Annotated in this window: 51 protein-coding genes and 4 pseudogenes (1 of these 55 only partly in view); 25 read left to right on the top strand and 30 right to left on the bottom strand. The window is 55.9% G+C overall.

What is annotated here, in order from left to right; all coding sequences use genetic code 11:
- The first annotated feature begins 149 nt into the window (after positions 1 to 149).
- From ACB035_RS04620 to ACB035_RS04585, 8 genes and pseudogenes are all read left to right on the top strand, one after another.
- Complete coding sequence (locus ACB035_RS04620; protein WP_371166786.1) at positions 150 to 1,082, top strand: ZIP family metal transporter; 933 nt, start codon at positions 150 to 152, stop codon at positions 1,080 to 1,082.
- 168 nt (positions 1,083 to 1,250) lie between these two features.
- Positions 1,251 to 1,943: a 5'-methylthioadenosine/S-adenosylhomocysteine nucleosidase gene (mtnN, locus tag ACB035_RS04615; RefSeq protein ID WP_019446014.1), complete on the top strand. Its 693-nt coding sequence runs from the start codon at positions 1,251 to 1,253 to the stop codon at positions 1,941 to 1,943.
- Positions 1,940 to 2,902, top strand: a complete 963-nt coding sequence (locus tag ACB035_RS04610) for a cobalamin biosynthesis protein (protein WP_371166785.1) — start codon at positions 1,940 to 1,942, stop codon at positions 2,900 to 2,902. Before mtnN ends, ACB035_RS04610 begins: the two co-directional genes overlap by 4 nt.
- Positions 2,895 to 3,716: a cobalamin-binding protein gene (locus tag ACB035_RS04605; protein ID WP_371166784.1), complete on the top strand. Its 822-nt coding sequence runs from the start codon at positions 2,895 to 2,897 to the stop codon at positions 3,714 to 3,716. The genes ACB035_RS04610 and ACB035_RS04605 overlap by 8 nt, the downstream gene beginning before the upstream one ends.
- Before the next feature lie 144 nt (positions 3,717 to 3,860).
- The gene (gene pseB / locus ACB035_RS04600) at positions 3,861 to 4,865 is read left to right on the top strand and encodes a UDP-N-acetylglucosamine 4,6-dehydratase (inverting) (RefSeq protein ID WP_371166783.1); all 1,005 of its coding nucleotides are present in this window, start codon (positions 3,861 to 3,863) and stop codon (positions 4,863 to 4,865) included.
- On the top strand, positions 4,862 to 5,995 hold the full coding sequence (gene pseC, locus ACB035_RS04595) for a UDP-4-amino-4,6-dideoxy-N-acetyl-beta-L-altrosamine transaminase (protein WP_371166782.1): 1,134 nt from the start codon (positions 4,862 to 4,864) through the stop codon (positions 5,993 to 5,995). Before pseB ends, pseC begins: the two co-directional genes overlap by 4 nt.
- A 21-nt stretch (positions 5,996 to 6,016) precedes the next feature.
- Positions 6,017 to 6,946, top strand: coding sequence for a class I SAM-dependent methyltransferase (locus tag ACB035_RS04590; RefSeq protein WP_371166781.1), 930 nt, complete (start codon positions 6,017 to 6,019; stop codon positions 6,944 to 6,946).
- Positions 6,947 to 7,200: 254 nt separating this feature from the next.
- Positions 7,201 to 7,567: pseudogene (locus ACB035_RS04585) on the top strand (IS481 family transposase); the annotation flags it as partial.
- A 69-nt stretch (positions 7,568 to 7,636) separates the two neighbouring features.
- Here ACB035_RS04585 and ACB035_RS04580 read toward each other — a convergent pair.
- Positions 7,637 to 7,925: pseudogene (locus tag ACB035_RS04580) on the bottom strand (ATP-binding protein); the annotation flags it as partial.
- On the opposite strand from ACB035_RS04580, the pseudogene ACB035_RS04575 reads away from it, so the two are divergent.
- Positions 7,853 to 8,344, top strand: a pseudogene (locus ACB035_RS04575) (integrase core domain-containing protein); the annotation flags it as partial. The pseudogenes ACB035_RS04580 and ACB035_RS04575 overlap by 73 nt on opposite strands.
- A gap of 195 nt (positions 8,345 to 8,539) precedes the next feature.
- On the opposite strand, the gene ACB035_RS04570 reads toward ACB035_RS04575, so the two are convergent.
- The 14 genes and pseudogenes from ACB035_RS04570 to ACB035_RS04505 all read right to left on the bottom strand — a co-directional run bounded on the left by ACB035_RS04570 (position 8,540) and on the right by ACB035_RS04505 (position 23,393).
- Entirely contained in the window at positions 8,540 to 9,523 is a 984-nt protein-coding gene (locus ACB035_RS04570; RefSeq protein WP_371166780.1) for a TDP-N-acetylfucosamine:lipid II N-acetylfucosaminyltransferase, read from the bottom strand.
- Positions 9,524 to 10,589: 1,066 nt separating this feature from the next.
- Positions 10,590 to 11,276 carry a class I SAM-dependent methyltransferase gene (locus tag ACB035_RS04565; RefSeq protein ID WP_371166779.1) on the bottom strand — a complete coding sequence of 229 codons (687 nt, stop codon included), beginning with the start codon at positions 11,274 to 11,276 and terminating at the stop codon, positions 10,590 to 10,592.
- Positions 11,277 to 11,383: 107 nt separating this feature from the next.
- Positions 11,384 to 12,571 carry a glycosyltransferase family 2 protein gene (locus ACB035_RS04560; RefSeq protein WP_371166778.1) on the bottom strand — a complete coding sequence of 396 codons (1,188 nt, stop codon included), beginning with the start codon at positions 12,569 to 12,571 and terminating at the stop codon, positions 11,384 to 11,386.
- Between the two features lie 7 nt (positions 12,572 to 12,578).
- Positions 12,579 to 13,694, bottom strand: a complete 1,116-nt coding sequence (locus ACB035_RS04555) for a class I SAM-dependent methyltransferase (protein WP_371166777.1) — start codon at positions 13,692 to 13,694, stop codon at positions 12,579 to 12,581.
- Between the two features lie 40 nt (positions 13,695 to 13,734).
- Complete coding sequence (locus ACB035_RS04550; protein ID WP_371166776.1) at positions 13,735 to 14,958, bottom strand: hypothetical protein; 1,224 nt, start codon at positions 14,956 to 14,958, stop codon at positions 13,735 to 13,737.
- Positions 14,959 to 15,029: 71 nt separating this feature from the next.
- Positions 15,030 to 15,965: a glycosyltransferase family 2 protein gene (locus tag ACB035_RS04545; RefSeq protein WP_371166824.1), complete on the bottom strand. Its 936-nt coding sequence runs from the start codon at positions 15,963 to 15,965 to the stop codon at positions 15,030 to 15,032.
- A 48-nt stretch (positions 15,966 to 16,013) separates the two neighbouring features.
- Positions 16,014 to 17,150, bottom strand: a pseudogene (gene glf, locus ACB035_RS04540) (UDP-galactopyranose mutase); the annotation flags it as partial.
- Positions 17,147 to 18,118: a glycosyltransferase family 2 protein gene (locus ACB035_RS04535; RefSeq protein ID WP_371166775.1), complete on the bottom strand. Its 972-nt coding sequence runs from the start codon at positions 18,116 to 18,118 to the stop codon at positions 17,147 to 17,149. The gene ACB035_RS04535 and the pseudogene glf, both read right to left, overlap by 4 nt.
- A gap of 168 nt (positions 18,119 to 18,286) precedes the next feature.
- A complete protein-coding gene (locus ACB035_RS04530; protein WP_371166774.1) occupies positions 18,287 to 19,492 on the bottom strand; it encodes an acyl-CoA reductase in 1,206 nt (401 codons plus the stop codon).
- Entirely contained in the window at positions 19,471 to 20,526 is a 1,056-nt protein-coding gene (locus ACB035_RS04525) for an acyl-protein synthetase (RefSeq protein WP_236382303.1), read from the bottom strand. Before ACB035_RS04525 ends, ACB035_RS04530 begins: the two co-directional genes overlap by 22 nt.
- Positions 20,523 to 21,881 (bottom strand): AMP-binding protein, encoded by a 1,359-nt coding sequence (locus tag ACB035_RS04520; protein WP_371166773.1) that lies wholly within the window; start codon positions 21,879 to 21,881, stop codon positions 20,523 to 20,525. The genes ACB035_RS04525 and ACB035_RS04520 overlap by 4 nt, the downstream gene beginning before the upstream one ends.
- Positions 21,878 to 22,627 (bottom strand): SDR family NAD(P)-dependent oxidoreductase, encoded by a 750-nt coding sequence (locus ACB035_RS04515; RefSeq protein ID WP_371166772.1) that lies wholly within the window; start codon positions 22,625 to 22,627, stop codon positions 21,878 to 21,880. The genes ACB035_RS04520 and ACB035_RS04515 overlap by 4 nt, the downstream gene beginning before the upstream one ends.
- Positions 22,627 to 22,860, bottom strand: coding sequence for an acyl carrier protein (locus tag ACB035_RS04510; RefSeq protein ID WP_144715547.1), 234 nt, complete (start codon positions 22,858 to 22,860; stop codon positions 22,627 to 22,629). The genes ACB035_RS04515 and ACB035_RS04510 overlap by 1 nt, the downstream gene beginning before the upstream one ends.
- Complete coding sequence (locus ACB035_RS04505; protein WP_144715545.1) at positions 22,857 to 23,393, bottom strand: GNAT family N-acetyltransferase; 537 nt, start codon at positions 23,391 to 23,393, stop codon at positions 22,857 to 22,859. The genes ACB035_RS04510 and ACB035_RS04505 overlap by 4 nt, the downstream gene beginning before the upstream one ends.
- A 173-nt stretch (positions 23,394 to 23,566) precedes the next feature.
- Here ACB035_RS04505 and pseF point away from each other — a divergent pair, with 173 nt between their 5' ends.
- From pseF to serA, 9 genes are all read left to right on the top strand, one after another.
- Complete coding sequence (gene pseF / locus ACB035_RS04500) at positions 23,567 to 24,262, top strand: pseudaminic acid cytidylyltransferase (protein WP_371166771.1); 696 nt, start codon at positions 23,567 to 23,569, stop codon at positions 24,260 to 24,262.
- The gene (pseG, locus tag ACB035_RS04495; RefSeq protein ID WP_371166770.1) at positions 24,252 to 25,508 is read left to right on the top strand and encodes a UDP-2,4-diacetamido-2,4,6-trideoxy-beta-L-altropyranose hydrolase; all 1,257 of its coding nucleotides are present in this window, start codon (positions 24,252 to 24,254) and stop codon (positions 25,506 to 25,508) included. The genes pseF and pseG overlap by 11 nt, the downstream gene beginning before the upstream one ends.
- A gap of 6 nt (positions 25,509 to 25,514) precedes the next feature.
- Complete coding sequence (gene pseI / locus ACB035_RS04490) at positions 25,515 to 26,561, top strand: pseudaminic acid synthase (RefSeq protein ID WP_371166769.1); 1,047 nt, start codon at positions 25,515 to 25,517, stop codon at positions 26,559 to 26,561.
- Positions 26,554 to 27,846, top strand: coding sequence for a motility associated factor glycosyltransferase family protein (locus ACB035_RS04485; RefSeq protein ID WP_371166768.1), 1,293 nt, complete (start codon positions 26,554 to 26,556; stop codon positions 27,844 to 27,846). Before pseI ends, ACB035_RS04485 begins: the two co-directional genes overlap by 8 nt.
- The gene (locus ACB035_RS04480) at positions 27,843 to 28,100 is read left to right on the top strand and encodes a hypothetical protein (RefSeq protein ID WP_371166767.1); all 258 of its coding nucleotides are present in this window, start codon (positions 27,843 to 27,845) and stop codon (positions 28,098 to 28,100) included. The genes ACB035_RS04485 and ACB035_RS04480 overlap by 4 nt, the downstream gene beginning before the upstream one ends.
- A gap of 314 nt (positions 28,101 to 28,414) precedes the next feature.
- Entirely contained in the window at positions 28,415 to 29,749 is a 1,335-nt protein-coding gene (locus ACB035_RS04475; RefSeq protein ID WP_267517541.1) for a Na+/H+ antiporter NhaC family protein, read from the top strand.
- A gap of 210 nt (positions 29,750 to 29,959) precedes the next feature.
- Positions 29,960 to 30,556: a 5-formyltetrahydrofolate cyclo-ligase gene (locus ACB035_RS04470; protein ID WP_371166766.1), complete on the top strand. Its 597-nt coding sequence runs from the start codon at positions 29,960 to 29,962 to the stop codon at positions 30,554 to 30,556.
- A 161-nt stretch (positions 30,557 to 30,717) separates the two neighbouring features.
- A complete protein-coding gene (rpiA, locus tag ACB035_RS04465; RefSeq protein WP_005353106.1) occupies positions 30,718 to 31,371 on the top strand; it encodes a ribose-5-phosphate isomerase RpiA in 654 nt (217 codons plus the stop codon).
- Positions 31,372 to 31,695: 324 nt separating this feature from the next.
- A complete protein-coding gene (gene serA / locus ACB035_RS04460) occupies positions 31,696 to 32,928 on the top strand; it encodes a phosphoglycerate dehydrogenase (RefSeq protein ID WP_005337639.1) in 1,233 nt (410 codons plus the stop codon).
- 81 nt (positions 32,929 to 33,009) lie between these two features.
- On the opposite strand, the gene ACB035_RS04455 is transcribed toward serA, so the two are convergent.
- Positions 33,010 to 33,390, bottom strand: coding sequence for a diacylglycerol kinase (locus ACB035_RS04455; protein ID WP_005337641.1), 381 nt, complete (start codon positions 33,388 to 33,390; stop codon positions 33,010 to 33,012).
- A 144-nt stretch (positions 33,391 to 33,534) separates the two neighbouring features.
- Here ACB035_RS04455 and ACB035_RS04450 point away from each other — a divergent pair, with 144 nt between their 5' ends.
- Positions 33,535 to 34,596 (top strand): 3-deoxy-7-phosphoheptulonate synthase, encoded by a 1,062-nt coding sequence (locus tag ACB035_RS04450; RefSeq protein WP_323917391.1) that lies wholly within the window; start codon positions 33,535 to 33,537, stop codon positions 34,594 to 34,596.
- 116 nt (positions 34,597 to 34,712) lie between these two features.
- Here ACB035_RS04450 and ACB035_RS04445 read toward each other — a convergent pair whose 3' ends face one another.
- The 3 genes from ACB035_RS04445 to ACB035_RS04435 all read right to left on the bottom strand — a co-directional run bounded on the left by ACB035_RS04445 (position 34,713) and on the right by ACB035_RS04435 (position 37,414).
- Positions 34,713 to 35,510, bottom strand: a complete 798-nt coding sequence (locus ACB035_RS04445) for an ATP-binding cassette domain-containing protein (RefSeq protein WP_371166823.1) — start codon at positions 35,508 to 35,510, stop codon at positions 34,713 to 34,715.
- Between the two features lie 65 nt (positions 35,511 to 35,575).
- On the bottom strand, positions 35,576 to 36,583 hold the full coding sequence (gene btuC / locus ACB035_RS04440) for a vitamin B12 ABC transporter permease BtuC (protein WP_043825636.1): 1,008 nt from the start codon (positions 36,581 to 36,583) through the stop codon (positions 35,576 to 35,578).
- 99 nt (positions 36,584 to 36,682) lie between these two features.
- Positions 36,683 to 37,414 (bottom strand): ABC transporter substrate-binding protein, encoded by a 732-nt coding sequence (locus ACB035_RS04435; RefSeq protein ID WP_043825634.1) that lies wholly within the window; start codon positions 37,412 to 37,414, stop codon positions 36,683 to 36,685.
- Positions 37,415 to 37,526: 112 nt separating this feature from the next.
- Here ACB035_RS04435 and ACB035_RS04430 point away from each other — a divergent pair, with 112 nt between their 5' ends.
- Both ACB035_RS04430 and tapW read left to right on the top strand, forming a co-directional pair.
- Positions 37,527 to 37,883: a DMT family protein gene (locus tag ACB035_RS04430; protein WP_005337656.1), complete on the top strand. Its 357-nt coding sequence runs from the start codon at positions 37,527 to 37,529 to the stop codon at positions 37,881 to 37,883.
- Between the two features lie 58 nt (positions 37,884 to 37,941).
- Positions 37,942 to 39,081: a type IVa pilus ATPase TapW gene (tapW, locus tag ACB035_RS04425; RefSeq protein WP_005361600.1), complete on the top strand. Its 1,140-nt coding sequence runs from the start codon at positions 37,942 to 37,944 to the stop codon at positions 39,079 to 39,081.
- A gap of 94 nt (positions 39,082 to 39,175) precedes the next feature.
- Here tapW and ACB035_RS04420 read toward each other — a convergent pair whose 3' ends face one another.
- A complete protein-coding gene (locus ACB035_RS04420; RefSeq protein ID WP_019446653.1) occupies positions 39,176 to 39,625 on the bottom strand; it encodes an isoprenylcysteine carboxylmethyltransferase family protein in 450 nt (149 codons plus the stop codon).
- A gap of 173 nt (positions 39,626 to 39,798) precedes the next feature.
- On the opposite strand from ACB035_RS04420, the gene alr reads away from it, so the two are divergent.
- Positions 39,799 to 41,025: an alanine racemase gene (alr, locus tag ACB035_RS04415; protein WP_139460685.1), complete on the top strand. Its 1,227-nt coding sequence runs from the start codon at positions 39,799 to 39,801 to the stop codon at positions 41,023 to 41,025.
- 65 nt (positions 41,026 to 41,090) lie between these two features.
- Here the strand turns inward: alr and ACB035_RS04410 are convergent, their stop codons facing one another.
- The 7 genes from ACB035_RS04410 to ACB035_RS04380 all read right to left on the bottom strand — a co-directional run bounded on the left by ACB035_RS04410 (position 41,091) and on the right by ACB035_RS04380 (position 48,848).
- Positions 41,091 to 42,035, bottom strand: coding sequence for a TerC family protein (locus tag ACB035_RS04410; protein WP_005337664.1), 945 nt, complete (start codon positions 42,033 to 42,035; stop codon positions 41,091 to 41,093).
- Positions 42,036 to 42,337: 302 nt separating this feature from the next.
- The gene (gene oppF / locus ACB035_RS04405; RefSeq protein WP_005337666.1) at positions 42,338 to 43,333 is read right to left on the bottom strand and encodes a murein tripeptide/oligopeptide ABC transporter ATP binding protein OppF; all 996 of its coding nucleotides are present in this window, start codon (positions 43,331 to 43,333) and stop codon (positions 42,338 to 42,340) included.
- Positions 43,334 to 44,314, bottom strand: a complete 981-nt coding sequence (locus ACB035_RS04400) for an ABC transporter ATP-binding protein (protein ID WP_040067863.1) — start codon at positions 44,312 to 44,314, stop codon at positions 43,334 to 43,336. It lies immediately after the preceding gene.
- Positions 44,315 to 44,368: 54 nt separating this feature from the next.
- The gene (gene oppC, locus ACB035_RS04395) at positions 44,369 to 45,280 is read right to left on the bottom strand and encodes an oligopeptide ABC transporter permease OppC (protein ID WP_005337670.1); all 912 of its coding nucleotides are present in this window, start codon (positions 45,278 to 45,280) and stop codon (positions 44,369 to 44,371) included.
- Positions 45,281 to 45,294: 14 nt separating this feature from the next.
- Positions 45,295 to 46,215: an oligopeptide ABC transporter permease OppB gene (gene oppB, locus ACB035_RS04390; RefSeq protein WP_005337672.1), complete on the bottom strand. Its 921-nt coding sequence runs from the start codon at positions 46,213 to 46,215 to the stop codon at positions 45,295 to 45,297.
- 98 nt (positions 46,216 to 46,313) lie between these two features.
- Complete coding sequence (locus tag ACB035_RS04385; protein ID WP_005337675.1) at positions 46,314 to 47,933, bottom strand: ABC transporter substrate-binding protein; 1,620 nt, start codon at positions 47,931 to 47,933, stop codon at positions 46,314 to 46,316.
- A gap of 279 nt (positions 47,934 to 48,212) precedes the next feature.
- Positions 48,213 to 48,848, bottom strand: a complete 636-nt coding sequence (locus tag ACB035_RS04380) for a YchE family NAAT transporter (RefSeq protein ID WP_005337678.1) — start codon at positions 48,846 to 48,848, stop codon at positions 48,213 to 48,215.
- 840 nt (positions 48,849 to 49,688) lie between these two features.
- Here ACB035_RS04380 and adhE point away from each other — a divergent pair.
- Complete coding sequence (adhE, locus tag ACB035_RS04375; protein ID WP_139731881.1) at positions 49,689 to 52,355, top strand: bifunctional acetaldehyde-CoA/alcohol dehydrogenase; 2,667 nt, start codon at positions 49,689 to 49,691, stop codon at positions 52,353 to 52,355.
- Positions 52,356 to 52,880: 525 nt separating this feature from the next.
- Here adhE and ACB035_RS04370 read toward each other — a convergent pair.
- The 3 genes from ACB035_RS04370 to ACB035_RS04360 form a co-directional block, all read right to left on the bottom strand.
- Complete coding sequence (locus ACB035_RS04370; RefSeq protein WP_203117674.1) at positions 52,881 to 53,621, bottom strand: YebC/PmpR family DNA-binding transcriptional regulator; 741 nt, start codon at positions 53,619 to 53,621, stop codon at positions 52,881 to 52,883.
- A 102-nt stretch (positions 53,622 to 53,723) separates the two neighbouring features.
- Complete coding sequence (aspS, locus tag ACB035_RS04365) at positions 53,724 to 55,490, bottom strand: aspartate--tRNA ligase (protein WP_043821337.1); 1,767 nt, start codon at positions 55,488 to 55,490, stop codon at positions 53,724 to 53,726.
- Positions 55,491 to 55,522: 32 nt separating this feature from the next.
- Positions 55,523 to 55,774 carry an FmdB family zinc ribbon protein gene (locus ACB035_RS04360; protein ID WP_005337686.1) on the bottom strand — a complete coding sequence of 84 codons (252 nt, stop codon included), beginning with the start codon at positions 55,772 to 55,774 and terminating at the stop codon, positions 55,523 to 55,525.
- A 162-nt stretch (positions 55,775 to 55,936) separates the two neighbouring features.
- Here ACB035_RS04360 and ACB035_RS04355 point away from each other — a divergent pair, with 162 nt between their 5' ends.
- Together ACB035_RS04355 and cmoA are read left to right on the top strand one after the other, a co-directional pair.
- Positions 55,937 to 56,785 (top strand): DUF72 domain-containing protein, encoded by an 849-nt coding sequence (locus tag ACB035_RS04355; RefSeq protein ID WP_371166765.1) that lies wholly within the window; start codon positions 55,937 to 55,939, stop codon positions 56,783 to 56,785.
- Positions 56,786 to 57,060: 275 nt separating this feature from the next.
- On the top strand, positions 57,061 to 57,487 hold the 5' portion of the coding sequence (gene cmoA, locus ACB035_RS04350; protein ID WP_005353159.1) for a carboxy-S-adenosyl-L-methionine synthase CmoA. It continues 320 nt past the right edge of the window; only the first 427 of its 747 coding nucleotides appear in the window; it begins with the start codon at positions 57,061 to 57,063; its stop codon lies off the right edge, out of view.

The raw sequence follows: 57,487 nt of genomic DNA, 5'->3' as shown, positions 1-57,487 counted from the left end.
CTTTGGCTACCGATAAGAGTTCCCATGTGTTTGCTTGGATAAACTCTTTCCAGATTTTCAGATAGCGGCAATCGCCTTGCAGGCATGGACAAGGGGCGGCCAAGTGGATGTAATGCCACCATCCACTTTGCACACCTTGAGGTCATGCCATGGACCATCTCTCAGCTCTTCCTCCGTTATCCTGGTCACAGCAACTGCGCAGCCAGATGCAAAGCCGCCCGCTCACTGCTCTCGGCCTCTTTATCGCGCTGGCTGCCGTCTTGTTGCTGCTGTTGCAGAGTCTCATCATGCTCGCTACCGGCGAGGTGACCAGCGGCGTGCGCTATGGCCTTGTCGGTGGTGCCGCCGGGTTTGCCGCCACCGCCATCGGCGCCCTGCCCGCCCTGTTTCTGCGCTCGGTGCCGCAAAAGGTAGAGGACACCATGCTGGGCTTTGCCGCCGGCATGATGCTGGCGGCCAGTGCCTTCTCCCTGCTGCTGCCGGGGCTGGAGGCCGCCGAGGGGATCACTGGCAACGGCTTCAGTGCCGCCGCCGTGGTGGTGGTCGGCATGACCCTCGGGGTGCTGTTGATGCTGGGACTGGATCAGTTCACCCCCCACGAGCATGACAAGACCGGCCCCTGCGGCCCCGGCCATGAGAGCTGCTCCCGGGTCTGGCTGTTCGTCTTTGCCATCGCCCTGCACAACCTGCCGGAGGGGATGGCCATCGGGGTCAGCTTCTCGCAGGGGGATATGTCGGTGGGGCTGCCGCTTACCACTGCCATCGCACTGCAGGATATTCCGGAAGGATTGGCGGTGGCGCTGGCCATGTGCGCCGCCGGTTTTCGCCCCTCGGTGGCGGTGCTGGTCGCCATCGCCAGCGGCCTGCTCGAACCGATTGGCGCCCTGCTCGGGGTGGGGCTCTCCAGCGGCCTTACCATCGCCTACCCCATAGGACTTGGGCTCGCCGCCGGCGCCATGCTGTTTGTGGTCTCGCACGAGGTAATTCCGGAGACTCACCGCAACGGTCACCAGACCTATGCCACCCTCGGCCTGATGGCAGGCTTTGCCCTGATGATGACCCTCGATACCGCGCTCGGCTAAAGGCCCTCGCCGCGCCTCATCAATGCTTTTTGTCACCCGCGGCGCTCCCATATGGAGCGCCGCGTTTCATCTCTCCTTTCGCTTGCGCCTCTCGGCGCCGACGCCATCTTTTGTTATGATCTACAGCAACTTAAATTCAGCCACACGGCTATCAAGACGAGGTCAGCAATGAAAGTAGGTATTATCGGCGCCATGGAGCAAGAAGTAGCCCTGCTGCGCAGCCAGATGAGTAACCCCACCACCCTGCAACTGGGCGGCTGCGAGTTTTATCAAGGGATGCTGGCAGGCAAAGAGGTGATCCTGACCCGCTCCGGTATCGGTAAGGTCGCCGCCAGCGTGGCCACCAGCTTGCTGCTGGAAAAGTTTTCCCCCGACTGCGTCATCAATACCGGCTCTGCGGGCGGCTTTGCCCAGGACCTGCATATCGGTGATGTGGTGATCGCCAGCGAGATGCGTTTCCACGATGTCGACGTGACCGCTTTTGGTTACGAGATGGGCCAGATGGCGCAGCAACCTGCCGCCTTCCCCTGCGACGAGAAGCTCATCGCGGTCGCCCAGGATTGCATCGCCGAGCAGGGTAAGCACCAGACCAAGGTCGGCCTTATCTGCACCGGCGATCAGTTCATGTGCAAACCGGACGCCATCGCCAAGGCTCGCGCCGACTTCCCGCAGATGCTGGCGGTCGAGATGGAAGGTGCCGCGATCGGTCAGGTGTGCCACATGTTCAAGGTGCCCTATCTGGTGGTACGCGCCATGTCCGATATCGCTGGCAAGGAACAGGTTGAATCCTTCGATGCCTTTATCGAAGTGGCCGGCAAGCACTCCGCCGAAGTGATCATCAAGATGCTCGGCAAGCTGTGATCGAGACCGGCTCGCTTGATTTGATGGCCGACGCCCTCCTTTCGACGACGGCGGCCATTCTGGTAGGTGCTGCTCTGCTGGAGGCGGTGATCCCGTGGCCATCCCATCTGCGTCTTTCGGCCGTCACGCCGCTGCTGACCCGGTTGGGGCACAAGGTACACAGACCCGATGGTTCACCCGGCCAGCAAATGCAGGCGGGACTGCTGGCAATGCTGGTAGTCTGGCTCCCCTGCGCCGCTGGACTCTGGTCGCTGCGCAATCTGGCCCTGAGCGAGCCGATCTTCGACCTGCTGTTCCTGCTGCTGATGATCGAATCCCGCTCACTACGCGAACTCGCCCATGCCACCCGCTCGCTCGCCACGCAGGAGACCCTGCCGCTGGCGAGATTGCAGGCGACACCCTGGCTCAAGCGGGAGACCGGTAAACTCTCGACCATGGGGCTCGCCAAAGCAGTGACGGAGAGCTGTGCCCTGCGCCTGATCGGCCAATGGGCTGGCCCTTTGATGGGGTACGCTCTCGCGGGGGTACAAGGAGCACTGCTCTGGCGGCTGACTCAGCTGATGAGCCAAGGCTGGAGTATGAAGGATCCCGCGTTTGGCTATTTTGGCCGAGCCACCAGCGCCCTCTATCAGGGGCTCAATGCTCCCACCATCCTGCTGTTGGGGCTGCCGCTCCTGCTCCCGCGGCTCAAGCAGGCCACTCAACTGCTGCGAAGTGGTGCGATCTGGCCCTATCCCACCATCGGGATGCTGTTGACGCTACTTGCTGACAAGTGCCGGATCCGCCTTGGCGGCCCCCGCTACTATCAGGGAACCTTGCAACGCTGGCCGATACTTGGCAGCGGTGATGACCCCGACGGTGAGTCACCGCGCAAGGTGCTCAATATTCTGCAAGGAATTGGCTGGGGCTGGTTGATGCTGGCGCTGCTTGTCACTGTGGCGGGGTTATTTCATGGTTAGATGGTTGCGATTGCCGACTTGGCTGCCCTGCGCGCTACTGGCCTGGTTGCCCGGTGTTCTGTTTGCCGCAACTCCGAGCCGGGTGGTGAGCGTGGTCCCCCATCTTACCGAACTGCTTTACGACATCGGTGCCGGTGACAAACTGGTGGCCGTTGATGATGCCTCAGACTATCCCGCCGAGGTGAAAACCAAGCCCAAGGTGGCCAATTATCGCAGCATCAATGTCGAGGCCCTGCTGGCGCAAAAACCGGACCTGATCCTGGGCTGGCGCTCGGCCCAGTCTCGCATGCTGGCCCCGCTGGAGCAGCTGGGTATCTCGGTGTTCTACTCTGAACCCACCGATTTTGCCTCGCTGGCGACCGAGATGCGGGCGCTGGGCAAATTGCTTGGAGTGGAGAAGAGTGCCAACGAAGCCGCCGATCGCTATCTGGCGCGCCTGCATGACCTGCAACAGCGTTATAGCCAGCCAACCGGCGTAAAAGTGTTCTACCAACTCTGGTACCCGCCACTCACCAGCGTCAGTGGCAATGCCTGGCCGGCTCAGGCCATCGAACTTTGCGGCGGGATCAACGTCATGGCGAATGCCAAGACCCCTTACCCTCAAGTGGACATGGAACAGGTGATCAGAGCCAACCCATCGCTGATCCTTGCAGGGAGTCAAGATCCTGACGCTCTGCGTCACTGGCTGAAGTGGCCTAATCTCGACGCGGTGCAGCATCAGCGACTCGATTTGATCAACTCAGATGAGCTGCACCGCTTCACCCCGAGAGCCCTCAATGCGGTGGAGGATATATGCAGGGCAATCAGAAAGTAACACAAGCCAAAGAGATCAAGACCTGAGTGATGCCCTTGGCTTTAAAACCGTTTTTATGAATTGATCACACTCTATTACAGAAAAAGCTGGTACTTTATTTGCTAGCATATGATTCATCTACTGTTTTGAGACGAGATGCCCACAATGTTCAACGATAAAACGCTACTGATCACAGGTGGCACTGGCTCGTTTGGCCAACGATTGGTCAAAACAGTACTGGAACGTTATAAACCGAAACGCCTTATCATCTATTCTCGCGACGAGCTGAAGCAGTTCGAGATGCAGCAGGAGTTTAACGACCCCTGCATGCGTTATTTCATTGGGGATGTCAGAGACGCCAACCGCCTTACCATGGCAATGCGTGGAGTGGATTACGTGGTTCATGCAGCCGCACTCAAGCAAGTGCCCGCCGCTGAATACAACCCCATGGAATGCATTAAAACCAATATCCATGGTGCAGAGAACGTCATCCAGGCCGCTTTGCTCAATCAAGTCAAAAAAGTTATTGCCCTCTCCACTGACAAAGCCGCCAATCCAATCAATCTCTACGGTGCTACCAAACTGGCATCAGACAAGCTCTTTGTGGCAGCAAACAACATCGCGGGGCAGGACCCCACCCGTTTTGCGGTAGTCCGATACGGCAACGTGGTCGGTTCTCGCGGCTCTGTCGTTCCCTTCTTCCAAAAGCTGATTGACCAGAATGCGGATGCGTTGCCCATCACCCATGAGGAGATGACGCGTTTCTGGATCACTTTGCAGCAAGGGGTGGATTTCGTGCTGGACAATTTTGGGAGGATGAAGGGAGGGGAAATATTCGTTCCCAAATTGCCATCTGTTCGCATCACAGATTTGGCCAGTGCCATGGCACCAAACCTGCCACACAAGATCATCGGCATTCGCCCTGGAGAAAAGCTTCACGAAGTGATGTGTCCTGCCGATGACTCTTACCACACCTTCGAGTTCGATAACTTTTTTGTAATTGGGCCAACTATTAACTTCAATAATCGCAACAACGATTTCTCCAAAACTGCGGCTGGCGAGATGGGAAAGATGGTCGAGCAGGGATTTGAATACAACTCTCGCAGCAACCCTGACTTTTTCTCCATTGAACAGCTACAGAAGATGAACCAGAGCAAGGTAGCAGAATGATCCCCTACGGCCGTCAATCAATCAGCCAGGCAGATATCGATGCTGTCGTGGAAGTTCTCAAGTCCGACTTCCTGACCCAAGGGCCAGTCGTTCCCCGCTTCGAGCAAGCGGTTGCCGACTACTGTGGAGCGAAATTCGGGGTGGCAGTCAATTCAGGTACGGCGGCATTGCATATTGCCTGTCTGGCGCTGGGCGTCGGCCACGGGGATTGGGTCTGGACATCGCCAATCAGCTTCGTTGCATCCGCCAACTGTGCTCTCTATTGCGGTGCACAAGTCGATTTTGTCGATATTGAGCCCGATACAGGGAATATGTGCGCAGTAGAGCTGGAGAGGAAACTGATTGCCGCCAAAGCAGAAGGGAAACTACCCAAGGTAGTAATACCGGTGCACTTTGCCGGCCTCCCCTGCGATATGCAGGAGATCCACCGCCTAGGGCAAGAGTATGGCTTTCGGATCATCGAGGATGCCTGTCACGCCCTAGGGGCTCGCTATCACGATGAACCCACCGGCAATGGCCGCTACAGCGATATCACCGTCTTCAGCTTTCATCCGGTGAAGATCATCACCACCGGCGAAGGGGGGATGGCCATGACCAACGACCCTGTGCTTGCCAAGACGATGCGCATGCTCCGCAGCCACGGCATCACCCGTGAACTGGAAGACTTTATTAATGAGCCGGACGGCCCTTGGTACTATGAGCAGCAGATGCTCGGCTTCAACTACCGGATGACCGATATCCAGGCGGCACTAGGGTTGAGCCAGATGGCTAATCTGGAAACCTGGATCCTTAAACGCGGAGAACTGGCCCGATTCTACTTTCAAGAGCTGGCACCAGAGCTGCTCCCTCGCTACTTTAGCTCAGAGCGTCGTAGCGCCTTTCACCTGTATGTACACCATGTAGCCCCAGAGCAACGCAAGGCCCAATTCCAGCAACTTCGTGAAAAAGGTATAGGTGCCAACGTGCACTATATACCGATCTACAAGCAGCCTTGGTATCAACGCAAGCAGCAAACATCTCAGCCTCAGGCCGAACAGTTTTACTCCGGAGCGCTTACCTTACCACTGTTTCCAAGCTTGAGCTCTGCCCAGCAAAAACTCATTCACGCCAATTTGTTGTCAACTATCTGATATCGAGCCGCGGAGCGCCTTATGCACATTCTGATCTACGGAACCTCGACCCAAGCGCTGCATTTCTTACCGGCCTTGACATTGAACTATACGCTGCTTGGCTTTGTAGACAGTGACCCAGCCAAACAGGGCTCGCGCTGGATGAACAAGCCGGTTTATCACCCCAGTCAGCTCGCGGGACTCCAATTCGACAAAATCCTGATCGCCAGCTGTTTTGTCAGCGACATCAACCTGACGCTGGCTAGTTATGGAATCGAGCCGGGTATTCCGGTCACAGATCTGACGGAAGTCCTGCAAACTAGCAGCGAATATGACCAAGCCATGCGAGCCGTACGCTCTAAAGCCGAGGAACGCCTGCCCAAGATCCCGCTGCAACAGCAGCATATCGAAGGCACAATCCTGTTAACAAATCGCTCGGCCTTGCTTCGGCTGCTACCCAAACAGGGCATAGTTGCCGAGCTAGGCGTGGCAGCAGGGGATTTTAGTCGCCAGATATTTGATGTTTGCCAACCCGCAGAACTTCACCTGATTGATGTCTGGGGCTCGGAGCGTTACGGCGAAACACTGTACTCAAAAGTCAAAACTCAGTTTTCCACCAATCAAAGCCCAGCACGACCAGTCGTTTCAATTCATCGCCAGACTTCACTCGATGCACTGCAACAGTTTCCAGATGATTACTTTGATTGGATCTATATCGACACCACCCATAGCTATGAACTGACACGAGATGAATTACGTGGGTATGCCAATAAGATTAAACCCAATGGCATCATTGTCGGTCATGACTATATGCAGGGGAATTGGAGTTCTCAATTACGCTATGGTGTTATTGAAGCGGTACATGAGTTCTGTGTAGAGTACAACTATCGATTTCGTTACCTGACGATGGATATTTCTGAGAACTTAAGCTTTGCCATAGAAAAAATTCCTGAACCAGTCAATTCATACTAAAACTGTATTTAATAATATCTCCCACTGGCTGTTATTGTTAATGCTTGATATGATTTTTTCCACTAAGCATGTGGAAGCAGTTTAATTATACTGGTCCCTACCGATATGAACTCACTTGCTCACACAAAAATTAACCTAATTATTCATGTATGGAGATGGTATTCACCTGATAGTTGCCCACAAATGGGAGTGGTCATACGGCTTCAAACCGGATAAAAAAACGGTACCCCTACCGTGTTATCTGGTGTCACCGTGTGACCACCAACGAGAAAGTAGCACGTCGCAAACTCATCGGCTACAGACGTCAGCAGTTCTACGAAATTCGCCGTAATTATCAGACCTATGGCCTCAAGGGCTTGCTCGACAAATTGCCCAGCTGTAAAGGGGCTCATCCCAATCGGGTTGCTCCCGAGATTGAACAGGCCATCCTCAATTACTCCCTCACCAGACCAACCCATTGCCCACCGCGGGTCGCGCAAGAACTGGCTCTGCAAGTCATCAACGTCAGTGCTGGTGGGGGGCGTGGTGTGTGGAAACGGCACGACTTACTCTCCAAGCACGACCGCGTGTTGCACCTCGAGAAAACCCACCGGGAGCAGACCATTGAGCTCAATGATGTCAACGCCGACCGATAACTGATCAACTATGACTAATTTCGCCGATTGAAAAGTGATCCACCCGGACACGGGGTTAATTGGTTTTGAGTGTGGTCCCCGCTTTGCGTTTCTCTTTCAAACGATAGCTTTCACCGCTGACCTGAACGATGTGTGCATGTTGTCACAGCCTATCGAGCATAGCTGCCATCAGTGTCTGCTCATCGGCAAAGATGCTGGCCCACTTGCTAAAGTGGCAGATTGTTCGTCAAGATCAGGCTCCCTTTCTCATAACGTTTGGCGATCACATTGAAAAACCGTGCTGGACTACTACAGCCGCCACGCCTGGGGACAACTCTACACCTGCAAGATGCCAGTAACCTCGGTTCATGTGCTCAATGAAACGGTGCTACCGTTTTTCGAAGCCCACGAAGCAAGGGTCTATACAATCCTGTCGGACAACGGGCGCGAGTTCTATGGACGATCTGACCACCATCCCTACGAGCTGTTCCCTGCAACTGGAGGGAATTGAGCACCGGACCACCAAGGTGCGCAGGCCGCAAAGCAACAGCTTTATCGAACGGCTACATCGCACACTGCTGGATGAACATTTCCGCATCAACGATGCCTCTTATGAGTCTGTATGGCAGATGCAGACAGACCTGGATAGCAACCTGAAACACTACAAACTACAACACCCAGCGGCCATATCAGGGCAAGATGATGGAGGGTCAGACCCCATACAGTATGTTCAAAAATGGGTCTGAAATTGATACCGAAGGAGGTGCGCACTAAAGTAGCGTAAACAAGACACCAGTTTGAGGCCGGTGCCAGGTGATAACTAAATCTGTGCAAGTATACCATCACCAGAAGTTTTTTCACTGGAAAAAGATTTTCAAATATAATCTAGTTCTCGTCCATTCATGTATGATTTATTGAAAGTCATCATCCCATAATTGTCTCATATAAAGAGAAACTATAATCACAACAAAAAGATACTTCAAGAATTAAATATACTCATCCAATCATTTTTAAGCTGATTTTCTGTAAAATAGCCTTTAATAATATCGATATTTCCACTGCAGTCTAACGTTGAGCCATCGAATTGTACAAGATCAGAAAGTGAAAATACTTTTATATCTAATGATATGAATAAATCATACAGTGTAGATTCAGTATTAAGAAAAACGGGGATGCCACACCCAAGTAGCCGAATCAGATTTCCCATCCCATTTTGACGCCACGATGGCAAAATTGCGAGATGAATAGATCCTAAGAATATTTCATATTCATCAAGCGGCATAAATGATAACATTGGAACAAATTTTTCTTTTAATTTCTCCTCGCCGTAGCTGATAACTTCCTGCACATATTTAGCGTTTGATGGATATGATAATGGACAAAAAAACTTTATATATGGCCATTTTTCACACCATCCTGCAGCCGATATCAGATCAATGATTGACTTATGGTTGTTATCTTTAGTTGCTGAATGACCTAATAATACTCTATAACCACCCTCTAAAACTACATCACTAGCAAGTGCTCGATATATATTACTTGGGTAGCTAAAACAGCGTTTTATATACCGCCCCTTTGAAAAGTATTTTTTTCTTACCCAATCCACATCCCCATCAGTAATAGTTACTAAATTACCAACATTAGCAATCACATTAATATGATCTGACTGATATAGTTCCGCATGATAAAAATCCCCCCCCCACATAACCCAAAAAGATTTTTTTAACCACTCGGAGTTTTGGATCAGTAAGCTGTTAACTTTATCCCGCCATAATCCATGCAAAATTATTTTATCAGCAACATCAAAATATACTGCAAGTAAAATGAAATCTTCATCCGTATGAAGAAACTCTACTGGGTGGCTTGGATTCAGGCCATAGATATATTTTGGGCTAGTAATAAATACAAACTTATGCTCTGACAAATCAAAGTTAGCTGATATAAAATCGATATATGCAGGCATAAACTTTTCCATTACCATAACATGAAGTATCATATTAACCTCTTATAGCAAGTCACAGAACAATTTCAATAAAAAACAACCCAGCATAAAGCCAAACAAACAATTTGCTGCACTCATAAATAGTATATTCCTATCTATAACGCATTAGACTCAACTACATAAGAATGACATTCTTATCCATGACACTGATATATAAAATTAACTAAGAAATATTTTCAAAATAATAAAATTTTTAAGATAGAACAGTGTGAAGAATCGGATTTGCCACCAAACAAAACCGCCATATAACTCGTGACAAAGAACATGTTAGTCATCTGATTACCATTTTGTAGCGCTATTAAGGCCGCTCTATTACTGAGTCACTGACGCCCACCTTATTCCTTATGCTGCTCTATCTACCATCTGCTGCAAGCTAAAATTACATTGTTCTGAGGGTTTAGACAGTTTTTCATCTAATCTGCTGACACAGTGCCATTCATGAATTGACTAGCGAAAATAGAAACCACATTGACCTACTGTGCTTCCGCTAATTCGGTATTTTACGAAGATGAGGTTGATATAGCCCCCAATCTCTAATTGGGGCTCAACAAAATGTTCAGAAAGCAGCAAAAACGAGTGATGACACTTTGGTCAAATTAAAAATATTACTTGACTAGAATTCTCCATGCTGGAAAAGAAGGATGCTCTACGTCAGCAGGATTAAGAAGATTTCAAATTTTTGTTTATTTCCATGTAGGAGACGCTGCGCCACAACTATCAATTTTTGGCGAACACGCATCATCAGGTTGCATTATTAAAAATAGCAAGAAAACCGTACGGCGATTGAAGGATAACATAAAGCTCTACCTGATATTCCAGCAGATATACAGCCTTTTGGTTAATCAAATAGAATGACGGTAGCACAAGCTACATGAAACAATCATGCGCAATCATCAGTACAGAGGAATGACCAACCTGCTAGCTCGATTGAAATACTTCATGGCTGCCGAGTCTCTTTTACCTGGGAATGGCTATGAGACAGCGAAGATATAGCACCACTCGGTTCAGCTGTCTAGCACCACTCAGTTCAACGGTAACAAATGGGTATTTCATCTATGAATTTACATCCTTCTATCCAATATGGGTGTACCCATTCTTCATCGCTCACTACATATTCATTCTTTGAATAAACAAAAGGTTGAATGCTTGGTTCAGCATCAAAGGAACTCGCAATTACGATAGATGAAAATATAGTCTTATATCTGTCATAATAATCTATTCCGGGGGCGCGAACATGATAATCTTGGTTTGGGTCAGGCTCGGCATATTCAATTGTTATGCTTCCAACAATAGGTACAGGAAGAATGGCAATTCCATTTGGACGAAGAACCCTCTTTATTTCATAAAGTGCCTTTATATCATTCTGAATATGTTCCAAGACATGGGAGGCAAAGATAAAGTCATATGTTTCATCGGCAAATGGCAAGCTCTGCATATCCACCTGATGATCTACATTTTTATTATACAGATCCGCTGTCTGATAATTTTTAAACATAGCCGACATATGAGGTCGTAAACATTGTTCTGGTGCAAAATGCAATGCTGTCATTTTTTTAGTATCACGTTCTTCAAAAACCTTCTTTAACATGACAAATTGCAATCGGTGGCGCTCTAGGCTTAGACATTGCGGACACTGCGCATGAGGTCGCCCTCTAACCGCCATAAACGCCCCATGAAAACCACATAATGGACATGTAAATTGATCTTCGAACACCGCACTCTCCATTTATTTATTGAATTAGCATTCAACTTTAACCGCACCCATGCTAATTAATATAAACATACTACACAAGTATTTTAGCTGCTCTTTATAAATAGCATTTAAAAATTAGTTATTGGGATATCTGGGTTATAGTGTCGCACTTCCTTACACATGCTCTGGCGATGTAGGTCGGTCATCGTAGCGACACAGTCCAATTGCTCCCATTGCTTTTGACTGATATTGGCAATGGAAACAATCTGACGCTGATAGACCAAAGCACCACTCTTATTACGATCAATTAATAGAATATCGCTCACCCAACATGCATAGTGATTAATAAAAAATGTGGTGTAATCATTAAAACCAATCAAGCCAATCCGGTTCCAACTATGACACTTGCAATTGATGAGTAAGCGTAAACAACGTCCATGCAATACCGCTAACCGGTATATCCAGCTTGCGATCTGGCGTGGATAATAGAATGCGGCCAGCGTTTCATACCGATTCCAAAATCGCTCGCCCGCGTTGAGTTTTTTAGGTAATAGAACATGCGTTACATATCCAGCCTGCGCTCTCAACGAAAAATAGTTTTGATACTCACGCAGAAAGGCCAACGAGTATGCGTAATCAAGAGAACGGGACACCATGCCCGTTGTTGCGTCAGCGACATGGCGCAGCGTCAACACCTGATCGATAAACAAGAAGCGCTCCGTTTCTGCGCCAAGCCGCAATGCAAAATCCCAGTCCTGATGCCCTCGCAGCTTGTCATTGAAACGTACCCTCTGCGCGAGTTCACGCTTGACGATGAGACAGCTCGATTGAATACCACCGATACGATTAGTACAGAACGAGTATTCAGCAACGCTCTCATCGGTGCGGCGAGCCTCTAGAGGAAAGGGAGCACTACGCTCACCATGGCTCACGTTCTGGTACGGATGATGGATCACCTGCCAATGTGGCTCAATCGCTAATATCTGGTCGATGCGCTCCAGTTTCTCCGGTAACCACTCATCATCCGAATCCAAAAAACATAGATACTCGCCTCGAGCAACCTCGATGCCACGATTACGCGCATAAGCGCCGTTTCGGTTAGGCTGGTAGCAGATCAGCGAAAAGCGAGAATCAGATAAAGTGGTCACTAAAGCTTGTATTCGCTCACCAAACTCGGGGGTTGAACCATCATCGATGATGATGACCTCAAAGTTTCCGAATGTTTGCCGAGAAAGTGAGTCCAGCGCCCGCTGTAACGGCTCATCCCGGTTATAGACCGGAATAATAATACTAAACCGCACAAATGCTGCGCTCATCCCGACCTCACACCTTTTCCGCGATAACGATCATGAAACAGCCATCGCTGCCAGGAACAATCTCTGGGTTCTGGAGGTTTTGCTGCTTGTTGACTTGCTGGAGGCGGAAGCCACAGCGCGCCAGCATCGACTCCAACTCGGCATAGGTATAGTGCTTCACGTGATAGGGAAATTGTGCGGCACTAAAAGGCATGACACTCTCGTTCGGCGTCGACATAACTAGCTTGCCCCCAGCCCGTAGCCATTCATGAAACTGACCCAGTAGCTCTTCATCAAACGTCACATGTTCAATGGTTTCAAAACAGACAACCGCGTCAAAGGAAGCTGAATCCAGCTGCAGAGTTCTAGCATCGGCACATAGATGAGTAATCTTCGGCGAACTATAGTGTTGCCGCGCATAAGCCAGCGCTTCGGGTTCAATATCGACGGAGGTGACCTGACAATTAAGCTGGTTAGCCAACAGTTGGCTGCCGTAGCCGATCCCGCATGCCAAGTCGAGCACTCGTTGCGGCATAACAGCGCGTAGGCACTCTGCCGCGAACCGGTAACGATTCAGGTGATCCTGGCGGATATTACGCAAATCCGGTGCCACTTGTCGCTCACCACGCACCATCGACTGCCGAGCCGAAGCCTGTAATAGGTGGGTATCATCAGTCACGATGTTGATATCAACTAACCCCTGCCGGGCGAGCAAAAAAGCCAGTCGTTTGCTGTTATAACCAGACTTGTTGCAGCCCGAATAATGCGTCGAATAGCCCGGTAACATGGGATTACCATCCTGCTGGGGGCCAAAGAGTCCGGCGAAACTCTGACGAGCGACTGAGGTCACATCTCGTAAAGTACCTTCATCCCACTCAGCCAGTAACCACTGGCCCACGATGTAATCCAGATCAGGGACCGTAACCTGTAAGTGACCATTAACTGCAAGTTTATCGACTAGACGGGTTAACAGTGTATCTGCTTCCATACTGGTCAAAAATTGCAAATCCAGTACTTGGATCAACTCAAACTCGCGATCCAACTGATGTGCAATTTCAGGGATCGGACAACTCACCTCGGACTGTCCCTCGACCCGCAGAGTGACCTGCCCACAGGTTGCACGGGTTACCAACAGCGTTCTCATTTTATACATCCTTTAACTGTCCGATATTGAATAAACATCGTTATATTTCAATTCCAAACTGCTGCATGTAAGGCCCGATTTTTCGTACTAAATCGCTCCCATCAACCCGGAACTGGTTTTGAACCATTTGCAACATCACCTCTTGCTCATCGGGGCACTCGCTTAACAATGAGCGACCGTAAAAGTGCACAGGAATTCCAACCAGACGAGCCTCAAACAGAGTGCTGGAGTTGATACCGCAAATAAACTTGCTCGATAGCGCCAGCGTCATGAAATCGCCACTAACAATTTCACGGCCATGAAAATCATATGTGCCTCCCAGAGGATCCAGCGGGTGGGGCTTAAAGAGCAGTCGTTCGTTTCCGTGATCGCGGATCACATCGTCAATAAACTGCTGCATCTTGCCTCCATAGTTGGAATAGAGACGCACGTTGGTGTCGGTGGCGATCTGTAAAGGCACAAGAACGGCATCCCCAGGAACCCATAGGCGCCCGTCCAGCAGCCGTTCCCTCACTCTCACCAACTCCTGCTCAGCGTCATCTTTCTGGCATGGAATTAGCCCCATGCATCGCCCCAGGTTGACGCCTTGCCTATCGAGATAAACATGCTCCCTTTGCGGGAAAAAACCCAGTTCGGCATAGAGATATCGCTTCCCCATATCCTGAAGATACTGTTTTACGCTGTCATAGTAGGCCGGTGTACCATTCCAAATGATGGCACCAAGTAGGCGTGAAGGGGGAATAGCCATAATCGCATGAGCATCATAAGAGCGGACAACTCTGCACAGAATCTGCCGCTGATGTAGCCAAGTCATAAGACTAGCCAACTGCTGAACATGGTGATCCAACATACAGACAAGTAACAACACCGGCCAAGTCTCTGTATCGGCCAACCAATCGGCCAAAGGATCGAGCAAGGGGGGCAGGATCTCTTCTGGCTCAAGAGCCACCAGCCGATGGCAGCCATGTTGCCGCAATTTGGCCATAACCTCCTGCTCATAGTCATAGGGAGAAGAACCAATGATGATGCTCAGGTCATGCTGACTCGCCTGCGTCATATCGATCACCGGGAGCCCGAACTTTTCCGAACAATCGCTCGTCATTGTATCGATCAGAGCTACAGGCAGTGGACGCTGCATCTCTTGTAACCGTTGCAGGATCAGTTGACTGTAATTTCCCATACCAGCCAATAGGTACCCTGATGAAGGCAGCTCAGCAATAGATAATGAGCAGACCCCTTGCCGACCGACGATCTCAAATCTCATGGCAACCCCCAACCATAGCTATCTCTGATCCTCGGGGGATGTTTTTAACGACCATGTCCATCTTCCCTTCATTACGCAAACATCGGTGGAAGCCAGCAAATATCGAACTCTGCGTGATAGCGCTTATAAATATCTAGGCGGGCTCGGTTCTTTTGACACAGGTGATGCCAGCGCTCGGCCAACACACCATACTCATCTGGCAGTGCACTATGCTTGAGTACCGTGATATGGTTCAGCCAATTGGCCAAGCGATAGAGCTGCGAATCCGACAAGTTAGTAGGTTGATCCACCAGCCATTCATGAGCCTCCATATCTTGCTCAGTTGCTGAAACACCTAGCGAATCCAGATACTTGCTGACAATACGCCGGTACAGCTCTCGTTGTCTGACTTTGCGTAATATGGACGATTGGGCGCCATGAATACGATACAGCACCAACACCTCACGCAAGTTGGCGAAACGAACTTCGGGCTTGCTGATAGCCATTCTGGTCCACAACTCAGTATCTTCAACATCCGTATATTCGGTGTCATATCGAAAACGCTTGTAAACATCAGCACGCACCAGAATCGCGTTGTGTCCAACTCCATTACTAAATAGCAGAATCGCATTTTTGATAAAGTTATCATAAGGTCGGTAATGCCATACCTCATCACGGGCACCGAACAGTTTCAGCCAACACCCCACTAGATCTATATGCGGATTTTCGTGTAAAAACGCCATCTGTTTCTCTATCCGCTCTGGTAACGAAATATCATCCCCATCCATCCTGGCTATAAATTCTCCCCGAGCTAGCAATAGCGCTTCGTTCAGACAATTGGCTATTCCCTGCTGCCGCCGGTGATAATTAATGATTCGACTGTCCTTTGCTGCCATCCTGCCAATTACAGATCCAGTTTCATCAGTCGAGCCGTCATCAAATATTATTATCTCCAGATTATTATAGGTCTGCTTCAATATGCTATCCAGCGCATCTTCGATATAATTAGCACAGTTATGAACAGACATAATGACCGAAACCAAGGGTTTACTGGTTTTTTTATCAAAACTTGTGCCAAAAATATTTAATGCATTACTCACTGCATCATCCATATCGAAATAGTGATACTCGGCAAGGCGGCCCAAAGCAATTAGTTGCGGGAACTGTGTCAATTCATCGCGGCAAGCCTGATAGTTCAGTTTGGCCTCATCGGTAAACAGCGGGTAGTAAGGCTCTAACCCCTGCTCTGGCTGATAGTCACATGGATATTCGTATACGATACTGGTGCCGGGATGTGCCTGCCCGCTGAAATGCTTGAATTCGGTTATCCGAGTGAAGGCTTCTTCATTCGGATAATTGACGGTGGTGACAGGCTGAAATTGCTCTTGCGCCAGATGGCGATGTTCAAAACGCAGTGAGCGGTATGGCAAGCAATTCCCTTCTGCCGGCATCAACTGATCCAGCATACCGGTATAGATCAGTGGACCGTCGAAAGGCACACCATCCAACATCACCTGCTTCTGCTGCCAATCCAATCTGACACGCTGCACCATGGGGGTAGACAGCCGCACGTCAACCAGCGGGTGCGCGAGTATCCGCTCAAACATGGCGGTATAGCCTCCCGCCGGCACCGCCTGCCAGGGATCGGTGAAGTAGCGATCATCCCGACTCACCACCACGGGCACTCGTGCCGTCACCTCGGGGGAGATCTGCTCGGGCGGTACCCCCCACTGTTTGCTGGTGTAGTTGACGAAGGCTTTCTGATAGATGAAATCTGCCAATTCACCCAGCAGGGGATGCGCCTCTTTGCGCAGTTCCAGAATAGGCACTCTGGCACCATCACCAAACCGGGTGCGCAGGGCCTCAATCATGGCGGCGGCTTTGTCGGCCTGGAAGCAACGTTCGATGCTGGTCAGGTTGAACGGGATCGGCACCAACTGCCCGTCAATGCGTGACAACACACGATGCTCGTAAGGCAACCACTCGGTAAACTGCGACAGGTAATCCCAGACTTCCTTGTTATCGGTATGGAAGAGGTGCGGTCCATAGCGATGGATCAACACCCCATGCTCATCATACTCGTCAAAGCAGTTGCCACCGATATGATCGCGCTGCTCCAGCACAAGTACTTTCCAACCGAGCTGGCTGGCCATTCGCTCAGCCATGACGGCACCGGACAGCCCAGCGCCAATGACGATCGCCTGATAACTCATGCCGCCTCTCCAAACAGTTGTTGCATGACCCGTGCTGGATGGGCCCGCTGCATCCAAGCCAGTTGATGTCGCTCATCGAAGAACCAGCCAGGCGTCAGCTTCGCTACCTCGGTAACTGACTGTTCGATAAGCTGCGTGAAGCGGGCTACGTCATCCTGCCGCAGAAAGTAGAGTGCGGCGGAGTAGTAGTGATGGGCACGCCCCTGGGCAATGGCCACGGGATCCGCCCCAAACGCAGCAGCGTTATCACAGGCGCGCAGCAGATCGCGCAGCGACTGCTCACGACGTTCTGCCGATTTGCGGGTTTGCCCTCCAAAGCTCTGGGTATGGAAGCGATAACGTCCCAATAATTCGGGGATAAAATCCAGCGTCCCCGGATTGTGGGAGAGGTTCAAGATGTGCCAGGGATAATCGAGGATGATTTTGCACCCCTCATCGATGGCATTTTCTATCCCTTCATAACGGCGAAACATTATGGAACTTGCATTGACGAAAACCCCGAAGCGGATCAATGCCTCCCGTGTCATCACGGGTTCGAGATAGCGAGCATTGTAATAATCACCGGTGAATAGCTTGATCCGTGCGCCACTTTCATCATCAAACATCTCGGCTTCGTGGTAGCAAAGCGTGCAGCTGGGGTGCGCGTCCAGATAATCTGCCTGACGCTGCAGCTTGCCCGGCAGAGCCAGATCATCCCCGTCGACATAGGCGATGTATTCACCGATAGCCTCTCTCAGCAAGCGTTTCTGGGTCTTGGCCAACCCCATATTCTGCGAATTCTGTAGTGCCTTGAGTTGCGGCCACTGCTGCGCCAGCCGCTGCATAATGGCCCATGAGTCATCGCTCGAGCCGTCATCAATGGCAATGACCTCAAAATCGAAATTGGTTTGCTGTTCCAGCAGACTAAGCAGACAGGGCTCGATAAAGCGCCCGAGGTTATACACCGGCACCAGTACGCTGATTTTCATAGAGAATCCAGAATTAGAGTAAAAAAGAAGCGAATTGGAGAAAATGGAAAAGGCTACCGCACGGTCTCTGTCAACCCTTCCTGCCCTTCATAGCAATATTTACTGCAAGAGCCGTGCCTGACAAAGCTAATTCATTGATATTACTTGATTTATGTGACCTAGCATCCACTATTCAATGCGAGCAAGCTGACGGCTGCAGGCCACCAGCATGTCGATGCCGTCCCAGAGCCATTCGAATGCCAGCGCCTGTCCCGGACTTGCCACCCTATCGATACGGCAGCAAGGCGACAGCTGTAACGCACACTCAAGCTGCGTTTTATCTGGCCCAACCCAGACACAGGTCTGCATATCCCAAGGCTGTAGCAGCAACTCATCAAGGGTATCGGCAACGAATTCGGCAACTGTACCTCCTCCGATGTGTGCAAGCCGCAAAGAGGCGGTGGGAGTCAATAAGGTGACGCCAGAAAAGGTGTCCAACTGCATCTGACCATCATGGGCGGCATTTTGTTGACTATTGATGAGGCGTTCCATCATAAGGGCAGGGCTGTCTGCAAAGGGTGCAAAGACTGCTTCGAGCAAACGACGGCGCAACACACTATCGGGAGTGCCCAACCAGCAAATGGTGGTTGGCGACGCGCAGGCTTGCTGATTGAAACGGGTAAAGTCTTGCTGCAAAGCAGCGACCACTTGCCGCCACACGGCAGCATCCAGGCTGGCCAGCCATTGACTATCCAGCACAGCCATGGAGCGGCGATCCGGAAACACGATTTCCTGAGCGCGGGGTGAAAGCGGAATAGCCCGTACCCGGCCGATGGTTTCATCACCGCCCCAAATGATGCGAAGGCGGCACCGAGCCGACAGCCAGGCGGTGACGCGTTCGTCATGGTCATAGCGGATAAAACGGGTACGCGAGGCAATCTCTTGCCACTCGGACAGAGAGAAAAGCTCGTTCAGGATGGTCAGCATGGCCTCTTGCGCCGGGTCGATGCGCGATGAGAGACGTACCACGGACCCATTGCCCATCAGCAGCGCCATGACCCAGGAGTAGAACGCGACGGTCGGCACGTTGGAGGGGACCAGATGAAAAACCATCCCCAGCGGGGCGCGCCCTGCCATGCGTTTACGCTGTACCTCAATCTGTCGCTGCCGCAACCAAAAACCAAAAGCGGCCAGATCCGGGTTCTCTCGCCCCTCCTTCAGCAGACGAGCAGAGAGCGCAGCCACAAAGTTGCAGATGACGGGCGCAAAGCTTGGTAACGGGCAAATGACAAAACCTTGCCAGCCACTGACGGGAGCCACGAAAGCGACCTCTGGCCCAGCTTGCCAGATGGCATCTTCGGCATCTGACCGGATCACTGGAAAGTGTCGCTGCATCCCCTCACCTCGGCGCCTTGCTGACGTCCTGATACATGAAAATAACGGCCGAGACGTCCGCAGGGACAATCATCCTCGCCCAGCAGCACACCAAGATCTTCGCTGAGTAAACTGTGGCCTGGATAACTTTGGGGAATGGCAGAGATCACCTGCAACAAACCGGGTTGGCCGATCCCGAGCGGTCGATGGGTCAGCGGATCCCGCACCAGCAGATCAGCAAAAAGCGGGGCATGCAGATGGCCCTGCTCGCACTCGACAAACACCGACCCCACCTGTTCCACCATGCCATAGAAGTTGTGCACCCGGCTCAGCCCCAACTGTTCATGGCAGCGCAGCTTGAAGGCAGGATTATCTACCGCGAGGTGTTGCAGCTTCTTCCAGCCACCGCTGTGAAAAAGCGTGCCCTGCGTCAGCGGCAGTTGCAGACCTCGCTCACGCAGCGGCTCCAGCAGACATTGCCACACCATGAAGGTGAAGCCGAACAGCAGGACCGGCTGGCCCGCATATTTGTCACAAAACGCCTCGATGACCAGCCAGTTGGGCCGCATCTGCTCATCGAGGGCATAAGTATGGTCTCGGCCAAGGAAGGAGAGCCCCAGCGCACCGGCGCCGCGGGCTGAAAAACCGCTGCGGTTTTGGATAAGAGCTGGTTGCTCCACCAGCAGCATGGGCAGCCGTTGCTTGCCGACAAACTCTTGCAAGATTTTCACCAGCACCTTGCTCTGCAGGGCGGCGGTCTCCCTGTCCAGCACAATGCGTGACGGCGTCCCCGTGGTGCCCGACGAGGTGAGCACCTTGAATACCTCTTCTTGCGGCACGCTCTGCCATTGGGCCAATTTGAACAGGCGGGCGGCCAGATAGGGAAGCTCTTGATAGGTCGAAGCCTGACCCCAGCCAAACGCCGACAGAATATTGGCAAAAGCTGGACACCCCTGCCCATGCCGCTGCGTCAATTCATTCAGGCGAGCAAGGAGCAGCCCACTTTTTTCACGTTGGGGTAGCCCGAAAACCGGCGCATCAAACAGCTTGTTCATAGCTGCTCCAGCGCTGTTAATAGGGCCGGATAATCAATTTTCATATTGCTGCGTCGTGGCAAATGATGTTGGTAGATGCGTACGCTTGATGGTGGCACCATCAGCCAGCGGGCCAGCTCCAGCTGTAGTGCATCACTGGGGCACGCATCTGCCTCTATGGCTACCAGCAGGCGATCATCGCGGCCGGTCGCGGCGCAGGAATAGCCCCTCCCCTGCAACCAGGTTTCCACTTCAGCCAAGCTCACCCGTTTGCCAAACAGCTTCAGGAAACGGTTGAGTCTCCCAGTCAGATAGAAGCGGCCCGCCTCATCACAACGAGCCAGATCGCCGGTAAAGAGCGCATCGACATCACGCCCACGCGCCAGATCTTCAGGGCGCTCCGCATAGCCCAACATCACGTTTGGCCCTTGGTAAACCAACTCCCCCTCCCCGTCGGGAAATCTGGGCTCATGACGCAGAGAGAGGCATCCGCCCGGTACGGCACGGCCGATAGCATCCGGGGCAATCATCACTTCATTGTGCGCCAACCAGGCGATGCGCGGCGCAGCTTCGGTCTGGCCATACATCACGAAAAAACGGCGTCCCAGTAAGGAGGCCTGTTCGGCAAATTGCTTTGCCAGTGCCGGCTCAAGCCGCCCTCCGGCCTGGGTTAGTGTCATCAGGCTGGGATATCGGGCCCAGTCAAAACGCAAGCGGTTTAGCATCTGAAAGGTAAACGGCACCCCCGCCACGCTGGTGACCTGATGACGATTGACCTCATCCCAGAATTGGCGCTCAAGGGGGCTAGCAGTACATGAAACCAGAGAGGCGCCAGCCAAAAAATGGCTGTTGAGCACCGACATGCCGAAAGAGTAAAAAAGTGGCAACGAGGTGATGGCTCGCTCACGCCCGTTCAGCGCCAGATATTCGGCGATGGCCTCGGCATTGGCATCAAGATTGGTTCGCGACAATCGCACCCATTTGCTGGAACCGGTGCTGCCCGATGTCGGCAGCAGCATGGCCAGCTCAGGGTGGAGCGAGGGCGCATCGCCAAGATGCGCAACTGCCCCATCCTCTAATACCCGCAGACTGACACCAAAGCGCTGGCACTGTTCACTGTGCAACCGGGCATCCTGTGCAGGATCGGCCAGCATGATGGCGTGGCCATCACGCAGGGCCAGCAAGTAGTGCAGCAGATGCAGGGTAGACGTCACAAATGGCAGGTAGACCAAATGGCGGCCAGCAGGATAGGTGGTGGCCAACTGCGCCACACGCCGAGCCAGCTCACCATAACTGAGCCACCCCTCTTGCGGGTCTCGCCAGGCGGGCTCGTCATTGTCGTCAACCAGATGGGTCAGCAAATCAGGCCGGTTCAAATCACCATCCCCCCATCGACCCCAATCACCTGCCCGGTCACATAGCTCGACAAGTCGGACGCGAGAAACAGGGCCACTTTGGCCACTTCATCTGGCGTGCCAATCCGTCCCATGGCGATGCTGGCCACCCGCTCGGCAAACTTCTCCTCCGGGATAGAGTGGGCCATATCGGTATCAATAAAACCGGGGGCAATCGCATTGACCCGGATCTGGCTGGCAGCCAGCTCCTTGGCCAGTGACTGGGTAATACCGATCACTGCCGCCTTGCTGCCGGCATAGCAACTGAGCCCGGCTGCCCCCACCAGCCCCATCAGGGAGGCGAGATTGATGATGCTGCCGCCACCACTGCGCTGCATCAGGCGAGCGGCATACTGGCAGCAGTAGATCACGCTAAAGGTATTGTTGCTGAATGTCTTTTGCAGATGGGTCTGGTTCGCCATCCCCAATAACGCCTCTTCCAGCATGCCGGCATTGTTGACCAACACGTCCAGCTGACGAGTCTGCGCAAACAGCTGCTGAAAAGCCTGCTTGACCGCCGACGGATCAGCCACATCAAAACAGAGAGGCTGGCAAGGCACGCCAAACTCGGTACCAATCTCGGTCGCCAGCTGGCGCATCGTCACCTCATCACGGCCTCCCAGCCACAGTTCAGCCCCCTGAGAAGCAAACTGGCGGGCGATGGCAAGACCGATGCCACGCCCGGCACCGGTGATCAACACACGTTTGCCCTGCAACAGCCCCTGCATCAGAAAGCGACCCCGTACTTGGCCAGGATCTCGCGCGCCTTGCCGACCGAACTCATGTCGATAATGTCATCGGTGTCGAGCAGCACGCCGTAGTTATCCTCCAACTGGGCAATCAGCCCCATGTGGGCGACAGAATCCCACTGCGGGATACTGTTGTAGGCCAGCTCATCGCTGACGCTGCCGATATCGAGACCCAGCGCCTCGGCAAAAACCTGTTCCAATGCGATTGTCATCTGAAAAATCTCCGTAGCCGCTCACGGGCGGCATAGTAATTCGCCGGCAGCAGTTCCAATGCAAAAAATCCGTTCTCTTGTCCTATCTGGCTATAACCCAGTTGTTCATTCAAGCGCAGGGCAGAGCGATTGTTCTCCCGAACCAGGGTGCGGATACAACCGATGTGCAACTCATCAAAACCCTGATCAAGCTGAGATAAGGCAGCAGCGACAGCCAGCATGGGATGCCGCACGGTTGAGTTGCCCAGATAGAGTCCCGCATCGGCGATCGCCTGACCCAGCAGCTCGCCCTGAGACTCACCTTTAAGATTGACGTAGCCCGCTCGCACGTCTTTGCACCAGAGCACCCAGTGCTGCTGATCCCGCCGCTCACGGGTAGCAGTGAACCATTGGCGCTGTTGCCGTGGCGAAATACGCGCCTGGGATACCATCTGCATTCGCACCTCATCCTGATTGCGCCAACGCCGCAAAGCGGGAAGATCCCAAGGCGCTATCGGGCGTAGCTCAACGCCATAACTCATCTTCAACGCCATACAGTTTCCATGACTTCCATGACCTGTCTCTCTTATCGACCACACGGCCGCCATTCCGTAGCAAAAATCGATAATACAAGCAGAAAAACCAGTATAATATCAAAAATAATCAAAGAGTTGTCATCGATTATCCTGGCTTTGGCCAGTCATTAATCCAGCAGAGAGAACCCATCATGGCCATCGCCATTATCCCGGCCCGGGGTGGCAGCAAACGCATTCCACGCAAGAATATCCGCCCCTTTTGTGGCCAGCCCATGCTCGCCTATGCCATCCAGGCGGCGCAACAATCAGGCTGTTTCAACAAGGTGGTGGTCTCCACCGATGATGAGGAGATTGCCGAAGTTGCTCGTCAACTGGGCGCGGAAGTACCATTTCTGCGGCCAGCCAACCTCGCCGATGATCACACAGGTACCACCCCTGTGGTCATCGACACCATCCAGCGGCTCGACCAGCTCGGCATCCAGGCAAAGCACTACTGCTGCATCTATGCCACGGTCCCGCTTATTCAAGCCGATGACTTGAAGGCCGCCCATCAGCGACTGAGCGCAAGTAATGCTCCCTTTGTCTATACCGTGGCCGAATTCGGCTTCCCTATCCAGCGCGCCGTGCGCATGGATGAGCAGGGCCGGGTCACCCCCTTCTGGCCGGAGCAGATGGCGAAACGCTCTCAGGATCTGGAGCCTGCCTATCAGGATGCCGGCCAGTTCTATTGGGGGACGCAGGCTGCCTGGTTGGGCGGGATCAGCCCTGTCGGCGGAGAAGGGATCGGCCATATTCTGCCGCGGCACAGGGTGGTCGACATCGACACGCCGGAAGATTGGCACCTGGCCGAACTGCTCTATCAAGTGCTGGCCAAAGATGACGTTTAAGGTTGCCTTCCGGCTCGACGCCGGCACCGAGATTGGGCTGGGTCATCTGATGCGCTGTCTGGCCATCGCCGATCGGCTGAAAACGGCTGGCGCCGAGTGCCACTTCCTCTGCCATCAGCTACCTATGCACCTGTTGCCACTGCTGCGCTCCCACCAGCATCACGCTCTCTGTGATCTGGACGATGCAGGCCCCTTGCCCACCTTGCGCCCGGAGTGGCTGGTGTGTGATCACTACCAGATTGATCGGCAGATCGAGCAGACACTGGTAATCCACTGTGGTCAGTTGCTGGTGATCGACGATCTGGCCGATCGCCCTCATCATGGTCAGTTGCTGCTGGATCAGGGGCCACTACGCAGCACAGCCGATTACCAGTCACTCGCTCCTGCCGACTGTCGGCTGCTGCTGGGCACCGACTATGCCCTGCTGCGCCCTGCCTATCGCCAGCTAGCACGCCAAAAGGCCAGCCGGTGGCGACATGGCCTCATCTGCTTTGGTGGTGCCGATCCGGCCGGAGCCTGCCTCATCACCCTCAATACGCTGGCTCGACTGCCATGGGCTAAAACCGTCAGCTGGACTCTGGTAGCCGGTGGGGCCAATCCTTTCTGGCCCGAGCTGCAACAAAGGGTTGCCGAACTGCCCGATCTGCCGCTCACCTTGCTGCGTCAGAGCGACCAGATGGCCGAGCTGATGAGCCGACACGACTTCGCCATTGGCGCTGCGGGCGGCATGACCTGGGAGCGAGCCTGTCTCGGCCTGCCGACCCTGGCAGTCCCCATCGTCGACAATCAGCAGTTCAACGACCAGGTGATCGCCCGCTTTCAGCTGGCCGAGCGGCTGACCCTGAGCGAGCTGGCCGAGCCTGAGCTGCTGCTGCAAACCCTGCACCGGCTTGAACAACAGTCAGACGACTACCGCCGCCGTGGCCAGCAACAGGTGGACGGGCTGGGGCTGGATCGCCTCACCGCTTGGTTGCTGCAACAATCGGATTATCAGCTGTTACCTGATGGTCAACAGTGGCAACTACGCCATGATGGCAAACTGCTGCTCACCCTGACGCTGAACGGCCAGCGGCTGACATGGCAGGCCACCCGGCCACTTCAACTATCGGAGTGGCAAGAGCTGGCACATCGCTTGCAAACAATTTTCTCCCAATTTCCCCTCTATCTTGCCGAGCCACCGCAGATAGCGCCCCCTGCCCCCTGGCAGCCGGCGCCGCAAGGCTGGCAACTTGGCACAGGAATCTGAACACAGATGCAGATCGATCATCGCCCCATCAACCAGGAACAGGCCCCCTATGTGATTGCCGAACTGTCGGCCAACCACAATGGCAATCTGGACCGCGCCCTGGCCATTATGACCGCCGCCAAAGCAGCGGGTGCCAGCGCCGTCAAACTGCAAACCTACCGCCCGGATACCATCACCCTCAAAAGTGATCGACCGGAATTTCAGATCCACGGCGGTTTGTGGGATGGCCACAGCCTCTACGATCTTTATGAGTGGGCGCACACCCCCTGGGAATGGCACCAGGCGCTGTTTGCAAAGGGGCGCGAGCTGGGGCTGACGGTCTTTAGCAGTCCGTTCGACTTCAGCGCGGTGGATCTGCTGGAATCCCTCGACTGCCCGGCCTACAAGATCGCCTCCTTCGAGCTGGTGGACTTGCCCCTCATCCGCTACGCCGCCCAGACCGGCAAGCCGCTCATCATGTCCACCGGCATGGCGAACGAGGCCGAGATCGCCGCAGCGGTCAAGATGGCGCTCAAGCATGGCAACGGCCAGCTGGCCCTGCTGCACTGTGTCAGCGGCTATCCGGCGCCGGCGGCCGAATACAACCTGCGTACCATCCCTATGTTGCGCCAACGCTTCGGGGTCGAGGTGGGGCTCTCTGATCACACTCTGGGATCGGCCACGGCCATCGCCGCCACTGCGCTTGGGGCGACCCTCATCGAGAAACACTTCACCCTGGCCCGCGCCGACGGCGGGCCGGATTGCGCCTTCTCCATGGAGCCGGCCGAGCTCACCGAGCTGGTAACCTCGGTCAATACCGCCCATGCAGCGCTCGGGGTGGCCGATTACCAGCTCACCGCCAGTGAACAGGGTAACCGTGCGTTTCGCCGCTCCCTCTATCTGGTCAGGGATATTGCAGCCGGAGATTTGCTCACCGCAGAACACATCAAATCGGTGCGCCCCGCCCTTGGCCTGCCCCCGGCCGATTACGATCGGCTCATCGGCAAGCAGGTCAACCGCGACATGGCAGCCAATCAGCCTCTCAACTGGGATTGGATTGCACAAGATGAATGAAGATCTGCTGCGCCACCATCTGGCGATAATCGAACAGCGTTGGCCACAGCTTGCTGCCCACCTCACGGTGGCACAGCTGGGCGATCTGCAGGTGGAGTTGTGTGAAGGGCTCAGCAGCACACTACTGGTCAATGGCATCCAGCTCACCAGCCGGCACGATCGGGTGAAGGAGGCCGAACTGCAAGCGGCAACTCTTCCCGATGTACCCGTGCTGCATCTTTATGGCACCGGACTCGGCGATCTGCAGAAGGTGTTACTGACACGCCCCCGGTTAGAAACCCTGCATGTCCATATCATGCACCACAATCTCTTCACTCTGGTGCTGGCCTTGCTCGAGCACGACGAGTGGCTGCAAGACCCCCGGGTAGAGCTGAGCCTCGCGGCCGATGAACAGGAGATTGTACTCCCCTTCTTCGCCCTCCCCAGCGAACTGGAGCTAGCCGAAGATGCGGCCTGCCGCATTCGTGGTCGACTGGTGAGCGAAGTGATGGCGAATTACACCAGGCAACGCTTCGTCCCCGACTTGCCACGCATTACCGGGCGACTGACCGAGAATCTGCCACTTGTGGGTGAAGATGGCGATGTTGCCACACTTTTTGGCTCACACCCGGATGCTACTGCACTGGTCATCGCCAGCGGTCCCAGCCTGCAACACCATCTCTCTCGCCTTGCTGGCTTGTTGCAGCAACATCCAGAGTGGAAGGTACTCTGTGTCGATACTGCGCTCACCCCTCTGCGACAATACGGCATCAGTGTGGATCTGGTCGTAACTATCGACGACGCTCTGACTCCGGATCGACTAGCCAGCCAGGGGCTGACTTCGGTTCCTCTGGTATATGCCCCCATGGTACCCCATGAGACGCTCGCAAGTTGGCAAGGACCGCGTTTTACCGCCTACTCCATCAGCCCCGTGTATGAACAACTTCGTCACACTCATCCCAAAGGGTTACTCCATCAAGGAGGCAGCGTGATCCATCCCACCGTCGATCTCGCCGTCAAGATGGGTTGTCGAGAGATCATTCTGCTCGGCTGTGACTTCGCCTTCCCCGGTGGCCAGACCCATACCGGCTGGGATGATGGTGCTTTGGGTCCTGTTGCCAGCCAAGCCCTCAGCTGGGTACTGGATGGCCATGGTCAGCGCGTCAGCACCAACCCCAATTTCACCACCTATCAGATCGAGCTTGAGCGCTATATGGCAAGCCACCCGGAAGTCAAATTCTGGAACAGCAGCCGCGACGGTGCGGCCCTGCTCGGTTGTGACTATCATCCGGAGCTGATGCCATGACCATCACAGAGCAGTGCATTGCACTGGCACACAATTTTCGCCTTGGCCTTCATGTTGAAAGTGCGCTGCAGCTACCGGCTCTGGTAGAGCAGGCATTGCATGCTCTACCTCCGGAGCACCAAGGCGATGCCGTGACCATAGTGAGTGCCCTGCTGACTTGCCAGGAGCGCCATGACTGGCTGGGATTGGCAGATTGGCTTGAAGGAGAGCTGGCTGCGCTCCTGACGGTCGCCTCAGAAACGAGCCCCTCCTGACATCCGGATCGGAGAGAGCAGCCAGTCCAAGCCATTGGTACGCTACTCAGCACATTTCATAGCAGCAATCACACCGACATTTAAACGGATTTTTTTGTTAATCCAGAATATTTAACGGATTTAACCGCATAGACGAAATCACCAAACAAAAACACCTATCCATCTGGACGTCTATCTTGACCAGGCGAGGTTGACTCACTACTGTGGGCACCCTAATGCGGCAGGATGCCCGCCCTGTTTTCCCCCTATCCCTATCCGATACAGGTACAAAGCAGTTTATGACAGGAGGTCATTGTTCAATTTCAGAGGAACACATGATCCAGATCCAACCCAGTGCCAGGGCCTTGTTGCCACTTCTGGTTTTTCTCGCACTCTTTATCGGTACCGGTACCTGGCTGACCCTGCAGGGGGTCGAATTCGCCTTCTATCAGCTGCCCGCTCCGGTTGCTGCCCTGCCTGCGGTGATGCTGGCCCTGCTGCTTGGCAAAGAGAGCTTCAACAGCAATCTGGAGACCTTCTTCAAGGGGGTCGGCCACAGCAATATCATGGCGATGTGCCTTATCTATCTGCTGGCGGGCGCCTTTGCCAGCGTGGCCAAGGCCACCGGCGGCGTTGATGCCACCGTGGCGCTGGGCCTGTCGCTCATCCCTGGCTGGGCGCTGTTGCCCGGGCTGTTCCTCATCTCTGCCTTTATTGCTACCGCCATGGGCACCTCCATGGGCACCATAGGTGCCGTGGCGCCGGTCGCGCTGGGCGTGGCGCAGGCGGCCGGTATCGATCCGGTACTGATGGCAGGTACCATTCTCTCCGGCGCCATGTTTGGCGATAACCTCTCCATCATCTCCGACACCACCATAGCGGCCACCCGCAGTCAGGGGTGCGAGATGAAGGACAAGTTCCGCGAGAACTTCAAGATTGCGGCCCCTGCCGCCATCGCGGTGATCCTGCTCTATCTGACCCTGGGCTCAGTGGGTGAATCCCCTGCCAGCGGCAGCGCCATCGAGCTGTTCAAGGTGATGCCTTATCTGCTCATTCTTGGGCTGGCGCTCGCCGGAGTGAATGTGTTTGTGGTATTGGGGATCGGTATTCTGGCCGCCGGAGTGGTGGGCATGATCAACGGCTATGCCATCGGTCAGTTCAGCAAGGATATCTATCAGGGCTTTACCGGCATGCAGGAGATCTTCCTGCTCTCCATGCTGATAGGCGGCCTCGGCGCCCTGATGGAACGTCAGGGTGGACTGGCCTGGATCAGCGAGCGCATCAGCGCCCTGATTGCCCGTTTCACTCGCGAGCACAACGGTGAACAGAACGAGAAAGCGGCCGAGCTCGGCATCGCCGGGGTGGTGAGCCTCACCAACCTCTGCACCGCCAACAACACGGTGGCTATTATCGTCGCCAGCAAAGTAGCCCGGGATCTGGCCGAACACCACGGTGTCACCCCGCGCCGCGCCGCCTCCATGCTGGATATCTTCTCCTGCGTGGTACAGGGTCTGATCCCCTGGGGCGCACAGGCGCTGCTGCTGGGATCCATCTTCGCCCTGTCGCCGTTGGCGGTGGTGAGCATGAGTTTCTACCCGATGGCACTCGCGGTAGCGGCACTCATTGCAGTGTTTGTAAAGCACCAGATGCGCGGCAAGGCTGAGAAGTAACTGACTAGAGGCTGGCGCACCGACATGTCATCAACAGGGGCCACACCCTGGCCCTTGTTGACTCACTATCGGATCCGCCAGCATTTATCCCACCGTTCCGGGCATCGCCGTCCGGGACGGGGTTTCCCTGCCCCCCTTAACGTCAAGAGTGAATGTGCTAAGGTAGAGCGCGTTCAAGCCATCGATGCGCAGCTATACCAGAGGTTCCCCATGCATGAGTCCCAACCCGAATGTCAATCCCTGCGCCAACTGGTTCGTCAACGCCGCAAAAATCTGAGTCCGGCCGAGCAGCAATTGGCGGCCCAACAGCTGCTGGCCCAGTTCAAGCAACACCCCGAGATCCTCGCCGCCAAACGGATTGCCCTCTATCTGGCCAATGACGGGGAGATCAATCCATTGCCCACCATCCATTGGCTGTGGGCCCAGCACAAAGAGGTCTACCTGCCGGTGCTCCACCCCTTTACCCCGGGTCACCTGCTCTTTTTGCGCTATACCGCCACCAGCCCCATGGTACGCAACCGCTACGGCATCGAAGAGCCGGAGCTGGATATCCTGCAGGTGGTGCCCCACAGCACGCTCGATCTTATCTGCACCCCGCTGGTCGCCTTCGATGCCCAGGGCAATCGTCTTGGCATGGGGGGCGGCTACTACGATCGCACTCTCGCCATCTGGCATGAGCACAAGCTGGGCCCCAAGCCGCTCGGCATTGCCCACGACTGCCAGCAGGTGGATGCGGTCCCGCAAGAGGAGTGGGATGTGCCGCTGCCCCAGATCATCACCCCGAGCCACTGCTGGCGCTTTGAATAAGCTGTTTTTGGCCAGCAGCCCCTGCTTTGTGCGCGCAAACGCAGAATAAACAGGCAAACGATTTACAAAGTCCCTCTTTTTGCCCCGGAACGTGAGCAACAAGGTCGCGACGGGGTACCGGGTTGGATATAATGCGCCCGCTTTTTTCTTAAGGAACGATCATGACTCAAGATGAAATGAAGAAGGCGGCCGGTTGGGCTGCGCTCAAGTATGTGGTTCCCGGCACCATCGTCGGGGTGGGCACCGGCTCTACCGTCAACCACTTTATCGACGCGCTGGCGACCATGAAGGACGAGATCAAGGGGGCGGTATCCAGCTCCGTGGCCTCTACCGAGCGCCTCAAGGGCTTCGGCATCACCGTATATGATCTCAACGAGATCGACGCCCTCTCCGTCTATGTCGATGGCGCCGACGAGATCAACGCAACCCGCGACATGATCAAGGGCGGTGGCGCAGCCCTGACCCGCGAGAAGATCGTTGCCGCCGTCGCAGACAAGTTCATCTGCATCATCGACAACACCAAAACCGTCGACGTGCTGGGCCAGTTCCCGCTGCCGGTGGAAGTGATCCCGATGGCCCGCGAATACGTGGCCCGCGAAATTCGCAAACTGGGTGGCAACCCGGTGTGGCGTGAAGGAGTGGTCACCGACAACGGCAACCACATTCTGGATGTGAAAGGCATGGCCATTACCGACGCCAAGGCGCTGGAAGTACGACTGAACGCCATCGTTGGCGTGGTCACCAACGGCCTGTTCGCAGCCCGCGGCGCCGATGTGGTCCTGATCGGTACGCCGGACGGCGTGATTACCCAGTAATCCCGACACCGGCAACACAGTGCAGCGGCATCCTCCCTCGCACGCCAGCGTCACTCTGCCACCTCTGACGCAGCAGCGGCGTTGATTGAGCCCTGGGATGGGATATGACCCAAACATTGCACTGTGAATAAATGACGGCGCCTGATGGCGCCGTTTTTATTTATCCCTCAACAAGTTGCATACGGATGTTTACAACATTCGTTGATAACTTCAAAGAATTTGACTTTCGTCACAAATATTCCCTCTCCCAAACGTTTTTGCTACTTTACGGTTTTCTTCGCACACCAAATCTGCACTTACGTTTGCACATACAGAGGGATCGTCATGACTGCCAAGTTTTCGTTGGACAAGGATAAAATCAAGGTTCTGCTGCTGGAGGGGGTTCACCCCAACACCGTAGAGACCTTTCGTGCCGCAGGTTACACCAGTGTGGAGTATCTCAAGACCTCGCTCTCCGAAGAGGAGCTGATTGAGCAGATCCGCGACGTCCATTTCATCGGGCTGCGCTCCCGCACCCAGATCACCGAGAAAGTCCTCGACGCCGCCAACAAGCTGGTCGCCATCGGCTGCTTCTGCATCGGTACCAACCAGGTCGAGCTGGAAGCGGCCCAGATCCGCGGAATTCCGGTCTTCAACGCCCCCTTCTCCAACACCCGTTCGGTCGCCGAGCTGGTACTGGGCGAGATCCTGCTGCTGCTGCGCGGCATCCCCGAGAAAAACGCCAAGTGCCATCGCGGCGTGTGGGAAAAACTGGCCAACCGCTCGGTGGAAGCCCGCGGCAAGAAGCTCGGCATCATCGGCTACGGCCACATCGGTACCCAGCTTGGCATCATCGCCGAAAGCATCGGCATGAAGGTTTATTACTACGATATCGAGAACAAGCTCTCGCTGGGCAACGCCATTCAGGTGCCGAGCATGGTCGAGCTGCTCAATATGTCTGACGTCATCAGCCTGCACGTGCCGGAGACCGCCTCCACCAAGAACATGATCGGTGCCGAGCAGCTGCGGATGATGAAACCGGGCGCCATCTTCATCAACGCCGCCCGTGGTACTGTGGTGGATATCGACGCCTTGGCTGACGTCATCAAGAGCGGCCATATCGCTGGCGCCGCTATCGACGTCTTCCCGGTCGAGCCCAAGTCCAATGACGAGGAGTTCCAAAGCCCGCTGCGTGGGCTGGAGAACGTTATCCTGACCCCGCACATCGGTGGCACCACCCATGAGGCGCAGGAGAACATCGGGCTGGAAGTGGCCAACAAGCTGGTCAAATACTCCGACAATGGCTCCACCCTCTCCGCCGTTAACTTCCCGGAAGTGTCGCTGCCGGGCCACAAGGGCTCCAGCCGCCTGCTGCACATTCACCGCAACCAGCCGGGCGTGATGAACCAGATCAACCAGATCTTCGCCGAAGAGGGGATCAACATCGCCGGTCAATACCTGCAAACCAGCAGCCATATCGGTTACGTGGTGATCGACGTGGAGACCGAGCACAGCGAGAAGGCGCTCGCCAAGCTCAAGGAGATCAACGGCACCATCCGCGCCCGCATCCTCCACTGATAGACCCTTATCTGCGCAGCAAAAAGCCCGTCGTGATGACGGGCTTTTGTATGAAGCAGAACCTCAAAGCAGCGTGATGGCTTACCACCACCCCAACAGGTTGCGGCCCACCAGCGCCCCCCATACCAGGGCGTTCAGGGCTAGCGCGATAAAGACGGCGGCAGAGCCCAAATCCTTGGCACGACCGGAGAGCTCATGATGCTCGGAGCCAACCCTGTCTACCACAGCTTCAATGGCGGAGTTGAGGATCTCGACGATCACCACCAGCCAGCTGATGACGATAAGCAGCAGGATCTGGTTGAGGGAATCCCCCAGCCAGAAGGCCAGCGGCATCAGCAACAGGATCAGCATCAGCTCCTGCCGAAAAGCCGCCTCGTTAATCCAGGCTGACTTGAGCCCCTTCATGCTGTAACCGGTTGCGTTGATGATGCGGGTGACCCCGGTTGCCCCTGGCTTTGCCACGCTATCTACCTCATTTGGAATCGATTTTGGCCTCACATCCTATCAGAGCCCCCCAAGGTTTCAATCAGGGGACTTTTGCTTTATTTTATCTCTTTGCTTTTTCGCCCCTTGCGGCTGACACCACCCACTCGAGACTTGAGTTGTATGTCCATTCACACAGATGAATTGCGCACCCGTCGCCTGGAGTCACTGATCACTCCGAGCGAGCTTGCACACGCGTTTCCGATCACCGATACCATTGCCCAGAATCTGCTGGATGCCCGTCGCGAAGTGGAAGCCATTCTGGCCGGAGGCGATCAGCGCCTGCTGGTCATTGTCGGCCCCTGCTCTATCCATGATCCCGCTGCTGCTCGCGAGTATGCCCAGCGCCTCAACGCCCTGCGCGAGCAGTATAAAGAGAGCCTCTGCATCGTGATGCGCACCTATTTCGAGAAGCCGCGCACCATCGTCGGCTGGAAAGGGCTCATCAACGATCCGCGCCTCGATGGCAGTTTCGACGTCAACGAAGGGCTGAAACTGGCGCGCAAACTGCTGGTCGACATCAACGAGATCGGCATGCCAACCGCCACCGAATTCCTCGATATGGTGACCGGCCAGTATATTGCCGACCTCATCACCTGGGGCGCCATCGGCGCTCGTACCACCGAATCCCAGGTACACCGCGAGATGGCTTCGGCCCTCTCCTGCCCGGTTGGCTTCAAGAACGGCACCGACGGCAATACCCGCATCGCCATCGATGCGGTGCGCGCCGCCCGTCACAGCCACATCTTCTATTCGCCGGACAAAGACGGCAAGATGACCATCTACCGCACCGCCGGTAACCCCTTTGGTCATGTGATCCTGCGTGGCGGCCACCGCCCCAACTACGACACCGCCAGTGTCGATGAAGCCTGTGAAGCGCTGGCCGATGTGGGCCTGCCGGAGCGTCTGGTGGTCGATTTCAGCCACGGCAACAGCATGAAGGATCACCGCCGTCAGCTGCTGGTGGCGCAAGATATCTGCGATCAGCTGCGCCGCGGCCGTACCGGCATCGCCGGCATCATGGCAGAAAGCTTCCTGGTGGAAGGGCGTCAGGATGTGGAGAACGGCTGCGCCGCCACCTTCGGCCAGAGCATCACAGATGCCTGCTTGTCGTGGAGCGACACCGAAACCCTGCTGGCGATGCTGGCAGAGGCGGCGCAGGTGCGCCTGAGCAAACAGGCTTGAACTGCGAATAAAACCAAAGGGGCCGGTATTTTTGATACCGGCCCCTTCTTCTTGCTGTCGGCCGATTACGCTTCGCTAATCGGCCCTACATGCGCCCTCTTTCCTGTACACCCTACTTACAAACTGGGCATAAACCACACGCGCCCTGCCGCTTCGATGCGGTCGGTGCGGATCTGGAATACCTGCTCCAGCAGCGCCTCATCCACCAGCTCGCCCCCCCCTTCGCGCACCACCGCGCCCTGTTGCAGGCAGAGAATGCGGTCGGCCCAGTCGATGGCCAGATTGATATCGTGGATGGCGAGCACCACCAGCAAGCCCTGCCCGGCCAAGGTTTTCAGCAAGCGCAATAGCGCCAGCTGGTGATGCAGGTCGAGCCCCGCCAGCGGCTCGTCCAGCAGCAGCACCTTGCCGGTCGGATTTAGGCTCGGCCACACCTGCAGCAGGGTGCGGGCAATCAGCACCCGCTGCTGCTCGCCCCCCGACAACCGGCTGAAGTCACGAGCCAGCAAGGCTTCCAGCTCCAATGCCTCGCACAATGCATTTATCGCCTCGTTCTGTCTGGCAGGTGCAACCATCTCATCGAGCCCCAGGCTCAACACCTGAAACACCGGAATATGAAACAGCTGGGGCTGACGCTGGGGCAGCATGGCGCGCCGTTTGGCTAGCTCGGGCCAACTCATGTCAGTAAGCACTTCCCCCCCCAGCAGCACTCTGCCATCGGCGGGTAAAAGCCCCGCCAGCGCCCCGAGCAGGGTCGACTTACCACTGCCATTGGGGCCAAGCAGCGCCACCAACTGGCCGCCATGCCAGCGGATATCCAGGGGAGAGAGCCGTCCGGCAATGGCGAGTGCGCGCGCCTCCAGCAGCGGCGCAGCAGCACGAGAAGAAACCGGCATGGGATCAGCGGGTGACATCGGCATCTTGCCTCAACAACGGGTAAATAAGGAGACTGCGCGCCCCGACCAAATCATGCAGATATTTATGCAGCACCATCGGCAGTTTGCCTCAATAGCAGGTAGATAAAGAGCGGCGCCCCCACCGAGGCGGTGATGACGCCGATAGGCAACTCCCCCGCGCTCAGGGTGGATCGAGCAACCAGATCGGCCGCCAGCAGCAGGGCCCCGCCGCCAAGCGCCGAAGCAGGCAGCAGAAAGCGCTGATCGCTGCCACCGCAGAGCCGCAGCAGATGGGGCACCACCAACCCGACAAAACCGATCACGCCGCACAATGACACCGCCACACCGGTCAGCAGACAGACCGCCAGCACCAGCCGCACCCGCATCTTGTCGACATCCATCCCCATCAGGCGGGCCTGAGTCTCCCCCAACAACAACTGTTGCAGCGCCTTGCCCTGCCAGCAGAGCCAGCCCAGGGTAAGCGGCAGCACCAGCCACCACCAGCCGAACTGCTGGCTGCCGTAAGAGAGGCTCCCCATCATCCAGAACATGAATTCACGCAAGGAGCCATCGTCGGCAAAGTACATCAACCAGGTCATGGCGGCATTGGTGAGAATACCGATGGCGACGCCAAACAGCAGCAAGCGGGCATGACCGAGACGCGCCCGGCGAGCCAGCCGAATGAGCAACATGGTCACCAGCAAGGCGCCACCGAAGGCCGCCAGCGACAGCCCCCAGCCGGGCAGATAGAGGCCGAGGGACTTGGCCACCGCCATCGCCACCATGGCGGCAAGGCCTGCCCCGCTTGAAACGCCAAGCAACCCGGGTTCGGCCACCGGGTTGTGCAGCATCACCTGCAACACGGCGCCGCCACAAGCAAGCGCGGCGCCAGCCAAGAGGGCCAGCAAGGCGCGCGGCAGGCGCAGCTCCAGCAGGATGCGCTGTTCGAGATCGCCAAGGGGCTGCCAGGGCAGCAGCACAAACTCGCCCCAGACGAGGGAGAAGAGAAACAGCAGCAGGGTCAGCAGCGTCAGGCCACAGAGCCAGCGCCGCTGCCAGCGCTGCTGACGGGCGATAAGGGAGAGGTACAAGGAGGATCCCCGACAATAACAAGGCTTCATCCCCGGCCCGGTCGCAGCGCCGGGGGGAAGCAGGAAAAGGGCATAATAACAGTGGCTTGCCACCCAAGGTCAAGGCTGGTAACGCTTTGCCATCACCCTTATCTCGCCGCTGGCCACCAGATTTTGCAGCGCCACCAGCAAGGGCTGGCGCAGCGACTGGTGAGGTGAGTGCTTGCTCATCCCCAGATAGAGGGTCACCGGCGTGGCGGGGCGGTAGTCCGCCTTGCCTATCCGGCTGGCATTTCCCTGACTCAGGGCATAGTCCACCTGACAGTCAGTGCCAATCATCAGCGGCAGGTGACCCCGCTGCACCATGCGCAGCAGCTGATCTTCGGTGGGTACTCCGTGCTTGTCGAGGCGACTGTCACTGTTGAAGGGCTCAAAGTAGGCGGAGTTGAGCACATAGCCCACCTTCACCCCCTGCAGATCGCGGTATTGGTGGATCCGGGCCACATTGACCGGCTGACCATAAAACGCGGGCCAGCACTGATAGTAGGCAGGCTGCAGATAGTCGATGAACTGCGCCCGCTCGGCGGTATAGGCGAGGCCAATCATCAGATCGACCTGGCCGGTCTGCATCTGCTTGAGCGCCCTGCCCCACGGCATCCGCCGTACCTGCAACTCAATGCCGCTCGCCTGTTGCAACCGGCGCAGGATGTCCATGTCGAGCCCCTGCAACCGGCCATCCGCTTGCAGGATGCGAAATGGCGGCCACAGATCGGTGGCCACCGTCAGCGTCGGGGTCGCTCGCACCGGCATGGCAAATAACAGTAACAACACAATCCCGCATAACTTGCCCATCCCGTCGCATACCTCGCACGGCTTATCCTGTTGGTTAAAAATACCCTCCCGCACCACGTATGAAAACCCGTGGTTCAGGGATAAAATGCGCCGGATTTTCAAGGAGAACCCTATGAACCCGATTTTCACCAGTATCGGTCTGCTGCTCTGCAGCAACGTCTTTATGACCTTCGCCTGGTACGCTCACCTCAAGAGCATGAACCATAAACCCTGGATCATTGCCGCCCTGGTGAGCTGGGGTATCGCCCTGTTCGAATACCTGCTGCAAGTGCCCGCCAACCGCATCGGCCATACGGTGATGAGCGTGGGCCAACTTAAAATCCTGCAAGAAGTGATCACACTCACCGTATTCGTCCCCTTCTCTATCTTCTATCTCAAGGAAGATCTGAAATGGGACTATCTCTGGGCAGGGCTCTGCATTCTCGGTGCGGTCTTTTTTGTCTTTCGCGAGAAACTGACCGGCGCCTGAGGCTGTACACTCAATATCATCCCGCTCATGGCATCTCATTGATCGACGAGGCAAAAAAATGGAATTGCGAGACATGTTACAGATCCTGGCCAAGCAGGATGGCTCAGACCTCTATCTGTCGACCGGCGCGCCCCCCTGCGCCAAATTTAACGGCGGCCTGCGCCCCCTCAACGAAACGCCTCTGGAGCCGGGGGAAGTGGCGCGGATCGCCGCCGAGATCATGGATGGCGAGCAGAAGCAGCAGTTCGAGAAGGATCTGGAGATGAACCTCGCCATCTCCCTGCCCCAGATCGGCCGCTTTCGGGTCAACATCTTCAAGCAGCGCAACGAAGTCTCTCTGGTGGCCCGCAACATCAAGACCGACATCCCCCGCTTTGAAGATCTCAAACTCCCGCCTGTGCTGCTCGACACCATCATGGAGAAACGCGGTCTGGTGCTGTTTGTCGGCGGTACCGGCTCGGGTAAATCCACTTCGCTGGCAGCGCTTATCGACCATCGCAACCGCAACAGCGGCGGGCACATCATTACCATCGAGGATCCGGTAGAGTTCGTTCATCGTCACCGCAAGAGCATCATCAACCAGCGGGAGGTTGGCGTGGATACCCGTAGCTTCCACGCTGCCCTGAAAAACACCCTGCGTCAGGCGCCGGATGTCATTCTTATCGGCGAGATCCGCGATCGCGAGACCATGGAACATGCGCTGGCCTTCTCCGAAACCGGCCACCTTGCCATCTCCACCCTGCACGCCAACAACGCCAACCAGGCGCTGGATCGCATTATCAACTTCTTCCCCGAGGAGCGCCGCCCCCAGCTGCTCAACGATCTGGGCAACAACCTCAAGGCTTTTGTCTCCCAGCGGCTGGTGAAAACCACCGATGGCGGTCGCCGGGCCGCAGTGGAGATCATGCTCGGCACCCACACCATCCGCGACATGATCAAGCGCGGTGAATTTGGCGGCCTCAAAGAGGTGATGGAAAAATCCAAGGCCCTCGGCATGGTTACCTTCGACAGTGCCCTCTTCGATCTGGTGGTGGAAGGGGTAATTGAGGAAGAAGAGGCGGTAAAGAACGCCGACTCAGCCAACAACCTGCGCCTCAAGATCAAGCTGTGGAAGGAGAAGGGGCAGATTGCCAGCAGCAGCGATGCCACCGGCTGGAGCCTCGAACCCACCAAGGACGAGAAGGGCGATTTTTTCTAACCAGCCCCTCGAGAACCCCGGGCCCGCCCGGGGTTCTCTTTATCCAGCACGGCTGACCCGAATTATCCGCTCAGCCCACGCAGGTCACTGCCAGTCAGCACCAACGGCGAACGCGCTGGCAATACGCCACATACTCGTCGCCGAAACGGGCATGCAACAGCCGCTCCTCCGGCATGATCTGAAAGCGAGTCAGCCAGGCCACCAGCACGATTGGCCCAACCCAGACCCAACTCCCACCGAGATAACAGCCCCAGGCGGCCAGCCAGCAGAGCAGCCCCAGATACATGGGATTGCGACTGACACGATAGACGCCACAGGTCACCAGACGACTGGTGTGCTGAGGTTTGGTGGGGCTGACCGTGGTCTGGTGGTGACGAAACCGTTGCAGGGCACCAAAGCCCATAATGGCCCCCGCCACGACCAGCACAGCCATCAGCGCCATTGCCCAGATGCCGGGCTGACTCTCCCCTCTTAGCCACCACATGGCCCCGGCACAGAGCAGAAAGATCAGCGGTGGTGGCAAACGTAACTCAAGATTGACCATTTTCTTCCCCTGACGAGTGTCGGCCGAACCCGTGTTGCGGTAGACTCCCAACCAGTCAGCGCCTGTTGAGAGTGACAAAGATCATAATAATAACAACAAGTTGTGGTTAAACCACCACCAATGTGGCCGACCCCGTCCAAACTATCCAACGCGAACAACAAAAAGGAATCACCATGCACAAGAAAACTCTGCTGGCTACCCTGATCTTCGGCCTGCTCGCGGGCCAAGCCGTTGCGGCTCCCTATCTGCCCCTTGCGACGGATCATCGCAACGGCCAGGAGCAAACCGCCAGCAACGCCTGGTTGGAAGTGGATCTGGGCGCCTTTGAACACAATATCCAGACCCTCAAGGATCGCCTCGGCGACAAGGGCCCGCAGATCTGCGCCATCATGAAGGCCGACGCTTATGGTCATGGCATCGACCTGCTGGTCCCCTCCGTGGTCAAGGCCAATATCCCCTGCATCGGCATCGCCAGCAACGAGGAGGCGCGCGTCGCCCGCGAGAAGGGCTTTACCGGCCGTCTGATGCGGGTGCGTGCCGCCACTCCGGATGAAGTAGAGCAGGCCCTGCCCTACAAGATGGAGGAGCTGATCGGTAGTCTGGTGAGTGCCCAGGGTATCGCCGATATCGCCCAGCGCCACCACACCACCATTCCGGTGCATATCGCGCTCAACTCCGCCGGCATGAGCCGCAACGGCATCGACCTGCGTCTGGCCGATGCCAAGCAGGATGCGCTGGCCATGCTGAAGCTAAAGGGGATCACCCCGGTCGGCATCATGACCCACTTCCCGGTTGAGGAGAAAGAGGACGTCAAGATGGGACTGGCCCAGTTCAAACTGGACTCCCAGTGGCTGCTGGAAGCGGGCAAACTGGATCGCAGCAAGATCACCATCCACGCCGCCAACTCCTTCGCCACCCTGGCCGTGCCGGACGCCTACTTCGACATGGTGCGCCCGGGCGGCCTGCTCTACGGTGACTCCATCCCCTCCCACACCGAATACAAGCGGGTGATGGCATTCAAGACCCAGGTCGCCTCGGTCAACCACTATGCAGCGGGCAACACCGTCGGTTATGACCGCACCTTTACCCTCAAGCGTGACTCCTGGCTCGCCAACCTGCCGCTGGGCTACTCCGATGGCTATCGCCGCGCCCTCAGCAACAAAGCCTATGTGCTGATCCAGGGTCAGAAGGTGCCGGTGGTCGGCAAGACTTCCATGAACACCATCATGGTGGATGTGACGGATCTGAAAGGGGTGAAACCCGGTGACGAGGTGGTGCTGTTTGGCCGTCAGGGTGAAACCGAAGTGAAACAGGCGGATCTGGAGGAGTACAACGGCGCCCTGCTGGCGGACATGTACACCATCTGGGGCTACACCAACCCCAAAAAGATCAAACGCTGATAACACGATATGAAAAAGGGCTCCCGCGGGAGCCCTTGTTGTTATTGCTTAATTGTCTGCCGCGCTCAAGCGGCCTTTTTACGGGTCACAAACAGACTCAGCCCCATGGATGCCAGCAGGATCAACGCGACTACGCCCAGTGCAATGCCGGTCGGGATCTTGAAGATATCCAGCAGCAGCATCTTGACCCCGATAAACATCAGGATCAGCGCCAGACCGTATTTGAGCAGGGCGAAGCGATCAGCCACACCGGCCAGCAGGAAGTACATGGCACGCAGACCCATGATGGCGAAGATGTTGGAGGTCAGCACGATGAAGGGATCCGTGGTCACCGCGAAGATGGCCGGGATACTGTCCACCGCAAAGATAAGATCGCTCACCTCCACCAGCACCAGGATCAACAGCAGCGGGGTGGCATAGCGCACACCGTCACGCCAGACGAAGAACTTCTCCCCTTCCAGGGTCTCGGTCACCTTGAAGCGACGGCGCATCCAGCCCAGCAGCGGGTTGTTGGCGAGATCAGGCTCCTTGTCGGCCGCCCACAGCATCTTGGCACCGGTCAGCAGCAGGAAAGCGCCAAACAGATAGAGGATCCAGTGGAACTGCTCGATGAGCCAGCTGCCCGCGAACACCATACCGGCACGCATCACGATGGCACCCAGTACCCCGTACAGCAGCACCCGGCGCTGCAGCTCGGCTGGAATGGCAAAGTAGCCGAACAGCATCAGCCAGACGAAGACGTTGTCCACTGCCAGCGCTTTCTCGATGAGGTAGCCGGTGAGGAACTCCAGTCCCTTCTGGTTGGCGATTTCACGGCCCGCGCTGTGATCGAGCCAAAGCCAGATGGCCAGGTTGAAGAGCAGGGCCACACTGACCCAGATGAGGGACCAGACACCCGCCTCTTTGAGGGACACCTTGTGTGACTTGCCGCCACCGACAAAGCGTATGTCTATCCATAACAGGACCAGCACTATGCTGAAGAAACCGGTCCACATCCACCATTCACCCATTTTCACGTCTCCCAAAAACGACAAAACCCACGACCGAGAGGCGTGGGTTTGCGTTTGGAGCAGATACACCTTGCCTCTCGGCAAGGTCTCACTTACAGCTGATTTGCATCGACTGCCCGGCTGCCGGGTGCACTGCAGGATATGGGTGCACCGTAATGACGACAAACCGGCGAGAAGTTACTCCCCTTGTTGCGCGGATAGTAGCAGCGGTAAAAGATAACGCCAAGAGGCATCTTCACTGCCGTCAAAAATAAATCGGGGCCCCATCAAGGAGCCCCGCAAGCAGGTTCAACACAGCCCCATCAGAGCGGGTCGACCTTGAGGCAGGAGACCGCGTGATCGAAGTTCCCCTCCAGCACGGGGCGGGTCTTGGCGCACTCGGGGCCAGCCACCGGGCAGCGGGTGCGAAACACGCAACCGGACGGCGGATTCATCGGTGAGGGCAAGTCCCCTTCCAGGATCTGGATCACCTTGTTGCGCTCAAGCTCAGGGTCCGGGATCGGCACCGCTGACATCAGCGCCTTGGTGTACGGATGCAACGGGTTGGCGAAGATCTCCTTGCGGGTCCCCAACTCGACGGCGTTGCCCAGATACATCACCAGCACCCGATCGGAGATATGCTTGACCACCGACAGGTCGTGGGCGATGAAGATGAGCGACAGCCCCATCTCCTTTTGCAGGGATTTGAGCAGGTTGACCACCTGCGCCTGAATGGATACGTCCAGCGCCGAGACCGGCTCGTCGCAGATGATCATCTTGGGCTCGAGGATCAGTGCCCGGGCAATCCCGATCCGCTGGCACTGGCCGCCAGAAAACTCGTGCGGATAGCGGTTGACCAGGTTGGGCAACAGCCCCACCTTGCTCATCATGGCGCGCACCTTCTCTTTCACCTCTTCCCGCGGCAGGTTGGGGTAGAAGGTGATGAGCGGCTCGGCGATGATGTCGCCGATGGTCATGCGCGGGTTCAGGGAGGCCAGCGGGTCCTGGAAGATCATCTGGATCTCTTTGCGCTTCTCGCGCAGGGCATTCTGATCGAGCTTGGTGAGATCGTCACCCAGCCACACCACCTTGCCATCGGTGGCCGGTACCAGACCGATGATGGCGCGGGCAAAGGTCGATTTGCCGCAGCCGGACTCCCCCACCACACCGAGGGTTTCCCCCTCATAGAGACGCAAGGTCACGCCATCGACCGCCTTGAGATCGGACGGTTTGGCCCATGGCCACGCCTTGCCACTCTTGATACTGAAGTGGACCTTGAGGTCAGACACTTCCAACAGCAATTTTTTGTCGGCACCCATTTAGTTGGCCCCCTTGTTCATGGCATCCGAAACCCAGTGACAGGCACGCTCTCGACCGTCGTTGAACGGGGTCAGAACTGGTGACTGCTGGCCGCAAATCTCGCTGACCCGGTGGCAACGCTCCTGGAAGGGGCAGCCGGTGGGCAGACGCAGCAGGTTGGGCGGATTACCCGGGATGGTGGGCAGCACTTCTCCTTCTGTATCGAGGCGGGGAATGGCGCGCAGCAAACCTTCGGTATAGGGGTGGCTCGGACGATAGAAGATATCGTCCACCTTGCCGTACTCCATGGTACGACCGGCATACATCACCAACACCTTGTTGCAGATACCGGCGACCACGCCAAGGTCGTGGGTGATCATGATGATGGCGGTGTTGAACTCGCGCTTGAGCTCGTTCATCAGGGTCATGATCTGGGCCTGCACGGTCACGTCGAGCGCGGTGGTCGGCTCGTCGGCGATCAGCAGTTGCGGCCGGCAGAGCAGCGCCATGGCGATCATCACCCGCTGACGCATACCGCCGGAGAACTCGTGGGGATACATCCCCATCCGCTTGCGTGCTTCAGGAATTTTGACCGCATCGAGCATCCGTACCGACTCTTCGAACGCTTCCGCCTTGCTCACCCCTTTGTGCAGCATCAGCACTTCCATCAGCTGATCCTGCACCTTCATGTAGGGGTTGAGCGAGGTCATGGGGTCCTGGAAGATCATGGCGATCTTCTCGGAACGGATCTTGTTGAGCTTGGACTCCGGCAGGTTGAGGATCTCCTCACCCTGAAACTTGGCGGAACCGGTAATAATGCCGTTTTTGGCCAGCAGCCCCATGATGGCAAAGGCCGTCTGGGATTTGCCGGAGCCGGACTCGCCGACGATTCCCAGAGTTTCACCCGCAGAGAGAGAAAAGTTGAGGTCGTTAACCGCCACCACATTGCCGTCCGGGGTCTTGAACTCGACCCGCAGATCTTTCACATCCAGTAACTTCATATAAAAACTCCTTATCGATCTTTCGTGATGCTTTCCTGTCGATCCGATGCTCGATTAACGATCTTTCGGATCGAGGGCGTCACGCAGACCATCCCCGAGGAAGTTGAAGCAAAACAGGGTCACCACCATAAAGCAGGCGGGGAACAGCAGTTGCCAGATGGCCACTTCCATCGACTTGGAGCCTTCATCCAGCAGGGCACCCCAGCTGGTCATCGGTTCCTGAACACCAAGGCCCAGGAAACTCAGGAAGGATTCAAACATGATCATCCCCGGCACCAGCAAGGTGGCGTAGACGGCCACGATACCGAGTACGTTCGGCACGATATGGCGGGTAATGATCTTCCACTTGGAGACGCCACAGACGTGGGCTGCCTCGATAAACTCCTTGCTCTTGAGGCTCAAGGTCTGGCCGCGCACGATACGCGCCATGTCGAGCCAGCTCACCGCCCCGATGGCGATAAAGATGAGTGCCAGATTGCGGCCAAAGAAGGTGACCAGCATGATGACAAAGAACATGAAGGGGAAAGCGTTGAGGATCTCCAGTACCCGCATCATCAGGCTGTCGACCCGCCCGCCGATAAAACCGGAGGCAGCGCCATACAAAGTACCGATGATGACCGCCACCATGGCGCCCATGATGCCGACCATCAGGGAGATGCGACCGCCCAGTAGGGTGCGCACGAACAGATCCCGCCCCAGACTGTCGGTTCCGAAGTAGTGACCCGCTTCCATATCAGGCGGCGACTGCATGGCGCCCCAGTCCGGATCGTCAAAGGTGTATTGGGAGAGATGGGGGCCAAAGATGACCGCCAGACCGATGATGGTCAGAATGATCAGGCTGGTCAGGGCCGCCTTGTTGCGCAGGAAACGGCGACGGGCATCCTTCCACAGGGAGCGCCCCTCCACCACCTCGACCTTTTGCGCGAACGCCTCGACGGCATCGCGTTTTTCAGTTGAAACAACCATGATGAACTCCCGAATTAGTAACGGATCTTGGGATCGATAAAGGCGTAGAGAATATCGACCACGGCGTTAAAGGTGATGGTGAGGGCGCCGACCAGAATGGTCAGACCGAGCACCATGGAGTAATCACGGTTAAGGGCACCGTTGACGAACAGCTGACCGATCCCCGGCAGACCGAAGATGGTCTCGATCACCACCGAACCTGTGATGATGCCGACAAAGGCCGGGCCCAGATAGGAGACCACCGGCAGCATGGCCGGACGCAGCGCGTGTTTCAGGATGATGTGGCGCAGCGGCAACCCCTTGGCACGGGCGGTACGGATGAAGTTGGAGTTCATGGTCTCGATCATACTGCCCCGCATGATCCGCGAGATGGCGGAGATGTAGTACATCATCATGCCGAACACCGGCAGCACCATAAACTGGATGCCACCACCCTGCCAGCCACCGGCAGGGAACCAACCCAGATGAATACTGAAAAACAGCACCAGCAAGGGCGCCAGCACAAAGCCCGGGATCACCACCCCGGCCATGGCCGAAGACATCAGCAGATAGTCGATGATGGTGTTCTGTTTCAGTGCCGCTATGGTGCCGAAGGTGACCCCCAGCAGCACGGCGAAGAAGAAGGCCGTGGTCCCGATCTTGGCGGAAACAGGCAGCGCCTGACTCACCAGATCATTGACGGTGAAATCCTTGTATTTGAAAGAGGGGCCCAAATCACCCTGCACCAGGTTGCCCAGGTAGGTGAGATATTGCATGCCAATGGGTTTGTCGAGCCCATATTTGGCCTCGATGTTGGCGATGACTTCGGGGGGCAGTGAACGCTCGCTGGTAAAGGGGTTACCCGGGGCGAAACGCATCATGAAGAAAGAGACGGTGATCAAGACCAGCAGAGTCGGGATCGCTTCCAATAGCCGTTTAAAAATGAATTTCAACATAGACATTTCCTGTCCTGTACTGCTTCCAAAGGGTCGCGGTTGTAATAAAGGCCCGCCGTCCGGCGGGCCCTGCTTGTTATGCGACTTGTTGCTTTAAATCAGTGAGCAATGATGTACATATCTTTGCTGTAGAGGTTATCCAGCGGGTTGGCCGGATAGCCGCCTACATAGGGTTTGACCATACGGGCAGTCACGTACTGGTAGATGGGGGCGATCGGCATGTCCTTGGCCAGGATCTCTTCAGCCTGGACGTAGAGCTTGTTGCGGGCCGCCACATCAACCTGATCACGGGATGAATCCATCAGCTTGTCGAACTCCGGATTGGAGTACTTGCCGTCGTTGTTGCCGTGGGTGGTCTGCATCAGATCCAGCATGGAGGAGGCTTCGTTGTAGTCGGCGATCCAGCCGGCACGACCTACATCAAACTGACCCTGTTTCTTGGTTTCCAGGTAAGTTTTCCACTCCTGGTTGACCAGGCTCACCTGCACCCCCAGCTTCTTCCACATGGAGGCCACGGCCACAGCCACTTTCTTGTGGTTGTCATCGGTGTTGTAGAGCAGCTCGAACTTCAGCGGCTTGCTGGCATCGAAACCGGCCTCTTGCAGCAGCGCCTTGGCCTTGGCATCACGCTCGGCCTGGGTCATCTTCGACCACTCGGGCGCTACCGGCTTGAAGCCATCGACGAAGTCCGGCACCAGGGTGTAACCGGGCGTCTGACCCTGCCCCATCACCTTGTCGGCAATCACGTCGCGATCGATGGCATAGGAGAGCGCAGTACGGACGCGCACATCGTCAAACGGCTTCTTCTTGACGTTGTACTGGTAGTAGTAAGTACCAACATAACCGGTCACTTTCAGCTCGTCCGGCTTCTCTTTCTTCATCTGCTTGAAGCGCTCGATGGGCATCTGATAGGTGATGTCCACTTCGCCCGCCAGATAGCGGCTCAGGTCAGCGTTGGTAGACTGGATGGGCAGATAGACCACCTTGTTGATGACGGTCTTGCCATCGTTCCAGTAGTGCTTGTTGCGCTCCACTTCGACGCGCTCGTTCACCACCCAGTTCTTCAGGGTATAGGCACCGTTGGATACCATATTTTCCGGCTGGGTCCACTTGTCACCGAACTTCTCGATCACCTTCTTCGGTACCGGATAGGTGGTGGTGTGGGAGAGCATGCTGACGAAGTAAGGGATCGCTTTCTCGAGCTGCACTTCGAAGGTGTAGTCGTCGGTCGCCTTCACGCCCAACGTATCAGCCGGCTTTTTACCTGCGATGATCTCGGAGGCATTGGCAATAGTCGGGATCTCCAGATACCAGGAGTAAGGAGAGGCGGTTTTCGGATCAACGGCACGCTGGAAAGCAAAAACGAAATCGTGGGCAGTGACCGGGTCACCGTTGGACCACTTGGCATCTTTGCGCAGGTGGAAGACGTAGTGCTTGTTATCCTTGGTTTCCCAAGATTCAGCCACAGCCGGGAGAATTTCCCCTTTCGGGCCGGATGCAACGAGACCTTCGAACAGGTCGCGCAGGATATTGGATTCGACCGTTCCTTCGGTCTTGTGCGGGTCAAGGGTCGCAGGCTCGGAGCCGTTGCCTTTTACCAGTTGCTGGACTTCAGCCAGCTTGGTTCCCGCCGGAACATCGGCAGCCTGAGCCACATTGACGCCACCAAACAGTGCAGCCACCAGCAATGTGTTAATCATTGTTTTTTTATGAGTCATTTCCCTACTCCAACAAGAACATTCCATGCATTTTTTAAAGTGACGGGGTTAAAACCCGCTCCCAGCATAATTCCCTGCCAATTCCGATAATGCAACAGATATTGTCAGGGTAATCGTCATTTTCTGGTCAAAAAATCAGCTAGCATGCGCTTTTTCAGTATTAAAACACCAGCAAAGCGCTCATTTTTCACACAAACGACCGATTCTAGAAAAGACCGAGCAAAAAGCAACCAATAAAAAGCCGGTCACGAGGACCGGCTTTCATAAAGCGGAGCTGGCTCACATCAGGCTGGGGAAAACCCCCTTGATACCGGCCACCATGATCTCGATACCCAGCGACATCATGATAAGACCCATGATACGGGTCACCACGTTGATGCCGGTGTTGCCCATGATCTTGAACAGCAGCGGCGCGGCGCGGAAGATAAGCCAGGAGCAGAAGGAGAAGACCACGACAACCACTGACATGCCGAGCAGCTGCTGCCAGTGGCTCTGGCTGGCATAGACAATCACCGAGGAGATGGCACCGGGGCCCGCCATCAGCGGCAGCGCCAGCGGTACCACGGCGATAGACTCGCGCACCGCCAGTTCACCCTTTTCCTGTTTGTTGTGCTTCACCTCGCCCAGCTTGCCCTGCAGCATCGACCAGGCAATCAGGGTAATCAGCGACCCACCGGCAATACGGAACGATGCCAGCGAGATACCAAACCCATCGAGGATCAGCTGCCCCATATACATGGAGACCAACAGGATCACCATCACCGCGATATTGGCGGTGGTATTGGTTTTCATCCGCTCGGCCTGGGTATGGTGGCTGGTCAGGCTGACAAACACCGGCAACAAACCAAGCGGGTTGATAATTGCGAACAAACCGACAAAAAACTTCAGATACAACGAGACGTCAATTGCTGCCATAGGCGCCTTCCAATAGAGTTTCGGGCCCAGCGGGCCAGTCCATTAATTTCGTGCGTAAATTTACATCATAGCCAGAGTGGGTACCAATCAAATAATCTCACCATTTTGAGGGTTTTTTAGTTAGTTCATCTAATGCATCCGCGCTAACTGGCATAAACCGATGCCAAAAGCCCTTTCTACCGCCCGACACGCGCCAGAAAAGTGAGCGCAAGCCTGCTTAATCATGACCAGAGAGTCCGACGATGACTGACCGAATGACCAAGTGACTCGAGAGAATCCAAGCTTTGCCTTCCCACTATTTCAGGCCAGACATCACTTCATTGACTCGGCAAGAGAGTCACAATGCAAAAACCGGGAAAGCGGGCAGAAATGGCGTCCTCGGGGAATAAAGCGGATTAGTCATGGATTAAAACAACAATCATTTTTGCAACAAACGCTGGAATAAAGTGCGTTTGTCGGTGATTTTGAAACCAATTCACTCATATTTGCTAACCTATACCGCCAAAATAGCTCTGTAATACTATGACTGAGTGCAATTAACCACTTGATAAATGTGGTTTATTGCCCTGCATTAACAAGTCTCTCACCTTTCCCTTTGATGCACATTCCGATAACATCAGTCAAACAAGGATTGTGAAATAAAATTTCTTTTGTTCTTTTGTTACACATGATCCAGATCAAGTTTTTCTGAGTCAGCCCCGCTCTATAATCGACTCAGAAAGCGATTTAGTAAGGCATGTGAAAAAGCTGTTGCAACGATACCGTCTTGACAAGGCGACTATAATTGCCGGGCATTGCCAACGTCTTACTAAACAGTTTTCAAATAATCAGGAGATAAACATGGCAGTAACCAATTTGGCTGAACTGGATGCACTGGTCGCCCGCGTTAAGGAAGCCCAGCGTGAATTCGCCAGCTTCTCTCAAGAGCAGGTAGACAAGATCTTCCGTGCCGCCGCCCTGGCCGCCAACAACGCCCGTATCCCCCTAGCCCAGATGGCCGTGGAAGAGTCAGGTATGGGTATCATCGAAGACAAGGTTATCAAGAACCACTTCGCCTCCGAATACATCTACAACAAGTACAAAGACGAGAAGACCTGCGGCATTCTGAGCGAAGATGATCAGATGGGTACCATCACCATCGCCGAGCCGGTAGGTATCATCTGTGGTATCGTTCCGACCACCAACCCGACCTCCACTGCGATCTTCAAATCCATGATCGCGCTCAAGACCCGCAACGCCATCATCTTCTCCCCGCACCCCCGTGCCAAGAACTCCACCAATACCGCTGCCAAGCTGGTACTGGATGCAGCTGTTGCCGCTGGTGCACCGAAAGACATCATCGGCTGGATCGACCAACCGTCTGTTGAGCTCTCCAACGCCCTGATGAAGCACGAAGACATCAACCTGATCCTGGCCACCGGTGGCCCGGGCATGGTGAAAGCTGCCTACTCCTCCGGTAAGCCTGCTATCGGTGTGGGTGCCGGTAACGTACCTATCGTTATCGACGAAACCGCCGACGTGAAGCGTGCCGTTGCCTCCATCCTGATGTCCAAGACTTTCGATAACGGCGTGGTCTGTGCTTCCGAGCAGGCGGTCATCGTTGTTGATGCCATCTACGACCAGGTTAAAGAGCGCTTTGCATCCCACAAGGGCCACGTGCTCTCCAAAGAAGATGCTGACAAGGTACGTAAAGTCATCCTGATCAACGGTGCCCTGAACGCCAACATCGTTGGCCAGCCAGCCACCAAGATTGCCGAGATGGCAGGCGTGACTGTACCGGCTGATACCAAGATCCTGATTGGTGAAGGCGTCAAGCTGTGTGCAGAAGATGAGTTTGCTCACGAGAAATTGTCCCCGCTGCTCGGTATGTTCCGTGCTAGCAGCTTCGAAAACGCCGTTGATATGGCCTGTGACATGGTCAACATCGGTGGTATCGGCCACACCTCCGGTCTGTACACCGACCAGGACCGCAACGCTGACCGCATCAAGTACTTCGGCGACAAGATGAAGACCGCGCGTATCCTGATCAACACTCCGTCTACCCAAGGCGGTATCGGTGACCTGTACAACTTCGCAATGGCTCCGTCCCTGACCCTGGGTTGCGGCTCCTGGAGCGGTAACTCCATCTCCGAAAACGTGGGTCCGAAGCACCTGATCAACAAGAAGACAGTCGCAAAACGGGCAGAAAACATGCTGTGGCACAAACTTCCGAAATCCATCTACTTCCGTCGTGGTTCCCTGCCGATCGCTCTGAGCGACCTGGAAGGTAAAAAGCGTGCCATGGTCGTGACCGACCGCTTCCTGTTCAACAACGGCTACGCCGATGAACTGGTCAGCCTGCTGAAAGCACAGAATATGGAAGTGGAAGTGTTCTACGAAGTAGAAGCTGACCCGACCCTGGCTGTGGTTCGCAAGGGTGCCGAGATGGCCAACTCCTTCAAACCGGACGTTATCCTGGCGCTGGGCGGTGGTTCACCGATGGATGCTGCCAAGATCATGTGGGTGATGTACGAGCACCCGAACACTGCGTTCGAAGATCTGGCCATGCGCTTCATGGACATCCGCAAGCGTATCTACAAGTTCCCGAAAATGGGCGTGAAGGCCGAACTGGTCTGTATCACCACCACTTCCGGTACCGGCTCTGAAGTCACTCCGTTTGCGGTAGTAACCGATGAAGTGTCTGGTCAGAAGTATCCGCTGGCTGACTACGAGCTGACCCCGAACATGGCCATCGTTGATGCCAACCTGGTCATGGGTATGCCGAAGTCCCTGTGTGCCTTCGGCGGTATCGATGCCGTGACTCACGCCATGGAAGCCTATGTTTCCGTACTGGCCAACGAGTACTCCGACGGCCAGGCGCTGCAAGCCCTGAAAATGCTGAAAGAGTACCTGCCGTCCAGCTACCAGAACGGTGCCAACGACCCGATCGCTCGTGAGAAGGTGCACAATGCAGCCACCATCGCCGGTATCGCGTTCGCCAACGCCTTCCTGGGTGTGTGCCACTCCATGGCTCACAAACTGGGTGCCGAGTTCCACATTCCGCACGGTCTGGCTAACGCCCTGCTGATCAGCAACGTCATCCGCTACAACGCGAACGACAACCCGACCAAGCAGACTGCGTTCTCCCAGTACGACCGTCCGCAGGCTCGTCGTCGTTACGCCGAAGTCGCTGACCACCTGGGTCTGACTGCTGCCGGTGACCGCACCGCAGCCAAGATCGAGAAGCTGCTGACCTGGCTGGACGAGCTGAAGGCTACCCTGGGTATCCCGGCCTCTATCCGCGAAGCTGGCGTGACTGAAGCTGACTTCCTGGCCAAGGTTGACCAGCTGGCTATCGAAGCTTTCGATGACCAGTGCACCGGCGCCAACCCGCGCTACCCGCTGATCAGCGAGCTGAAGCAGGTTCTGCTGGACTCCTACTACGGTCGTCCGTTCACCGAAGCCGCTCCGGTAACTGCTGCCCCGGTTGAAGCCAAGGTTGAAAGCAAGAAGAAATCCAAGGCCTGATAACCGATCCTGAGATAACAAGCCCGCGCACTGCGCGGGCTTTTTTTATCTGCCACTTATCACAGAGCTCCTCTCTCCAGCCGATTGCGGTAGTGCAGCCCCGAACTTCCCAACCAACCAGCGTGCCCCAGCCAATCCGTTATCGACATCCCAACCTGTCACTCTGTATTGATGGGCACCTGTGATAACAAGAGCACGCTCCATCACCTCCTATCCCCTACCCCCAACGAATTACCCTGACGGGCAGATGTGAGCACTCAACGCCATCTCAAGAGCTAAAGGTGTGATAAACAGGATAAGCGGAGCCTCGCTAACGCAACGCAGCAGAACTGCCGACTGACGTACGTACAGAGCTAACCGACTGGCATGAACAGAGCAATGATAATTCGCAGAGAAAGCGGGAAAGATTGTCAGTGGAGAGAATTGTTGCGCCGATTGCTCAACCGACACATCAGCAGTTGCCACGATGCAAAGATAAAAAAATGGCAGCCATCAGGCTGCCATCGGGAGAGCACAATTCAGCGATCAGAGGGTCGCAGCGACTTCATCGGAGATGGAGCCGTTGTGGTAAACCTCTTGCACGTCGTCCAGATCTTCCAGCATGTCGATCAGACGCATCAGCTTGGGTGCAGTTTCTGCATCCAGCTCCGCTTCGGTGGAGGGGATCATGGTCACTTCGGCGCTCTGGGCCTTGAAGCCGGCAGCTTCCAGACCGTCCAGCACGATACCGAAGTCGTTCGGGGTGGTGTACACCTCGATGGTGCCATCCTCTTCGGTGACCACGTCATCGGCGCCCGCTTCCAGCGCGGCATCCATCAGGGCATCTTCGTCTACGCCCACGAAAGTCAGCAGACCTTTCTTGCTGAACAGATAGGCAACGGAGCCGTCGGTGCCCAGGTTGCCACCGCACTTGCTGAAGGCGTGGCGCACTTCGGCTACGGTACGGTTACGATTGTCGGTCAGGCACTCTACCATCACCGCAGAGCCAGCCGGGCCGTAACCTTCGTACACGATGGTCTCGAGCTGTTCGCCATCGCCGCCACCGGCGCCACGCTGAATGGCACGGTTGATGGTGTCGCGGGTCATGTTGTTGGTCAGGGCGGCAGTCACCGCAGCACGCAGACGCGGGTTGTTGGCCGGATCGGCATCACCCAGACGCGCGGAGGTAGTGATTTCGCGGATCAGTTTGGTGAAGATCTTGCCACGCTTGGCGTCCTGAGCGGCCTTGCGGTGTTTGATGTTGGCCCATTTACTGTGACCTGCCATAGAGACTCTCCGTTATTTTTTAAATGTCAGTAACACTGATCATGACTAACCCAAGGGAAACACAGAGGCCGCACGGCGGCGGCCTCCGGTGCCGGTATCGGCTTACTCGTCGCCCTTGACGGTGGTTGCAATCGCCAGCTCACCCAGTTGGGCGGCATTGGCAAGGCTGGGGGCGTCTGTCATCAGACAGGCGGCCGCGGTCGTTTTCGGGAAGGCGATGACGTCCCGAATGTTTTCGGTGCCGGTCAGCAGCATGCTGAGACGGTCCAGACCGAAGGCCAGACCGGCGTGCGGCGGGGTACCGTACTTCAGGGCATCCAGCAGGAAGCCAAACTTCAGGCGCTGCTCGGCCGGGGTGATACCCAGGATATCGAACACGGTGGATTGCATCTCGCTGTTGTGGATACGGACAGAGCCGCCACCCACTTCGTAGCCGTTGATCACCATGTCGTAGGCGTTGGCGTAAGCCCCCACAGGGTTGGCTTTCAGCTCGGCCGGGCTCATGTTGCTCGGCGCGGTGAACGGGTGGTGCATGGCGGCCAGACCACCTTCACCATCTTCCTCGAACATCGGGAAGTCGATGACCCACAGCGGTTTCCAGCTGTTCTCCAGCAGGCCCAGATCGCGACCCACTTTCAGACGCAGGGCGCCCATGGCATCGCAGACCACTTTCTTGCTGTCAGCGCCAAAGAAGATGATGTCGCCGTCGGCAGCGCCGGTACGAGCCAGGATCTCGCGCACGATCTCGTCAGAGAGGAACTTGGCAACCGGAGACTGCACGCCTTCGATGCCGTTGGCGGCTTCGTTGACCTTCATCCAGGCCAGGCCCTTGGCACCGTAGATGCCGACAAACTTGGTGTACTCGTCGATCTGCTTGCGAGAGAGCTCGGCGCCGCCCGGGACTTTCAGGGCAGCCACACGACCTTTCGGATCGTTGGCGGGGCCGGCGAACACGGCGAACTCGACGGCGGTCAGCAGATCTGCCACATCGACCAGCTCCATCGGCAGACGCAGGTCCGGCTTGTCGGAGCCGTAGCGACGCATGGCTTCGTCGAAGGTCATGATCGGGAAGTCGCCCAGATCCACGTTCAGGATGTGCAGCCACAGTTTGCGGATCATCTCTTCCATCACTTCACGCACTTGCGGCGCGGTCATGAAGGAGGTCTCCACGTCGATCTGGGTGAATTCCGGCTGGCGGTCGGCACGCAGGTCTTCGTCACGGAAGCACTTGACGATCTGGTAGTAGCGATCGAAGCCGGACATCATCAGCAACTGCTTGAACAGCTGGGGTGATTGCGGCAGAGCGTAGAACTTGCCCTTGTGCACGCGGCTCGGCACCAGATAGTCACGGGCACCTTCCGGGGTGGCCTTGGTCAGCATCGGGGTCTCGATATCGAGGAAGCCGTGCTCGTCCATGAAGCGGCGTACGAAGGCGCTGGCCTTGGCACGGGTCTTCAGGTACTTGGCCATCTCGGGACGACGCAGATCCAGGTAGCGATACTTGAGGCTGATCTCTTCGCTGTTGACCTGATTGAAGTCCAGCGGCAGCGGCTCGGCACGGTTGATGATGTTGAGTTCGTGGGCGAACACTTCGATGGCGCCAGTGGCCATGTCGCTGTTGCGCTGGGACTCGGGACGGGTACGCACCACGCCAGTCACCTGGATGCAGAACTCGCCGCGCAGCTCGGAGGCCAGGGCGAACGCCTCCGGCTTGTCCGGATCGAAGAACACCTGAACGATCCCTTCCCGGTCGCGCATATCGATAAAGATCAGACCGCCGAGATCACGACGACGATGAACCCAACCGCACAATGTAATGGTCTGCCCTGCATGGGCCTCATTGACCTGTCCGCAATAGATAGAGCGCATGGACTTCTTCCTTCGAAATTGTAGAGAGACGGTTAACCTTGGGCCGCCGGGCACGACTGGCAAGCACCGTCTGTCTCACAGCTGGCCAGATTCTTTTTCTTACCCGGTTTGAAATCAGTCTCGTACCATCCGGTTCCCTTGAGCCGGAAGCCTGCCGCCGATATCAGCTTGACCAGATTCGGCTTGCTACAGGCCGGACAGTCGGTCAGGGGGGCATCGGAAAGCTTTTGCAGTTTTGCCAATTCATGGCCACAGACGTCGCAACGATATTCGTAGATAGGCATGGGTCACAAGAAATTGAAAAACAAAAGGGCTGGCATTATAGAGGAAAACCCCCTTTTGGGTAAAATGGCCAGCAGCCTCCTTTCGCCAGTTTTTTGCACTCGATGGCAAAAAGCGGGCAAAAAATCGGCACGAATGCACCAAGAGCGAAGAGAATAGCCATCATGAGCCTCTATTTGGGCCTGCCACAGTGGTCCCACCCCAGCTGGCCCGGCCAGTTGCTGGGCCTTGGCGCCAAGCCTGCCGAACACCTCACCCACTACGCGGCCGTCTTCAACTCGGTGGAGGGTAACACCACCTTCTACGCCCTGCCGACACCGGACACGGTACAGCGCTGGGCCGATGCGGTGCCCGATCACTTTCGTTTCAACTTCAAATTTCCGCAAACCATCAGCCACCAGAGCGATCTGGTGAGCGCAGACAAACAGGTTGCCGACTTTATCAAGCTACTTGCGCCACTACACGAGAAGCTGGGGCTGCTCACCCTGCAGCTGCCCGCCCGTTTCGGGCCGCAGGGGCTGGCCAGACTGGCGGCCTTTATCGAGCGGCTGCCACGGGCATTTCGCTACGCCCTCGAGGTGCGTCACCCCGACTTTTTCGCCAAGGGGGAGGCCGAGCGGGCATTGAACCGGCTGCTGATGGAACAGGGTGTGAACCGGGTGATGCTCGACAGCCGGCCACTCTTCTCGGTGCAAGCAACCACGCCAGCCCTTGTCGATGCCCAGGGCAAGAAACCGCGCCTGCCGGTGCATCTGCTGGCCACCGCCAACGCCCCCATGGTGCGCTTTATCGGCCTGCCGGATCCGGCGGCAAATCACCCCTTCCTGCCCAGCTGGCTCCCCCACTGGCGCCAGTGGCTCGCGGAGGGCAAGGACCTCTACCTCTATATACATACTGCCGACAACGCCCAGGCACCTGAGCTGGCCCGTCAGATCACCCGCTTGCTGGAGCAGGAGATGGCCCCATGGCCGGGGGAAAACGATCGCGCACGGCAGGGAGTGCTGCGCTTTTAGCCAACCCATTCTGCGGCCATCGTTTCGCTGCAAAAAAAGTGCTTTTTTGTGGCGTGGCAAGCCCTGGCGTCAAGACAAACGGCCATCAATCCTCTACACTACCGCCCCAAGTAAGGGTCCGGAACATGGCCCGTACGAACAGGAACGGTCCAAAGGATTTCACGACCAGCCACCCCGTTCGTAAACAGGTGATAAATCTACTCTGATGGGTGTCACCCAACGACTCAATTGAACAATACAGCCGGGTGATGTCCCGACTGTCAGGTTGCGCCAGCATGCATACCAAAGATCAAATTTTTGCCGCCCCGATCGCCCGATTGGGTGACTTCTGTTTTGACGAACAGGTCGTCGACGTTTTTCCCGATATGATCCAGCGCTCGGTGCCGGGTTACAGTAACATCATCTCTGCCATCGGCATGATGGCCGCCCGCTACGCCCAACCCGAGAGCCGACTCTATGATCTCGGCTGCTCACTGGGCGCCGCGACCCAGGCGATGCGTCGCCATGTCAGCCAGCCCGGCTGCCGCATCACCGCGGTGGATCTCTCCCATCCGATGATCGAGCGCGCCCGCGCCCACCTCTCCGGTTTCAAATCCGAGGTGCCAGTGGAGCTGGTGGAGGCGGATATCTGCGATATCGAGATTGAGAACGCTTCCGTGGTGGTGCTCAACTTCACTCTGCAGTTTGTCGAGCCAGAGAAAC

The organism is Aeromonas sp. S12(2024) (assembly GCF_041402305.1).
Taxonomy (GTDB): domain Bacteria; phylum Pseudomonadota; class Gammaproteobacteria; order Enterobacterales; family Aeromonadaceae; genus Aeromonas; species Aeromonas veronii.
Note: the sequence above shows the minus strand (reverse complement) of the source record. Positions and strands in the feature narration are given on the sequence as shown.

Excerpts from the sequence above, each read along its gene's own strand:
- ACB035_RS04560 (WP_371166778.1), bottom strand. The coding sequence starts at position 12,571 with ATGAGCGCAGCATTTGTGCGGTTTAGTATTATTATTCCGGTCTATAAC.
- ACB035_RS04450 (WP_323917391.1), top strand. The coding sequence starts at position 33,535 with ATGTCCATTCACACAGATGAATTGCGCACCCGTCGCCTGGAGTCACTG.
- ACB035_RS04515 (WP_371166772.1), bottom strand. The coding sequence starts at position 22,627 with ATGCAGGGGCTGTTGCAGGGCAAACGTGTGTTGATCACCGGTGCCGGG.
- ACB035_RS04475 (WP_267517541.1), top strand. The coding sequence starts at position 28,415 with ATGATCCAGATCCAACCCAGTGCCAGGGCCTTGTTGCCACTTCTGGTT.
- ACB035_RS04505 (WP_144715545.1), bottom strand. The coding sequence starts at position 23,393 with ATGGCGTTGAAGATGAGTTATGGCGTTGAGCTACGCCCGATAGCGCCT.
- ACB035_RS04555 (WP_371166777.1), bottom strand. The coding sequence starts at position 13,694 with ATGAGAACGCTGTTGGTAACCCGTGCAACCTGTGGGCAGGTCACTCTG.
- ACB035_RS04510 (WP_144715547.1), bottom strand. The coding sequence starts at position 22,860 with ATGACAATCGCATTGGAACAGGTTTTTGCCGAGGCGCTGGGTCTCGAT.
- ACB035_RS04355 (WP_371166765.1), top strand. The coding sequence starts at position 55,937 with ATGAGCCTCTATTTGGGCCTGCCACAGTGGTCCCACCCCAGCTGGCCC.
- aspS (WP_043821337.1), bottom strand. The coding sequence starts at position 55,490 with ATGCGCTCTATCTATTGCGGACAGGTCAATGAGGCCCATGCAGGGCAG.
- ACB035_RS04590 (WP_371166781.1), top strand. The coding sequence starts at position 6,017 with ATGCACATTCTGATCTACGGAACCTCGACCCAAGCGCTGCATTTCTTA.
- tapW (WP_005361600.1), top strand. The coding sequence starts at position 37,942 with ATGGAATTGCGAGACATGTTACAGATCCTGGCCAAGCAGGATGGCTCA.
- oppC (WP_005337670.1), bottom strand. The coding sequence starts at position 45,280 with ATGGTTGTTTCAACTGAAAAACGCGATGCCGTCGAGGCGTTCGCGCAA.
- serA (WP_005337639.1), top strand. The coding sequence starts at position 31,696 with ATGACTGCCAAGTTTTCGTTGGACAAGGATAAAATCAAGGTTCTGCTG.
- ACB035_RS04485 (WP_371166768.1), top strand. The coding sequence starts at position 26,554 with ATGAATGAAGATCTGCTGCGCCACCATCTGGCGATAATCGAACAGCGT.
- ACB035_RS04550 (WP_371166776.1), bottom strand. The coding sequence starts at position 14,958 with ATGAGATTTGAGATCGTCGGTCGGCAAGGGGTCTGCTCATTATCTATT.
- ACB035_RS04435 (WP_043825634.1), bottom strand. The coding sequence starts at position 37,414 with ATGGGCAAGTTATGCGGGATTGTGTTGTTACTGTTATTTGCCATGCCG.
- pseC (WP_371166782.1), top strand. The coding sequence starts at position 4,862 with ATGATCCCCTACGGCCGTCAATCAATCAGCCAGGCAGATATCGATGCT.
- ACB035_RS04470 (WP_371166766.1), top strand. The coding sequence starts at position 29,960 with ATGCATGAGTCCCAACCCGAATGTCAATCCCTGCGCCAACTGGTTCGT.
- ACB035_RS04385 (WP_005337675.1), bottom strand. The coding sequence starts at position 47,933 with ATGACTCATAAAAAAACAATGATTAACACATTGCTGGTGGCTGCACTG.
- pseG (WP_371166770.1), top strand. The coding sequence starts at position 24,252 with ATGACGTTTAAGGTTGCCTTCCGGCTCGACGCCGGCACCGAGATTGGG.
- ACB035_RS04535 (WP_371166775.1), bottom strand. The coding sequence starts at position 18,118 with ATGAAAATCAGCGTACTGGTGCCGGTGTATAACCTCGGGCGCTTTATC.
- pseF (WP_371166771.1), top strand. The coding sequence starts at position 23,567 with ATGGCCATCGCCATTATCCCGGCCCGGGGTGGCAGCAAACGCATTCCA.
- pseI (WP_371166769.1), top strand. The coding sequence starts at position 25,515 with ATGCAGATCGATCATCGCCCCATCAACCAGGAACAGGCCCCCTATGTG.
- ACB035_RS04570 (WP_371166780.1), bottom strand. The coding sequence starts at position 9,523 with ATGCCTGCATATATCGATTTTATATCAGCTAACTTTGATTTGTCAGAG.
- ACB035_RS04360 (WP_005337686.1), bottom strand. The coding sequence starts at position 55,774 with ATGCCTATCTACGAATATCGTTGCGACGTCTGTGGCCATGAATTGGCA.
- ACB035_RS04370 (WP_203117674.1), bottom strand. The coding sequence starts at position 53,621 with ATGGCAGGTCACAGTAAATGGGCCAACATCAAACACCGCAAGGCCGCT.
- ACB035_RS04545 (WP_371166824.1), bottom strand. The coding sequence starts at position 15,965 with ATGTCTGTTCATAACTGTGCTAATTATATCGAAGATGCGCTGGATAGC.
- ACB035_RS04430 (WP_005337656.1), top strand. The coding sequence starts at position 37,527 with ATGAACCCGATTTTCACCAGTATCGGTCTGCTGCTCTGCAGCAACGTC.
- ACB035_RS04620 (WP_371166786.1), top strand. The coding sequence starts at position 150 with ATGGACCATCTCTCAGCTCTTCCTCCGTTATCCTGGTCACAGCAACTG.
- ACB035_RS04400 (WP_040067863.1), bottom strand. The coding sequence starts at position 44,314 with ATGAAGTTACTGGATGTGAAAGATCTGCGGGTCGAGTTCAAGACCCCG.
- ACB035_RS04605 (WP_371166784.1), top strand. The coding sequence starts at position 2,895 with ATGGTTAGATGGTTGCGATTGCCGACTTGGCTGCCCTGCGCGCTACTG.
- ACB035_RS04410 (WP_005337664.1), bottom strand. The coding sequence starts at position 42,035 with ATGGGTGAATGGTGGATGTGGACCGGTTTCTTCAGCATAGTGCTGGTC.
- ACB035_RS04530 (WP_371166774.1), bottom strand. The coding sequence starts at position 19,492 with ATGCAGCGACACTTTCCAGTGATCCGGTCAGATGCCGAAGATGCCATC.
- oppF (WP_005337666.1), bottom strand. The coding sequence starts at position 43,333 with ATGGGTGCCGACAAAAAATTGCTGTTGGAAGTGTCTGACCTCAAGGTC.
- adhE (WP_139731881.1), top strand. The coding sequence starts at position 49,689 with ATGGCAGTAACCAATTTGGCTGAACTGGATGCACTGGTCGCCCGCGTT.
- ACB035_RS04420 (WP_019446653.1), bottom strand. The coding sequence starts at position 39,625 with ATGGTCAATCTTGAGTTACGTTTGCCACCACCGCTGATCTTTCTGCTC.
- rpiA (WP_005353106.1), top strand. The coding sequence starts at position 30,718 with ATGACTCAAGATGAAATGAAGAAGGCGGCCGGTTGGGCTGCGCTCAAG.
- oppB (WP_005337672.1), bottom strand. The coding sequence starts at position 46,215 with ATGTTGAAATTCATTTTTAAACGGCTATTGGAAGCGATCCCGACTCTG.
- ACB035_RS04445 (WP_371166823.1), bottom strand. The coding sequence starts at position 35,510 with ATGTCACCCGCTGATCCCATGCCGGTTTCTTCTCGTGCTGCTGCGCCG.
- mtnN (WP_019446014.1), top strand. The coding sequence starts at position 1,251 with ATGAAAGTAGGTATTATCGGCGCCATGGAGCAAGAAGTAGCCCTGCTG.
- alr (WP_139460685.1), top strand. The coding sequence starts at position 39,799 with ATGCACAAGAAAACTCTGCTGGCTACCCTGATCTTCGGCCTGCTCGCG.
- ACB035_RS04380 (WP_005337678.1), bottom strand. The coding sequence starts at position 48,848 with ATGGCAGCAATTGACGTCTCGTTGTATCTGAAGTTTTTTGTCGGTTTG.
- pseB (WP_371166783.1), top strand. The coding sequence starts at position 3,861 with ATGTTCAACGATAAAACGCTACTGATCACAGGTGGCACTGGCTCGTTT.
- ACB035_RS04480 (WP_371166767.1), top strand. The coding sequence starts at position 27,843 with ATGACCATCACAGAGCAGTGCATTGCACTGGCACACAATTTTCGCCTT.
- ACB035_RS04525 (WP_236382303.1), bottom strand. The coding sequence starts at position 20,526 with ATGAACAAGCTGTTTGATGCGCCGGTTTTCGGGCTACCCCAACGTGAA.